This window comes from Rhodococcus sp. 06-156-4, from assembly GCF_002259345.1.
GTDB lineage: Bacteria > Actinomycetota > Actinomycetes > Mycobacteriales > Mycobacteriaceae > Rhodococcoides > Rhodococcoides fascians_E.
The window spans coordinates 337,782-393,506 of record NZ_NPGB01000008.1 but is presented as its reverse complement, the minus strand read 5'-3'; the positions used below and the strand labels follow the sequence as shown (position 1 = coordinate 393,506).

General features: G+C 65.2%; 62 protein-coding genes and 1 riboswitch (2 of these 63 running past the window's edge). Of the genes, 24 read left to right on the top strand and 38 right to left on the bottom strand.

The features are described from left to right. Nucleotides 1–1,082 carry the 3' portion of a BCCT family transporter gene (locus tag CH290_RS05160; RefSeq protein WP_019666613.1) on the top strand. 787 nt of this gene lie to the left of the window's left edge, so 1,082 of the gene's 1,869 nt are visible here — the last part of the coding sequence; the start codon falls outside the window, past its left edge; the stop codon is at nt 1,080–1,082. Nucleotides 1,083–1,245: 163 nt separating this feature from the next. After that, a complete protein-coding gene (locus CH290_RS05150) occupies nt 1,246–1,656 on the top strand; it encodes a DoxX family protein (protein ID WP_230595777.1) in 411 nt (136 codons plus the stop codon). Here CH290_RS05150 and CH290_RS05145 read toward each other — a convergent pair. The 7 genes from CH290_RS05145 to CH290_RS30500 all read right to left on the bottom strand — a co-directional run bounded on the left by CH290_RS05145 (nt 1,642) and on the right by CH290_RS30500 (nt 7,085). Beyond that, complete coding sequence (locus tag CH290_RS05145; protein WP_033188684.1) at nt 1,642–2,235, bottom strand: DJ-1/PfpI family protein; 594 nt, start codon at nt 2,233–2,235, stop codon at nt 1,642–1,644. The two genes, CH290_RS05150 and CH290_RS05145, sit on opposite strands and share 15 nt — an antisense overlap. Before the next feature lie 33 nt (nt 2,236–2,268). Then, nucleotides 2,269–2,943 carry a GOLPH3/VPS74 family protein gene (locus CH290_RS05140; RefSeq protein ID WP_019666615.1) on the bottom strand — a complete coding sequence of 225 codons (675 nt, stop codon included), beginning with the start codon at nt 2,941–2,943 and terminating at the stop codon, nt 2,269–2,271. Then, nucleotides 2,940–3,359: a DUF1801 domain-containing protein gene (locus CH290_RS05135; protein ID WP_033188685.1), complete on the bottom strand. Its 420-nt coding sequence runs from the start codon at nt 3,357–3,359 to the stop codon at nt 2,940–2,942. Before CH290_RS05135 ends, CH290_RS05140 begins: the two co-directional genes overlap by 4 nt. A 1-nt stretch (nt 3,360) precedes the next feature. Next, a complete protein-coding gene (locus tag CH290_RS05130) occupies nt 3,361–3,711 on the bottom strand; it encodes a UBP-type zinc finger domain-containing protein (RefSeq protein WP_019666617.1) in 351 nt (116 codons plus the stop codon). After that, entirely contained in the window at nt 3,708–5,186 is a 1,479-nt protein-coding gene (locus tag CH290_RS05125) for an ATP-binding protein (RefSeq protein ID WP_019666618.1), read from the bottom strand. Before CH290_RS05125 ends, CH290_RS05130 begins: the two co-directional genes overlap by 4 nt. Further along, entirely contained in the window at nt 5,183–6,838 is a 1,656-nt protein-coding gene (locus CH290_RS05120) for an NAD(P)/FAD-dependent oxidoreductase (RefSeq protein ID WP_033188686.1), read from the bottom strand. The genes CH290_RS05125 and CH290_RS05120 overlap by 4 nt, the downstream gene beginning before the upstream one ends. A gap of 91 nt (nt 6,839–6,929) precedes the next feature. Further along, nucleotides 6,930–7,085 (bottom strand): hypothetical protein, encoded by a 156-nt coding sequence (locus CH290_RS30500; RefSeq protein ID WP_155290417.1) that lies wholly within the window; start codon nt 7,083–7,085, stop codon nt 6,930–6,932. A gap of 183 nt (nt 7,086–7,268) precedes the next feature. Here CH290_RS30500 and CH290_RS05115 point away from each other — a divergent pair, with 183 nt between their 5' ends. Beyond that, entirely contained in the window at nt 7,269–8,060 is a 792-nt protein-coding gene (locus CH290_RS05115; protein WP_019666621.1) for a DUF1206 domain-containing protein, read from the top strand. 6 nt (nt 8,061–8,066) lie between these two features. On the opposite strand, the gene CH290_RS05110 is transcribed toward CH290_RS05115, so the two are convergent. Next, nucleotides 8,067–9,008 carry a helix-turn-helix transcriptional regulator gene (locus CH290_RS05110; protein WP_033188687.1) on the bottom strand — a complete coding sequence of 314 codons (942 nt, stop codon included), beginning with the start codon at nt 9,006–9,008 and terminating at the stop codon, nt 8,067–8,069. A gap of 88 nt (nt 9,009–9,096) precedes the next feature. On the opposite strand from CH290_RS05110, the gene CH290_RS05105 reads away from it, so the two are divergent. The 6 genes from CH290_RS05105 (at nt 9,097) to CH290_RS05080 (ending at nt 14,293) form a co-directional block, all read left to right on the top strand. Continuing rightward, entirely contained in the window at nt 9,097–9,501 is a 405-nt protein-coding gene (locus CH290_RS05105; RefSeq protein ID WP_020112582.1) for a VOC family protein, read from the top strand. A gap of 119 nt (nt 9,502–9,620) precedes the next feature. Beyond that, nucleotides 9,621–10,079 (top strand): SRPBCC family protein, encoded by a 459-nt coding sequence (locus CH290_RS05100; RefSeq protein ID WP_020112583.1) that lies wholly within the window; start codon nt 9,621–9,623, stop codon nt 10,077–10,079. Between the two features lie 69 nt (nt 10,080–10,148). Next, the gene (locus tag CH290_RS05095; RefSeq protein ID WP_019666625.1) at nt 10,149–10,421 is read left to right on the top strand and encodes a GlsB/YeaQ/YmgE family stress response membrane protein; all 273 of its coding nucleotides are present in this window, start codon (nt 10,149–10,151) and stop codon (nt 10,419–10,421) included. A 103-nt stretch (nt 10,422–10,524) separates the two neighbouring features. Continuing rightward, a complete protein-coding gene (locus CH290_RS05090; RefSeq protein ID WP_026348061.1) occupies nt 10,525–11,241 on the top strand; it encodes a phosphatidylserine decarboxylase in 717 nt (238 codons plus the stop codon). 6 nt (nt 11,242–11,247) lie between these two features. After that, a complete protein-coding gene (gene pssA / locus CH290_RS05085; protein ID WP_019666627.1) occupies nt 11,248–12,108 on the top strand; it encodes a CDP-diacylglycerol--serine O-phosphatidyltransferase in 861 nt (286 codons plus the stop codon). A gap of 13 nt (nt 12,109–12,121) precedes the next feature. Beyond that, a complete protein-coding gene (locus tag CH290_RS05080; RefSeq protein WP_033188688.1) occupies nt 12,122–14,293 on the top strand; it encodes an AAA family ATPase in 2,172 nt (723 codons plus the stop codon). A 4-nt stretch (nt 14,294–14,297) separates the two neighbouring features. Here CH290_RS05080 and CH290_RS05075 read toward each other — a convergent pair whose 3' ends face one another. From CH290_RS05075 to CH290_RS05055, 5 genes are all read right to left on the bottom strand, one after another. Next, nucleotides 14,298–15,050, bottom strand: a complete 753-nt coding sequence (locus CH290_RS05075) for an isocitrate lyase/PEP mutase family protein (protein WP_019666629.1) — start codon at nt 15,048–15,050, stop codon at nt 14,298–14,300. A gap of 61 nt (nt 15,051–15,111) precedes the next feature. Then, nucleotides 15,112–15,465, bottom strand: a complete 354-nt coding sequence (locus CH290_RS05070) for an NUDIX hydrolase (RefSeq protein WP_033188689.1) — start codon at nt 15,463–15,465, stop codon at nt 15,112–15,114. 38 nt (nt 15,466–15,503) lie between these two features. Further along, a complete protein-coding gene (locus CH290_RS05065) occupies nt 15,504–15,914 on the bottom strand; it encodes a VOC family protein (RefSeq protein ID WP_033188690.1) in 411 nt (136 codons plus the stop codon). A gap of 5 nt (nt 15,915–15,919) precedes the next feature. Beyond that, nucleotides 15,920–16,396 (bottom strand): SRPBCC family protein, encoded by a 477-nt coding sequence (locus tag CH290_RS05060; RefSeq protein ID WP_019666632.1) that lies wholly within the window; start codon nt 16,394–16,396, stop codon nt 15,920–15,922. A gap of 133 nt (nt 16,397–16,529) precedes the next feature. Next, a complete protein-coding gene (locus CH290_RS05055; RefSeq protein WP_020112587.1) occupies nt 16,530–16,859 on the bottom strand; it encodes an ArsR/SmtB family transcription factor in 330 nt (109 codons plus the stop codon). Between the two features lie 255 nt (nt 16,860–17,114). Between CH290_RS05055 and CH290_RS05050 the strand changes: the two genes are divergently transcribed. From CH290_RS05050 to mnhG, 6 genes are read left to right on the top strand one after another with little or no spacing between them, the layout of a single operon-like run. After that, a complete protein-coding gene (locus tag CH290_RS05050; protein WP_026348063.1) occupies nt 17,115–19,958 on the top strand; it encodes a Na+/H+ antiporter subunit A in 2,844 nt (947 codons plus the stop codon). After that, the gene (locus CH290_RS05045; RefSeq protein WP_019666635.1) at nt 19,955–20,587 is read left to right on the top strand and encodes a Na(+)/H(+) antiporter subunit C; all 633 of its coding nucleotides are present in this window, start codon (nt 19,955–19,957) and stop codon (nt 20,585–20,587) included. Before CH290_RS05050 ends, CH290_RS05045 begins: the two co-directional genes overlap by 4 nt. Then, on the top strand, nt 20,584–22,224 hold the full coding sequence (locus CH290_RS05040) for a Na+/H+ antiporter subunit D (protein ID WP_019666636.1): 1,641 nt from the start codon (nt 20,584–20,586) through the stop codon (nt 22,222–22,224). Before CH290_RS05045 ends, CH290_RS05040 begins: the two co-directional genes overlap by 4 nt. A gap of 5 nt (nt 22,225–22,229) precedes the next feature. Then, the gene (locus CH290_RS05035) at nt 22,230–22,877 is read left to right on the top strand and encodes a Na+/H+ antiporter subunit E (protein ID WP_230594354.1); all 648 of its coding nucleotides are present in this window, start codon (nt 22,230–22,232) and stop codon (nt 22,875–22,877) included. Continuing rightward, complete coding sequence (locus CH290_RS05030; RefSeq protein ID WP_019666638.1) at nt 22,874–23,131, top strand: monovalent cation/H+ antiporter complex subunit F; 258 nt, start codon at nt 22,874–22,876, stop codon at nt 23,129–23,131. The genes CH290_RS05035 and CH290_RS05030 overlap by 4 nt, the downstream gene beginning before the upstream one ends. Further along, the gene (gene mnhG, locus CH290_RS05025; RefSeq protein WP_019666639.1) at nt 23,128–23,472 is read left to right on the top strand and encodes a monovalent cation/H(+) antiporter subunit G; all 345 of its coding nucleotides are present in this window, start codon (nt 23,128–23,130) and stop codon (nt 23,470–23,472) included. The genes CH290_RS05030 and mnhG overlap by 4 nt, the downstream gene beginning before the upstream one ends. Here mnhG and CH290_RS05020 read toward each other — a convergent pair. From CH290_RS05020 to napA, 5 genes are all read right to left on the bottom strand, one after another. Further along, nucleotides 23,435–24,754, bottom strand: a complete 1,320-nt coding sequence (locus tag CH290_RS05020) for a phosphatase PAP2 family protein (protein WP_033188691.1) — start codon at nt 24,752–24,754, stop codon at nt 23,435–23,437. The two genes, mnhG and CH290_RS05020, sit on opposite strands and share 38 nt — an antisense overlap. A gap of 55 nt (nt 24,755–24,809) precedes the next feature. Continuing rightward, nucleotides 24,810–26,003, bottom strand: coding sequence for a glutamate--cysteine ligase (locus CH290_RS05015; protein ID WP_170947534.1), 1,194 nt, complete (start codon nt 26,001–26,003; stop codon nt 24,810–24,812). A gap of 13 nt (nt 26,004–26,016) precedes the next feature. Next, on the bottom strand, nt 26,017–26,712 hold the full coding sequence (sodC, locus tag CH290_RS05010) for a superoxide dismutase[Cu-Zn] (protein ID WP_026348065.1): 696 nt from the start codon (nt 26,710–26,712) through the stop codon (nt 26,017–26,019). A 106-nt stretch (nt 26,713–26,818) separates the two neighbouring features. After that, nucleotides 26,819–27,274: a LytR C-terminal domain-containing protein gene (locus CH290_RS05005; protein WP_019666643.1), complete on the bottom strand. Its 456-nt coding sequence runs from the start codon at nt 27,272–27,274 to the stop codon at nt 26,819–26,821. A gap of 73 nt (nt 27,275–27,347) precedes the next feature. Next, entirely contained in the window at nt 27,348–27,677 is a 330-nt protein-coding gene (napA, locus tag CH290_RS05000) for a nucleoid-associated protein NapA (protein WP_019666644.1), read from the bottom strand. Nucleotides 27,678–27,956: 279 nt separating this feature from the next. Here napA and CH290_RS04995 point away from each other — a divergent pair, with 279 nt between their 5' ends. Genes CH290_RS04995 through CH290_RS04985 form a run of 3 tightly spaced genes read left to right on the top strand, consistent with a single transcriptional unit; the run spans nt 27,957 to nt 30,288 of the window. Next, entirely contained in the window at nt 27,957–28,547 is a 591-nt protein-coding gene (locus tag CH290_RS04995; RefSeq protein WP_019666645.1) for a peptide deformylase, read from the top strand. A 4-nt stretch (nt 28,548–28,551) separates the two neighbouring features. Beyond that, the gene (locus CH290_RS04990; protein WP_019666646.1) at nt 28,552–29,466 is read left to right on the top strand and encodes an N-acetylglutamate synthase, CG3035 family; all 915 of its coding nucleotides are present in this window, start codon (nt 28,552–28,554) and stop codon (nt 29,464–29,466) included. Nucleotides 29,467–29,487: 21 nt separating this feature from the next. Next, entirely contained in the window at nt 29,488–30,288 is an 801-nt protein-coding gene (locus tag CH290_RS04985; RefSeq protein WP_026348066.1) for an exodeoxyribonuclease III, read from the top strand. Here the strand turns inward: CH290_RS04985 and CH290_RS04980 are convergent. From CH290_RS04980 to CH290_RS04970, 3 genes are all read right to left on the bottom strand, one after another. Then, the gene (locus CH290_RS04980) at nt 30,258–30,857 is read right to left on the bottom strand and encodes a hypothetical protein (protein ID WP_033188692.1); all 600 of its coding nucleotides are present in this window, start codon (nt 30,855–30,857) and stop codon (nt 30,258–30,260) included. The two genes, CH290_RS04985 and CH290_RS04980, sit on opposite strands and share 31 nt — an antisense overlap. 87 nt (nt 30,858–30,944) lie before the next feature. Next, nucleotides 30,945–31,262 carry a GNAT family N-acetyltransferase gene (locus CH290_RS04975; RefSeq protein ID WP_020112592.1) on the bottom strand — a complete coding sequence of 106 codons (318 nt, stop codon included), beginning with the start codon at nt 31,260–31,262 and terminating at the stop codon, nt 30,945–30,947. Nucleotides 31,263–31,359: 97 nt separating this feature from the next. Further along, a complete protein-coding gene (locus CH290_RS04970) occupies nt 31,360–31,686 on the bottom strand; it encodes a GNAT family N-acetyltransferase (protein WP_019666650.1) in 327 nt (108 codons plus the stop codon). A gap of 278 nt (nt 31,687–31,964) precedes the next feature. On the opposite strand from CH290_RS04970, the gene thiD reads away from it, so the two are divergent. Continuing rightward, entirely contained in the window at nt 31,965–32,816 is an 852-nt protein-coding gene (thiD, locus tag CH290_RS04965) for a bifunctional hydroxymethylpyrimidine kinase/phosphomethylpyrimidine kinase (protein WP_019666651.1), read from the top strand. Nucleotides 32,817–32,833: 17 nt separating this feature from the next. Here thiD and CH290_RS04960 read toward each other — a convergent pair whose 3' ends face one another. The 9 genes from CH290_RS04960 to thiO form a co-directional block, all read right to left on the bottom strand. Next, complete coding sequence (locus CH290_RS04960; RefSeq protein ID WP_230595877.1) at nt 32,834–33,613, bottom strand: adenylate/guanylate cyclase domain-containing protein; 780 nt, start codon at nt 33,611–33,613, stop codon at nt 32,834–32,836. A gap of 76 nt (nt 33,614–33,689) precedes the next feature. Then, nucleotides 33,690–35,180 (bottom strand): M28 family peptidase, encoded by a 1,491-nt coding sequence (locus tag CH290_RS04955; RefSeq protein ID WP_033188693.1) that lies wholly within the window; start codon nt 35,178–35,180, stop codon nt 33,690–33,692. A 25-nt stretch (nt 35,181–35,205) separates the two neighbouring features. Then, on the bottom strand, nt 35,206–36,003 hold the full coding sequence (locus tag CH290_RS04950) for an ABC transporter permease (protein ID WP_020112594.1): 798 nt from the start codon (nt 36,001–36,003) through the stop codon (nt 35,206–35,208). Beyond that, nucleotides 36,003–36,977, bottom strand: coding sequence for an ABC transporter ATP-binding protein (locus CH290_RS04945; RefSeq protein WP_037162284.1), 975 nt, complete (start codon nt 36,975–36,977; stop codon nt 36,003–36,005). The genes CH290_RS04950 and CH290_RS04945 overlap by 1 nt, the downstream gene beginning before the upstream one ends. Before the next feature lie 170 nt (nt 36,978–37,147). After that, nucleotides 37,148–37,945 carry an ABC transporter permease gene (locus CH290_RS04940; protein ID WP_019668066.1) on the bottom strand — a complete coding sequence of 266 codons (798 nt, stop codon included), beginning with the start codon at nt 37,943–37,945 and terminating at the stop codon, nt 37,148–37,150. Further along, nucleotides 37,945–38,919 carry an ABC transporter ATP-binding protein gene (locus CH290_RS04935; protein ID WP_033188694.1) on the bottom strand — a complete coding sequence of 325 codons (975 nt, stop codon included), beginning with the start codon at nt 38,917–38,919 and terminating at the stop codon, nt 37,945–37,947. The genes CH290_RS04940 and CH290_RS04935 overlap by 1 nt, the downstream gene beginning before the upstream one ends. Nucleotides 38,920–39,043: 124 nt before the next feature. Next, complete coding sequence (locus CH290_RS04930; RefSeq protein WP_019663279.1) at nt 39,044–39,796, bottom strand: thiazole synthase; 753 nt, start codon at nt 39,794–39,796, stop codon at nt 39,044–39,046. Continuing rightward, nucleotides 39,789–39,986, bottom strand: a complete 198-nt coding sequence (gene thiS, locus CH290_RS04925; protein WP_019663278.1) for a sulfur carrier protein ThiS — start codon at nt 39,984–39,986, stop codon at nt 39,789–39,791. The genes CH290_RS04930 and thiS overlap by 8 nt, the downstream gene beginning before the upstream one ends. Continuing rightward, on the bottom strand, nt 39,983–41,053 hold the full coding sequence (gene thiO, locus CH290_RS04920; protein WP_033188695.1) for a glycine oxidase ThiO: 1,071 nt from the start codon (nt 41,051–41,053) through the stop codon (nt 39,983–39,985). Before thiO ends, thiS begins: the two co-directional genes overlap by 4 nt. Then, nucleotides 41,053–41,165, bottom strand: a riboswitch (TPP riboswitch). Its footprint overlaps the gene before it by 1 nt. Nucleotides 41,166–41,194: 29 nt before the next feature. On the opposite strand from thiO, the gene thiE reads away from it, so the two are divergent. After that, nucleotides 41,195–41,875, top strand: a complete 681-nt coding sequence (gene thiE, locus CH290_RS04915; RefSeq protein WP_019663276.1) for a thiamine phosphate synthase — start codon at nt 41,195–41,197, stop codon at nt 41,873–41,875. Here thiE and CH290_RS04910 read toward each other — a convergent pair. Continuing rightward, the gene (locus CH290_RS04910) at nt 41,872–42,711 is read right to left on the bottom strand and encodes an NUDIX hydrolase (RefSeq protein ID WP_019663275.1); all 840 of its coding nucleotides are present in this window, start codon (nt 42,709–42,711) and stop codon (nt 41,872–41,874) included. The two genes, thiE and CH290_RS04910, sit on opposite strands and share 4 nt — an antisense overlap. A gap of 84 nt (nt 42,712–42,795) precedes the next feature. Here CH290_RS04910 and CH290_RS04905 point away from each other — a divergent pair, with 84 nt between their 5' ends. Genes CH290_RS04905 through CH290_RS04895 form a run of 3 tightly spaced genes read left to right on the top strand, consistent with a single transcriptional unit; the run spans nt 42,796 to nt 47,493 of the window. Then, entirely contained in the window at nt 42,796–44,100 is a 1,305-nt protein-coding gene (locus tag CH290_RS04905) for a GlnX family signal transduction membrane protein (protein WP_020110799.1), read from the top strand. Next, entirely contained in the window at nt 44,097–45,095 is a 999-nt protein-coding gene (locus tag CH290_RS04900; RefSeq protein ID WP_019663272.1) for a transporter substrate-binding domain-containing protein, read from the top strand. Before CH290_RS04905 ends, CH290_RS04900 begins: the two co-directional genes overlap by 4 nt. 1 nt (nt 45,096) lies before the next feature. Continuing rightward, nucleotides 45,097–47,493: a serine/threonine-protein kinase gene (locus CH290_RS04895; RefSeq protein WP_170947536.1), complete on the top strand. Its 2,397-nt coding sequence runs from the start codon at nt 45,097–45,099 to the stop codon at nt 47,491–47,493. Here the strand turns inward: CH290_RS04895 and CH290_RS04890 are convergent. Together CH290_RS04890 and pta are read right to left on the bottom strand one after the other, a co-directional pair. Further along, nucleotides 47,482–48,678: an acetate kinase gene (locus CH290_RS04890; protein ID WP_020110801.1), complete on the bottom strand. Its 1,197-nt coding sequence runs from the start codon at nt 48,676–48,678 to the stop codon at nt 47,482–47,484. The two genes, CH290_RS04895 and CH290_RS04890, sit on opposite strands and share 12 nt — an antisense overlap. After that, nucleotides 48,675–50,750 carry a phosphate acetyltransferase gene (gene pta / locus CH290_RS04885; protein WP_033188696.1) on the bottom strand — a complete coding sequence of 692 codons (2,076 nt, stop codon included), beginning with the start codon at nt 50,748–50,750 and terminating at the stop codon, nt 48,675–48,677. Before pta ends, CH290_RS04890 begins: the two co-directional genes overlap by 4 nt. Before the next feature lie 60 nt (nt 50,751–50,810). Between pta and CH290_RS04880 the strand changes: the two genes are divergently transcribed. Next, entirely contained in the window at nt 50,811–51,326 is a 516-nt protein-coding gene (locus tag CH290_RS04880) for a nitroreductase/quinone reductase family protein (RefSeq protein WP_019663268.1), read from the top strand. 69 nt (nt 51,327–51,395) lie between these two features. Here CH290_RS04880 and fgd read toward each other — a convergent pair whose 3' ends face one another. The 5 genes from fgd to CH290_RS04855 form a co-directional block, all read right to left on the bottom strand. Next, nucleotides 51,396–52,409 carry a glucose-6-phosphate dehydrogenase (coenzyme-F420) gene (fgd, locus tag CH290_RS04875; RefSeq protein WP_019663267.1) on the bottom strand — a complete coding sequence of 338 codons (1,014 nt, stop codon included), beginning with the start codon at nt 52,407–52,409 and terminating at the stop codon, nt 51,396–51,398. Between the two features lie 63 nt (nt 52,410–52,472). After that, nucleotides 52,473–52,841, bottom strand: a complete 369-nt coding sequence (locus CH290_RS04870) for a YidH family protein (protein WP_033188697.1) — start codon at nt 52,839–52,841, stop codon at nt 52,473–52,475. 22 nt (nt 52,842–52,863) lie between these two features. Beyond that, nucleotides 52,864–53,883, bottom strand: a complete 1,020-nt coding sequence (locus tag CH290_RS04865; protein WP_019663265.1) for an aldo/keto reductase — start codon at nt 53,881–53,883, stop codon at nt 52,864–52,866. Further along, on the bottom strand, nt 53,880–55,226 hold the full coding sequence (locus CH290_RS04860) for an LLM class flavin-dependent oxidoreductase (protein WP_019663264.1): 1,347 nt from the start codon (nt 55,224–55,226) through the stop codon (nt 53,880–53,882). Before CH290_RS04860 ends, CH290_RS04865 begins: the two co-directional genes overlap by 4 nt. Before the next feature lie 8 nt (nt 55,227–55,234). Further along, a protein-coding gene (locus CH290_RS04855; protein ID WP_033188698.1) for an LLM class flavin-dependent oxidoreductase crosses the window boundary here: on the bottom strand, nt 55,235–55,725 show its 3' portion. The gene runs 406 nt beyond the window's last position; only the last 491 of its 897 coding nucleotides appear in the window; its start codon lies beyond the right edge, outside the window — the gene reads right to left on this strand; it ends in the stop codon at nt 55,235–55,237.

The following is a 55,725-nucleotide window of genomic DNA, read 5'->3' as shown; positions in this document are numbered from 1 at the left end:
GCGGCCTGAAGTGGCTGTCCAACATCAACATGGCGCTCGCCGCCGGGTTGGCCGTCTTCGTGCTGATCGCAGGCCCGACGCTGTTTCTCATGCAGTCCTGGGTGCAGAACCTCGGCGGGTACATCCAGGCCATGCCGGAGCTGATGCTGCGCACCTCCCCCTTCTCCGACGACGGCTGGGCCGGCGCGTGGACCATCTTCTACTGGGGTTGGTGGATGAGCTGGGCGCCCTTCGTCGGCATGTTCATCGCGCGCATCTCGCGTGGACGCACCATCCGTGAGTTCGTCTTCGGTGTTCTGCTGGCCCCGACGATCATCGGTTCGCTGTGGTTCACCATCTTCGGCGACGCAGGCATTCTTCGTCAGCGCGAGCAGGGCGATCTCCTCGTCGACGGCGCGGTGAACACCAACACCTCGCTCTTCCAGTTGCTCGACGGCTTGCCTCTGGCCACGATCAGCAGCTTGCTCGCGATCTTCGTCATCGTGTTCTTCTTCGTCACGTCCTCGGACTCGGGATCGCTCGTCATCGACATCCTGTCCACCGGAGGCGATCTGGAACCGCCGAAGATCACGCGCGTCTACTGGTCGATCCTCGAAGGCACCGCGGCGACGATTCTGCTTCTCGTCGGCGGCGCCGGGTCACTGACCGCACTGCAGACGATGTCCATCGCGACGGCCGTTCCGTTCTCGATAATCCTCGTGCTGGCGTGCGTGTCCATGTTGAAGGCGTTCCGATACGACGTCGCGACGACCCCGCGGTACGTCCGGGTCACCGCGACACCCACAGCAGACGGCGACAGCTCCGGTACGAACGCGGACACACAGAAACGTCGTCGGGGAGCCGGTATCTCGTCGACGTTCTCGGGCCTCGGACCGTCGCAGATCGGTGTGGCCACGCCCACCGACGGCGCAGTCGTCCTCGCCGTGCACGAAGTGTCGACAGAATCGCTCGAGGTCGATCCCGATACCGGCGCAGTGGAGTACTCGGCGGACAGCGGTCCCGTCGACCCGCTCGGAGGCGAAGTGTTCGACACTCCCGAATTCGCCGATTCCCACGAGGGACAGACGCAGTCGAATTCCTGAGCGAGAAGTAGAAAAAGGGGCCCGGTTCGACCGGGCCCCTTTTTCGTGTCTTCCGGCGGCGACAGGTTGTCGTGGACCCGGACAGTGAGCGCGCCGACTATTTCCCAGACGGCGGGTGGAAGGCCATACTGGTCGTCGACATCGGACACCCCGGTGAAAACCCATGGTTCGATCGCCTGTCGCGATCGGATCCCGCCGACACACTCGATTGGGCCTGACCACCATGTTCGCTGCAACCGTTGTCGTTTCGATCTTTCTTGCCGTGTCACTGACCTTCTCCGCAGTCGGCAAGTTGACCAAGAATCCGTCCGTCATCCCCATCATGGAGAAGGTCGGCGTTCCGGCGGACAAGATTCCTGTCCTCGCTTACCTCGAAATCGCCGGCGGCGTCGGCCTGATCGTCGGACTCTTCTGGTGGCCCATCGGAGCGGCCGCAGCCGTCGGCGTCATCCTGTACTTCGTCGGGGCCGTGATCTCGCACCTTCGGGTCAAGGACACCGCAGGCATCGGACCGTCGGCCTTCCTGACGGTCGTCGCTGTCGCAGCACTGGTCCTGCGTTTACTGACCGTCTGACCATTCGTACTGCATCTGCCGAGCGGTGCTCGTTGCGACGTCCGGACTCACCAGTCGCGAGACCAGGTGCAGCGCCAGGTCCAGTCCTGCACTGATGCCCGCGGACGTCGCGATGTCGCCGTTATCGAGATACCGGACACCCTCGCGGACATCGAGACTCGGCCACCGCCGCCGGAGGTCGTCGACGTCTTCCCAGTGCGTCGTCACCGGACGTGCATCCAGCACCCCGGCGTCGGCCAGCAGAAACGCACCGGTGCACACCGACGCGGTCACTTCCGTTGTGCCGAACTGCGTGTGGATCCACGCCGCAGCGGCCGCAGGTACCTCGTCGACGACACCACCCGGCACGAGCACCACGTCGTAACGCCTGGTGTCGTCGATCGTGGTGTCCACCGCGATGCGCATGCCACCGCGGGCATGCACCGGACCGTCGTCGACTCCGACGAGCACCACGTCGAACGCGCGCACTCCCCCGTCGCGCGTGGTGATTCGGTTCGCCACCGAGAAGACTTCGAACGGCCCGCATGCGTCGAGCACCTCGACGTCGTCGAACATCAGAATGGCGAGAGATCGCGTCATCGCACGATCATCGCAGGACCTGCTGCCCAGTGCTCAGCTACCGGACGCAGCGATGGCGGGGACGACGATCGCCACCGCCAGCGCGGCGTTCACATCCTGCACTGCCTTCCGGACGGCCTCGCCCGCCCAGTCGCCCTCGGCGATGTCCTTCGCTCGACGTTTCGCCGCTCGCTTGTCGGCGGCAGGCAACACCTTGTGGACAGCGTCGATCGCGGACAACATCGACACGACAGCCGATATCTCCGGCAACGGCGTCGTACCGTCGACGATCGCGCTGTGAATCCACTGGATCAGCCATGCTGTGCGTGTGGTGTCACGGGCAGGCCAGGACGTCGTCGGGAACAGGCCGAGGATTCTGTCCTCGTGCTGTGTGACCGCACCTCGATGCGCCAGGCGGAGACCGATCTCCTGTTTCAGGTTCTTGTGGAGCTTCTCGATGACTTTCTGCGGTTTCGGCGGGTTGTTCTCGGTTCCGATGAACGCGTGGACCCGCGCGAGAAGCGGATCCTGCGGGGGCGGCCCCGACACCACGAGCCTGCCGTCCTTGACCGCTTCACCCTTCGCGGTGATGCGTACGGCGCCGTTCATGGCCAGCTCGAGCACCAACGCACCCGCCAGCACACGCGGGAATTTCGTACTGTCGACGATCGGCTTACCCGTCACGTCGTCGACCAGAACCAGAAACAGATCCTCCGCGATCAGAGTCATGTGCCGAGCGTACCCACCACGTACGGATACGACAGCTCGATCATCTTCTCCAACACCGCCGAGTCGACGTCGGCGAGCTTGTTGACGTACAGACATCCGGCCCCGGGCTTGTGTTTGCCCAGTTCGTTCAGCAGTGCCTGGGATTCGGGAGCGTACGTCAACCCGTACAGCACGAGATAGGTCCTACGGGGCGAGAAGCCGACCGCGAGTGCGTCGCCTTCCCGGCCACTGTCGTATCGGTAGTGGTACCGGCCGTAACCCACCATCGACGGACCCCACATGACGGCAGGTTCCCCGGTGACACGTGTGAACAGCCGGTGCAACGCCAACCCGTCGGCGCGGCGCACCGGATGCTCGACGCTCTCGAGCCACGCGACCACGTCCGTCGCCGTCGGCCCGGTCTTGCTCTCGCTCATGTCAGTTGAGGTAGTTCTGCCACCCCGACGGCACGCGGTCCGCGGGCCCCGGCGTCGACTGATCGAGCGGATGATGCTGCGGCGGAGCAAGTTCAGGCCCGTCGTACATCTGCTCGTCGGCGTAGCTGTAGTACCAGCTCTCCCCCGGTTCGAAGCTTCTGATGAACTGATGGCCGGTGCTTTCGGCGTGCTTGCTCGCATGCTGCGACGGAGACGAATCGCAACACCCGACGTGCCCGCACTGCGCGCACCGACGAAGGTGGAACCACCAACCGTCGCTGGTCGAACATTCGAGACACCCCGGTCCCGACGGCTCGGCGGTGACATCGATTCCAGGAATCGGCTCGGTCATGACTCCCCCTCTGTCGCTTCGGTTGTGGGCTCTGCTTCGGTTGCCGGCTCGATGGGAAGCCTGACGACGAAACGCGTGTTTCCCGGCTCGGATTCGACACGTAGGTCGCCGTGATGCTTCTTGACGACGATGCGCCACGAGATGTCGAGGCCGAGGCCGGTTCCCTCACCGACCGGTTTGGTGGTGAAGAAGGGCTCGAAGATTCGTGAACGGATGTTCTCCGGCACTCCGGGCCCGGTGTCGCCGATCTCGACCAATACGTGGTCGTGATCGAGTCTCGTTGCCACGGTCAGTGTTCCGGCCCCGTTCATCGCCTGCACGGCGTTGTCGACGAGGTTGGTCCACACCTGATTCAGTTCCGCCGCGTAGGCGGGAATCGGAGGCACTGCCGGGTCGTAGTCCTTGACCACCGAAATGTCGTCGCCGATCTTCCGTGCGAGCATCACCAGAGTGCTGTCGAGCAGTTCACGTAAGTCGATCGTCTGGTACGGCGCTCGATCCATCTGCGAATACTGTTTGGCCGCACCGACGAGCGTCGACACCCGGGTCGTCGAATCGGCGATCTCGTTCATCAGCAATTCGGTCTCGACGGTGTAGTTGAGCCAGCGGATCGCACCTTCGAGCGTCTTTGACTCGTCGACGGTGGCCGCGACCTTGTCCAGCCACGCGATGTCGAGGCCTGCCTGCACGAACGTCGGAGCCAGATCCCACCCACCCGCGATGCCGTGATCGTCGAACCAGTCCCCCAGTTCGTCCTCCGCATCCGACGCCTCGAGCGGCGACAGCTTGGGAGCCTTCGCGACCAGCTCGACGGCTTCCTCCTGCAATCCGACGAGGGAAGTCAGCGACGCCGGGTCGAGCGAACCGTTCGCGATCATCTTCAGCTTCTGGCGCATGTGGGCGACCCGATCGCGCAGCGCATCCGTCGCCCGTACCGCTGCCGCGGCCGGATTGTTCAGCTCGTGCGTCAGGCCGGCGGACAACGACCCGAGCGCCAGCAGTCGCTCACGCTGGTCGACGATCTGCTTGGTGTTGAGCGCACCGACGAACAAGCCCTCGAGCAGATGCAGCGCCATCGGAAACCATTCCTCGACGATCTCCGCGAAACACGCCGCGTCGAGCACGAAGAACCGCGATGTCTCGGTCACACGCATCGAACTCGGGTACGTCTGCGGCACCCGATCACGCAGATACGCCTGCCACGCACCGGCGTACACCCCGCGCTGAGACGTCCGGCTGATCACCATCTCCTCGCCGCTGGAGTTCTTCGTCAGCACCAACGAACCGTCCATCAGCACGTAGAAGCACGTGGCAGGTTCACCCTCGCTGAACACGGGCCCTGGCTCGATGATCTCGATGTGCCCCTCGTGGCACAGCTTCTCCACCTGCTCGTCCGACAACTTCTCGAACAGGAACAGCGTCTTCAGCTCCTCCGGACTACACCGCAGCGATCCGGGGTCGCTCTGCACGCTCACGGGTTCGCCAGGTATCTGTGCACCAGCATCACGGCCATCGCTCCCTCTCCCACAGCCGACGCGACGCGTTTCGCCGAGTCGGATCGCACGTCACCGGCCGCGAACACGCCGGGGACACTGGTCTCGAGATGGTGCGGCAACCTGTCGCGATCCCATCCCGTCGGTCCCTTGCCGTCGACCACCAGATCGGGTCCCGTGACGACGAAGCCGTGCTCGTCGCGCACCACGACACCGTCGAGCCACTCCGTCCGAGGTGCCGCACCGATGAACAGGAACAGGTACTGCCCGGGAACCGTCTCGTCGGTGTCCGTCACACGGTTGTGCAGGGTGATGGACTCCAGGTGATCGTCGCCGCCGACGCCCACGACCTCGGTGCACGTCCGTACCGTGATTCGCGGATGATCCTCGATCTGCTTGATCAGGTAGTACGACATCGATGCTTCGAGCGACTGCCCACGGATCAGAATTGTCACCGACTTCGCTCCGCGGGCCAGGTACACCGCTGCCTGACCGGCCGAGTTGGCGCCGCCGACGATGTAGACGTCCTGCTCCGCGCAGCGCGCGGCCTCCGTCATCGCCGATCCGTAGAACACTCCGCGGCCGGTGAACTTCTCGATGCCGGGCGTCGCCAACTGCCGGTACGCCACCCCCGTCGACAGGATCACGGTCTGAGCGTCGATGCTCCGACCGTCCGCGAACCGAATCGTCCGGGCCGAACCGTTGGCCTCGAGCCCGACGACGTCCTGCGTCGTCACCACCTCGGCGCCGAACTTCAACGCTTGCCGACGCGCACGCTCGGCCAACTGAGCACCGGACACGCCGTCGGGAAATCCCAGGTAGTTCTCGATACGGGAACTCTGTCCTGCCTGCCCACCCGTCGCGGTGCGCTCGATGAGCGTCGTGCGCAGTCCTTCCGACGCGCCGTACAGCGCCGCACCCAGACCTGCCGGTCCACCACCGATGACGACCAGGTCGTAGAACTCACCGGACGGTGTCGTCGTGAGGCCGAGATGATTGCCGAGTTCCGAGTCGGACGGCGCACACAGTGCTGTGCCGTCCGCAGTCACGATCACCGGGCACACGGTGTCGTCGACACCGGCCGACGTCAGCAGCCGCACCCCTTCGGGGTCGTCGGCCATGTACCAGCGATACGGCAGCTGATTGCGAGCCAGGAATTCCCGAACCTCCGACGACCTCGCGGACCAGCGGTGGCCGATCACCTTGGTTTCCTCCACCGGCCGGTGATCGCTGGACGCCCACGCCTCGAGCTGAGCGTCGAGCACCGGGTAGAGCTTCTCCTCCGGCGGATCCCACGGCTTGAGGAGGTAATAATCGAGGTCGATGACGTTGATGGCATCGATGGCCGCGTCGGTGTCGGCGTACGCGGTCAGCAGGACCCGGCGAGCCGCCGGATACAGGTCCATCGCCTGCTCGAGAAATTCCATGCCGTTCATCTGCGGCATCCGGTAATCGGCCAGCAGGATCGCGACCGGCTGGCCGCGCAGTTTCAGTTCTTTCAACGCATCGAGCGCCTGAGCACCGGACTCGGCCCTGATGATGCGGTAGTTCTCGCCGTAGTGGCGACGAAGATCGCGTGCGACGGATCTGGATACACCCGGATCGTCGTCGACGCTGAGAATTGCAGGCTTCATGACCCTCCCGGTCGGGCAGCTACTTGAAGACAAGTATGCCGCGCCGGACGTCACCGCGCCTTGGTGCCAGCAGGGGTGCCGGCAGGGGGTGTCAGACCTGCCCGCGCCGGATGAGGTCGATTTCCTGGGCGGTCAACAAGCGCTCGAGCTTTTCGCTCGGCCACTTCCTTGGACTTCCGCTCATCCGCGCCGATTCGAGCAGCGGCACGCCCGAGCCTGGACGACGCAAGATCGAATGAAGGTTCACGATCGATCACTCCGAACAAAATTCGTTTTGGCCTGATTCCTCGTTCGTTGCATCGCCCAGTCTTCGCCTCTCGTTACCGTTCGCGGGTGAGGCGCGCTGAAGAAGTTTCGACGCATGTGCGTTTCGTCGGGTTCGCAGCCGGGTAAAGAGATGGATTACCAATCGACAAGTCGGGGGCACGAAATGAGCGCAACAGGCGCCGCGGAAACGGTCCAGAACAACACGTGGTTCGAACGAGCAGCCCGGGCCGGTCACTTCGTCAGCGGGCTGCTGCACATCCTCATCGGCTACATCGCCGTTCGACTCGCCTTCGGGCAGGGCGGCAACGCCGACCAGTCCGGTGCGCTCGCCGAACTGGGCAGCAAACCCGGAGGTGCCATCGCACTGTGGGTCGCCGTCGTCGCGTTCGTCGCACTCGCACTGTGGCGAGTCATGGAAGCCGTCGTCGGCAAGAAGTCGGATCAGGACGAAGGCAGCGCGATGGACCGGCTCAAAGCCGCCGCCCTCGCCGTCGTCTACCTGGCGTTCGCCTGGTCCACCTTCGGCTTCGCCAAGGGCTCCGGACAATCGAGCGGTCAACAGAACGCAGGCATGACCGCGCGATTGATGGAGAACGGATTCGGCAAGATCGTGCTGATCGTCGTCGGACTCGTCGTGATCGGTGTCGGCGGCTACCACGTCTACAAGGGCGTATCGAAGAACTTCCTCGACGACCTGGAAGGCAACCAGAGCAAAGGCGTCGAGTATCTCGGCATCGCCGGGTACGCCGCCAAGGGTGCCGCATTGATCGGCGCCGGAGCACTGGTCGTCGTCGCGGTGTTCACCTCCGACCCCAGTAAGGCCACCGGCATCGACGGCGCCGTCAAGACGCTCGGTGAACAACCGTTCGGCCAGATACTCCTGGTCCTCGCCGGCGTCGGCATCGCGCTCTACGGCCTGTACGCCTTCGTCCTCGCTCGTCACGCACGCATGTGAGGGCCTCTACCCGTAGAGGGAGGTGAGTTCGGATCCGATTCGCGCGAGCTCGGCTCGCACCGAATCGGATTCGACGACCTCGAGCTCGGCACCCCAGCCCGCCAGGTGCTGGGCGATCATCACCGGCGTAGGCGCGGAGACCGTCGCCCTCAGCCGTCCGTCGACGACGTTCTGCACCACGCAATGTTTGCCGAACTGCGCCTGCAGCACCGACAGCAATCTCTCCGGGATCTCGACGACCGCCGACGTCGCGCGCTGCCGGTCTTCCACGGTCTCGACGACGGACGCCCACGCGTCGGCGAGATCGAAATCCGCCGGACGCGAGAACACCGTGTCGGTGGGCGCGACCTCGGACATCCGGTCGAGGCGGAACGTCCGCAGGCCGTGAGCCGTCGATGCGATCAGATACCAGTGCCCGTCCTTGTCCACCAGCCCGAGTGGACCGACCTCGCGGTGCCCGGGCCCGGTGTGCCCGAACGTCTTGTAACCGAACGTCACGTTCACTCGCCGAACCACCGCGCGCTGCAGCAGTCCGACATGCTCCGACCCTGCGGACAACTCCTGCCCCCAGCTGGCCGGATCGATCGTCGTCGCATCGGCCGCGGCTTGCGCGTCGACCCTGAAGGGTTCGGGTAACGCCTTCACCAGCTTGCGCACCGCGGCCTTGGCGTCCGGCGACAATGCGGCGCCCGGACCGACCAACGTGAACAAAGCCTGCGCTTCCGTGGAACTCAGTCCGGTCAGGTCCGTTCGTGCGCCACCGATCAGTTGCCATCCGCCGTTCCGACCCGGTTGCGGATAGACCGGGATACCGGCGGACGACAGCGATTCCAGGTCCCGGCGTGCTGTCGAGGCCGACACCTCCAGTTCTTCGGCGACCTCGGCGGCGGTGATCCGCCCACGGGTCTGCATCAGGAGAAGTGTCGCCACGAGCCGGTCTGCGCGCATGCAGGAAAGTATCCCTCCGAAAGTGCTCAGAAGATGAGCACTTTTGCGTGCATAGTCGACTCCACAACCACGAGAGAGGGAGAACGCAATGCTCAGAGGACTCAGCAACATCAGCTTCTACGCAGACGACGTCGACGCGGCAGGCCACTGGTACACCGACATCCTCGGAATCGCTCCGTACTTTCGCCGCGACAACCCGGACGGAACACCGGGCTACATCGAGTTCCGAGTCGGCGACTTCCAGCACGAACTGGGCATCGTCGACCGCAAATACGCGATCCCGGGAACCTCGAAGTCCGAATCCATCACCTTCTGGCACGTCGACGACCTCGCCGGATCGCTCGAGAAGCTCCTCGCCGCAGGCGCAACACTGCACGACGAGATCCGAGCCCGCGGCGAAGGCTTCGACACCGCATCCGTGGTCGACCCTTTCGGCAACGTCCTCGGCATCATGACCAACCCTCACTACCTGGAGATGCTCGGGCGGGCGTGACGTTCCCCGTGCTCGGTTACCGTCGGGGATCCCCGCCGGAACGGGCGGAAGTGCCACGCCACACCTACCCTGTCGACTACGTTTACCTGTAACTATCGGTTGCATCTACGGAGGAACACGTGAGCAAGACCCTCGAAGCCAGCATCGACGTCGACGCCAGTCCCGAGCAGGTGTGGAAGGTCGTCTCGGATCTGAAGCGCATGGGTGAGTGGAGTCCTCAGTGCAAGAAGATGAAGGTCTTCGGTGGCGATGTCCGCAAGGGCACGACGACGCTCAACATCAATCGGAAAGGCCTGCTGGTCTGGCCGACCACGGCGAAGGTCGTCGAATTCCAGCCGAACAAGGCCATCGCGTTCCGCATCGCGGAGAACAAGACGATCTGGTCCTACACACTCACCCCGTCGGCAACGGGAACCACCGTGGTGGAGAAGCGTGAGGCGCCGACGGGCACGAGCGCCGTGTCCGGCTTCCTCGTCAAGAACGTTCTCGGCGGCATCGAGCAGTTCGACGTCGAACTCGTCGACGGAATGAACAAGACCCTGCAGCGCATCAAGTCGGAAAGCGAGCGCGCTCGGTAAAATGTTTGACGAGTGAAGTTTCTGGGCAGCCCCAGTTGTCAAACGGCAACAAACAAAAAGGGGCATGACATGACACCCGCACTCGGTTTCATCGGTTGGATCGTCATCGGCGGCTTGGCCGGATGGATCGGTAGCAAGATCATGAAGACGGACGCATCGATGGGCATCATCTTGAACATCGTCGTCGGCATCATCGGAGGATTCCTCGGCGGCTGGTTGCTCAGCGTCTTCGGAGTTGATGTCAAGGGCGGCGGCCTGATCTTCAGCTTCCTCACCTGCCTGCTGGGCGCAGTGATTCTGCTGTTCATCGTCAAGGCTGTGACGGGTCGCTCGAGGACCTGACGGTCACTGCTCGTTCCCGGCTGCCGGGGCTTCTCACGTACTGTGTGAAGCCCCGGCAGTGTCCGTTTCAGGCACTGCCCCCAGAGATGTTCTAAGGAGCGAAGTGGCCCGCCGTCCAGCCCCGATCGGTCAACCACCCAGCAGCGGCATAGCGCATGTCGCCGAGCTGGTGAAAAACACCGTTCCGCCGCTGCATCCAGCAGGCCTTCCCTTCGTCGCCGGGCCGCTCGCGGTCGCTGCACTCGGCCGCAGGCACAAGTGGATCCGCCGGGCCGGACTCACCGCGGCCGGCGCGTGCGCCACGTTCTTCCGCCACCCCAGCCGCGTTCCGCCGAACCGTCAGGGCGTCGTCGTCGCACCTGCGGACGGGCTGATCACACTCGTCGACACCGCGGTGCCGCCCGCCGAGCTCGATCTCGGAACCGAGGCCGTTCCCCGCGTCAGCATCTTCCTCTCGGTCCTGGACGTGCACGTGCAACGCGTGCCCGTCGCCGGCGAGGTCGTCGAGGTCGTGCACCGCAAGGGCCAGTTCAAATCCGCGGACCTCGCCGAGGCGAGCGAGGTCAACGAACGCAACAGCATGCACATCCGCACCCCGTCGGGACACGATCTCGGAGTCGTGCAGATCGCCGGGTTGATCGCTCGACGCATCGTCAACAACGCGAAGGTCGGCGACGCCTTGACCATCGGTGACACCTACGGCCTCATCCGGTTCGGCTCCCGGGTGGACACGTACTTCCCTTCCGGTTCGACTCTGCTGGTCGAACCGGGCCAGCGGGCAGTCGGAGCCGAGACGGTGCTCGGCGAGCTTCCCCGATAGCCGGCGATGATCACCAGACGCGCCCGCCCGCCCGCAGCCGTCCGATTGCTGCCGTCCGTCGTCACCATTCTGGCGTTGTGCGCCGGCTTGTCCGCGGTGAAGTTCGCCCTGGACGGTCAGCTGGGAACCTCGCTGGCGATGATCGGCGCGGCCGCGATTCTCGATGCACTCGACGGCAGAATCGCCCGGTTGCTCGACGCCACCAGCCGCATCGGCGCCGAACTCGACTCACTCGCCGACGCCATCTCCTTCGGCGTGGCACCGGCTCTCGTGCTGTACGTGACGCTGTTGGAAGGTTCGAGCAGTGGATGGATCATCGCGTTGGTGTACGCGGTGGCGATGGTGCTGCGTCTGGCACGGTTCAACACTCTTCTCGACGAGGACGACTCACCCGGTTACGCCAGTGAGTTCTTCACCGGCGTCCCGGCGCCCGCCGGTGCGCTGATCGTGCTCACCCCGATCGCGGCGTTCCAGGAATGGGGTGACGGCTGGTGGTCGTCGTTCTACGTCGTCGTCGGCTGGACCGTGTTCACCGCGGGCCTCGCAGTCAGCCGCATCCCGACTCTCGCCCTCAAAACAGTCTCGGTTCCGCCGCGAATGGCAGCCGCGCTTCTGATTCTGGTGGCGCTGGCCGCTGCCGCGTTGATCACGTATCCGCTGGTTCTGCTGATGGTTCTCGTCGCGATGTACCTGGCGCACATTCCGTTCGCCGTTCGGTCGCAGCGCTGGGTCGCCGCCCGCCCCTACACCTGGGACGCCAAGCCGGCGGAGCGTCGAGCGGAGCGCCGGGCCATCCGCCGGGCGCCGGGCAACAACCGTAGGTCCGCAGCCAGGCTCGGCCTTCGTCGCCCGAAGAGCCCCCGATGAGCGAGACGTCACGGTGACCGCACCGGAGTTGGTGCTGACCGCGCGGCTCAACACGTCGGCTGCGGATGCGCGCCGAGGAGTCGTCCGGCTGCACCCGGAGGTGTTGGCGGCCCTCGGCATTCGCGAGTGGGACGCTGTTGCACTGATCGGCGCGCGCCGGACCTCGGCTGTGGTGGGCACAGCACCCGACGGAACCCCGCAGGGCACAGCACTGCTCGACGACGTCACGCTGTCCAACGCGGGCATCAAGGAGGACGGCTCCATCGCCGTCGCTCCCGTCACCGTGTACGGGGCCAGGACGGTGACGCTGTCCGGTTCGACGCTGGCCGTCGGATCCATTCCCGACGCGACGCTGCGCAAGGCCCTTCTCGGGAAGGTTCTGACTGCGGGCGACACCGTCTCGCTGCTGCCACGGGATCTCGGTCCCGGTACCAGCACGAGCGCCGCGACCCAGGCATTGTCACGTTCGTTCGGGGTTGCGTGGACCAGCGAGCTGTTGACGGTCTCGGCCACCGATCCGAGCGGAGGTCCGGTCAGCGTGCAACCCAACTCGGCCGTCAGCTGGGGCACCGGAGCGCGAACACCTGTGTCGGACAGGAACGAACAGCCACCCGCCGCAGCCGAGCCCGCGCCGGTCGAGGCCAAGGAGCTGGTCGGGGTGGCCGCTCAGCAGTCGAAGTTGACCGAGTGGCTTCGGTTGGCCCTCGACGAATCGGAACTGCTGGCCACGTTGGGTGCGTCGCCGCATCTGGGAGTCCTGATCACCGGTCCGGCGGGAGTCGGAAAGTCGACGCTCGCACGTGCGGTTCTCGCCGGCCGGCCGGTCGTCGAACTGGACGGTCCGTCGATCGGGGCACTGGAAGCCTCCGCGCGCGTCGACGCCGTGGCGTCCGCGTTCGAGCGGTTGCGCGCCGGCGGGGTTCTGCTCGTCACCGACATCGACGCGTTGCTGCCTGCGACTGCGGAACCGGTGTCCACTCTGGTGCTCGAGAAACTGAAACGGGGTGTCGACACGCCCGGAATTGCCTTGGTGGCCACCACCGCTCACCCCGAGGCGACCGACGCACGCCTGAGGTCGCAGGACCTGTGCGATCGAGAACTGACGCTCTCGCTTCCCGACGGCGCAGGCCGAACCGCTCTACTGGAACATCTGCTGCGCGCCTCCCCCACCGAGGGTCTGATCCTGGGTGACATCGCTCTGCGCACCCCGGGATTCGTCGTCGCAGATCTGGCGGCGCTGGTGCGCGAGGCAGCTCTGCGTGCAGCATCGCGAGCCAGCGCCGACAAGGCGGATCCGAAGATCCTGCAGAGCGATCTGCTCGGCGCCCTCGACGTCATCCGCCCACTGTCTCGTTCGGGTTCCGAAGAACTGGCGATCGGCAGCATCACGCTGGACGACGTCGGCGACATGGTGGAAACCAAGCAAGCCCTCACCGAAGCCGTACTGTGGCCCCTTCGGCATCCGGACTCGTTCTCGCGGCTGGGAATCGAACCTCCCCGCGGGGTTCTCCTCTACGGGCCTCCGGGATGCGGAAAGACGTTCCTGGTTCGCGCTCTCGCCAGTTCCGGCCAGCTGAGCGTGCACGCCGTCAAGGGTGCCGAGCTGATGGACAAGTGGGTCGGATCCTCGGAGAAGGCGGTGCGAGAGCTGTTTCAGCGCGCCCGCGACTCGGCGCCGTCGTTGATTTTTCTCGACGAGGTAGACGCGCTCGCACCCCGACGCGGACAATCGTCGGACTCCGGCGTCGGAGATCGCGTCGTCGCGGCACTGCTCACCGAACTCGACGGCGTCGAACCTCTGCGTGACGTCGTCGTACTCGGCGCAACCAACCGACCGGATCTGATCGACCCGGCGCTGCTGCGACCGGGCCGACTGGAGCGTCTCGTGTTCGTGCCACCCCCGGATGCCGACGCGCGCAAGGACATTCTGCGTGCCACCGGCAAAGCAGTCCCCCTCGCCGACGACGTCGATCTCGATGCCCTCGCCGAGGATCTGGACGGATACTCGGCGGCGGACTGCGCGGCACTCCTGCGCGAGGCCGCTCTGACGGCCATGCGCCGGTCGATGGATGCGGCCGACGTCACCGCAGCAGACGTGGCGACCGCACGCGCGACGGTGCGCCCCTCGCTCGATCCCGAGCAAGTGGCGCACCTCGAGGCCTACGGCTCGCGCACTTCGCCGTGAGTGCCTAGTTCCAGCGTGCGAGGATCTTGCTTGCCTCTCCGGCCAGCGCACCCTGGAAGAGCGGTCCGAAGCTGATCCGGCCGACTCCGAGCGAGGCGAAGTGCTTCAGATCGCCGTCCGCGGGGTTGGCGATGGCATTGATGGGCAGCGGAAGCTCCTCGGCCAGACGCTTGTAGTCCGCGTCGTTGTGGAAGCCGACAGGGTAGAGCGAGTCGGCGCCGGCGTCGGCGGCGAGCTTCAACCGGGCGATCGCGCGGTCGACGCGGTCGTTCTCGTCACCGATCTGCTTGACGAACAGGTCGGTTCGGGCGTTGAGGACGACGTGAACGTCGGTGGCGTCCGATGCTGCACGCAGCGCGCCCACGAAGTCGGCGTGCTCCTGAGCTTCACGCAGACGTCCACCTTCGCTGTGCACCGTGTCCTCCACGTTGAGGCCGACGGCGCCCGCGGAGACGAGGCCCTCGATGAGGCGCTTGGGGTCCTCGCCGTATCCGGACTCGATGTCGACGGACAGCGGGACGTCGACGGCGGAGGTGATCTGGGAGATGCGTGTGAGCAGCTCGTCGAAGGTGATGCCCTCGTTGTCGGGCTTACCGATGGAGTCGGACACCGGGTGGCTTCCGACGGTGAGTGCTGTGAATCCAGCCGAGACCGCGAGGTTGGCCGACCATGCGTCCCACACCGTCGGCAGCACGACGGGGTTTCCGGGCTGGTGGAGTTCGAGGAGGGTTGTTGCCTTCTGGGACAAGCTCGTCATGGAGACTCCTAATGCGTCGAGGCGGGAGAACGTGCGTTCTCCTACCGACAACGTACCCGCATCAGTCGATCAAATCGAGCGCTTGCATCCGGTCGAACACCATGAGCGACCCCGGAGCGACATCCGGCATCGACGCGTACTCGTCGCGAGTGAAGAAGCGAATTTCCGCGATCTCGCTGGTCGGCGTCGGTTCCGACGCCAATCCCGCGATGAAGCAATGGATCTCGAGCTCGGTTCCCGCGGGATGCCCCCACGCCTCGCACTCGAACACATCCAGCAGCCGAGCGTCGACCACCGCCGCGTCGAGCTCCTCGCGAATCTCACGGTGCAGCGCCTCGAGAGGCGTCTCGCCCGGATCGATCTTGCCTCCCGCCATGTAGAACGCCGACTTCCCCACCGAACGAGCCTGAATCATTCGTCGACCCCGGACGAACGCCAGCCCAGCAGTCCTGATCACTGGTTCCGCGGGATCAACGGCTTGTCCGCCCGCACCCTCAATTGCTGCACCGCCCAGGTGTTGCCGTCGGGATCGGCGAACCCGAAGAAGGTGCCCCCGTCCCTGTCGTCGAACACGGTGATCTCACCGGCCTCGACACCGCGGGACAGCAACTCCGCACGGGCGGCGTGCGCGTCGGACACGACGAGTTGCAGCCCCTTCAACGAACCCGGTTCCATCTCACGCTGCGACGCCAGCGACCCGACGACGATCGAGCATCCCGACCCTCGCGGCGTCAGCTGCGCAATGTGCATGTGCTCGTTGCGGGTGTCGTGGTCGAGATCGAACCCGACCTTGTCCCGGTAGAACTCGATCGACCGATCGAGGTCCGACACGGGTACGACGACCACTTCCAAAGTCCAGTCCACGACGGTCAGCTCCTTCCGAGGATCGCGTCGAGACGCTCGTACCCCTCGGAGACGCCTCTCTCCATTCCGCTCTGTGCCATTCCGTCGCGCGATTCGACGGACGGATAGGCCGACGCGATCTCGAGCCGAGTCCGACCGTCACCGAGGTCGACGAAGGTCAACGCCTCCAGGCTGACGACGTCGGGGAAATCCTCGTACTCGAACGTCTGGATGGCGAACTCGTTCTCCCGCACCACATGGAAGACGCCGCGGAATGCGAATGTCGCTCCTTCGGGGTTGGTGTGCACGTATCGGTAACTGCCGCCGGTCACGAACTCGTAGCGCTCGATCGCCATGGCGTATCCGTTGGGCCCGAGCCACTGCTCGATCAGCTCGGGTTCCTTGTGCGCCCGGAACACCGCCTCGACAGGAGCGTCGAATTCCCGGGTGATGGTGATGAACGGCAGGCCGTCGGGGACGGTGATGGCAACTGGATTCGTCATGACTTCTCCTTCTCGAAGTGTTCTTTCGACTCGCCTCTTGTTTGGATTCGTTCCGCAGGCTCCACTCACTCCTGTTTGGATTCGTTCCGCAGGCTCCACTCACTCTTGTTTGGATTCGCTCCGCAGGCTCCACTCACTCTGCGAGCAGCTTGTCGAGCTTTCGGAACTGCTGTTCGTGGATGATGCGGTACTTGTCGATCCACGCGGTGAGCTGTTCGAGCCGGTCGGGATTCAGGTGGACCGGCCGACGCTGTGCGTCTCGGGTCCTCGTCACCAGGCCTGCATTCTCGAGGACCTGGATGTGCCTGGACACCGCTTGCTTGCTGATCTCGAACGGCTCGGCGAGATCGTTGACCGTCTGCGGGCCGCGGCTCAAGCGGGCGACGAGTGCTCGACGGACCGGGTCGGCGAGGGCCGTGAAGGCTTCGTCGAGTCGATCGTCGTCGGCGGTTCGAGCGCCCATTGTCAACCACTTCCTTTATCAACTGAACTGTTGATTACAGTACGACGCGAACGCCTCCGAGTCAACGAAAAGGTGCAAACAGTACCGAATGGCAGCGCGTCGACCACGCAAAGTAGGATGGAGTGAACTTATACTCGCCGGCCGAGCACACGGCTCGCGAGCATATTTTCCGTTTGTTCGCCTACTCGACGCCGCCCCACGACCACCGCGTGATCCGCGCCAGGATCACGCGACCCGAGACGACGGAGTACGTTTTTGCTCGCTATTTTGCTCGCGCACACGGTTGCGGCCGTGTTCGCGCCCTTGTTGGTCCGCTGGTGGGGCCGTAACGCATTCTTTCCGCTTGCACTGGTGCCACTCGTCAGCCTGGTGTGGGTGTTCGCCAATTGGAACACCGAACAGTCTCTGAACATCGAGTGGGTCCCCGGCCTGTCGATGGACCTGGACATGCGGTTCGATTCACTGGCCGCGATCATGTCGCTGCTCGTGCTCGGTATCGGCGCGCTGATCCTCGTCTACTGCGCCCGGTACTTCGAGGACGACGAACCACGACTCGGCATCTTCGCCGCCGAGATGGTCGCGTTCGCCGGCGCCATGTTCGGACTCATCACCGCCGACAACATGTTGGTGCTCTACATCTTCTGGGAGATAACGACAGTTCTGTCGTTCCTGCTCGTCGGGCATTACGCCGAGCGCGCATCCTCGAGACGCGCCGCCACCCAGGCGCTGTTGGTCACCACCGCGGGCGGTCTCGCGATGCTCGTCGGAATCATCGTCCTCGGTCAGGTGGCCGGCAGTTACAACCTGTCCGACGTGGTCGCCGACGCCCCGTCGGGATGGCTTGCCGGCGTTGCCATCGTGCTGATCCTCATCGGTGCGCTGTCGAAGTCCGCCATCGTGCCACTGCATTTCTGGCTGCCGGGCGCCATGGCCGCACCGACACCCGTCAGTGGGTATCTGCACGCGGCGGCGATGGTGAAGGCGGGCATCTACCTCGTCGCTCGCCTCGCCCCGGGATTCGCCGATTCCGGCCCCTGGCGCGCGACGGTGATCACCCTCGGTCTGTTGTCGATGATCCTGGCGGGATGGCGTGCGCTGCGCGCATTCGATCTCAAGCTGATCCTCGCGTTCGGCACGGTCAGTCAGCTCGGCTTCCTGATGGTGCTGGTGGGCATCGGTTCCGAGAAGGCGATGCTCGCCGGTCTGACCATGGTCATCGCCCATGCGATGTTCAAGGCCGCACTGTTCATGGTGGTCGGCATCATCGACCACACGACGCACACTCGCGACATCCGCAAGCTCGCGCACCTGGGCAAGAAGGCACCGCTGTTGGGCGCCGTCGCCGCACTTGCCGCGGCCAGCATGGCGGGGCTGCCCCCGTTCCTCGGGTTCGTCGGCAAGGAAACCGCACTGTCGGCGGTCATCGACACTCCGACGCTCAATCCTGCCGTCGCCTGGATCGTCGTGGCGGGCATGGTCGTCGGGTCCATCCTGACCGTCACCTACAGCATCAGGTTCGTGTGGGGAGCGTTCGGGCGCAAGCAACTCAAGCGACCGAGCCCCGCGGTGAAGAACATGCACGAGCCCACGGCGCTCTTCCTCGCAGCACCGGCCTTCCTCGCTCTTCTGGGTGCAGCCGCAGGAATCTTCTCGCCCGTCGTCGACGCCATCGTCAGTCCGTACGCGGCCACCGTCGATTCCTACGGGCAGGCTCCGTACCACCTCGCCCTGTGGCACGGCGTCAACCTGCCGCTCGGGTTGACGGTCGTCGTCGTCACCGGCGGTGTCGGTCTGTTCATCGCGCACCGCATGGTCAACCGCCTCAAGTTCGAGCATCCGCCGCTCGGCAACGCGGACCGGGTCTACGACGCGGTGCTCAAGTCGATGGACACCATCTCGCTCCGTCTGACCGGCACCACCCAGCGAGGATCGCTGCCTCTGACGCAGGGAACGATCCTGCTGACGCTGGTGCTGCTTCCGATGGCGGTGCTGGCGTTCGGACGCGAACCCGGACTGGATTTCGTCCTGTTCGACACTCCACTTCAGGTCATCGTCTCGCTCATCATGATCTCCGGGGCGCTCGGCGCGACGGTGATGCGCAACCGCCTCGCCAGCGTCATCCTCGTCGGCCTCACCGGCTACGGCTGCGGCGTCATCTTCGCGGTGCACGGTGCACCGGATCTGGCGTTGACCCAGTTCCTGGTGGAGACGTTGACTCTGGTCGTCTTCGTGCTCGTGCTGCGGAAACTGCCCGCCGAGGTCGACGACCGGGGCGCAGCCGGGTCGAGGTTGCCTCGCGCAGCCCTCGCGATCGCCGTCGGCGCGACGGTCACCGTCCTCGGAGCGTTCGCGATGAACGCGCGCAGCACCGACCCGATCTCCCTGCAACTTCCCGACGCCGCCTACCTGCTGGGCGACGGCAAGAACATCGTCAACGTTCTCCTGGTGGACATTCGTGCGTGGGACACGCTCGGTGAGATCTCGGTGCTGCTCGTCGCGGCCACCGGCGTCGCATCGCTGGTGTTCCGCAACCGACGCTTCGGCAGCGCACCCCGCGTCTCGGATGCGCCGGCAACCGATTCCGACAGCCCCTCCGGCACCGACACGACGTGGTTGCTGGGCGGAGACCTGATCGATCCTCGGCATCGGTCGTTGATCCTCGAGGTCACGACTCGCCTGATCTTCCCGACGATCATGGTGCTGTCGGTGTACTTCTTCTTCTCCGGACACAATGCGCCGGGCGGCGGATTCGCCGGTGGACTGACCGCGGGTCTCGCGCTCGTACTGAGGTACCTCGCAGGCGGCCGATACGAACTCGGCGAAGCCGTTCCGATCGACGCAGGCAAGATCCTCGGCCTCGGCCTGATACTCGCGTCGGGCACCGCGATCGCGTCGATGTTCCTCGGCGCCCCGGCGTTGTCGTCGGCGACCCTCGAGGTGACCCTGCCGATACTCGGTGACATCAAGTTGGTCACCGCATTGTTCTTCGATCTCGGTGTCTACCTCATCGTGGTCGGTCTCGTACTCGACGTCCTCCGAAGCCTCGGTGCACGTCTCGACGCACAGGTGGAGATGCAGAGCCAGGTGAAGGCCCGATGACCGCGAACCTCGGCATGCTGATAGTCGTCGGCATCCTCGTCGCGACGGGGGTGTACCTGCTTCTGGAACGCTCGATCACGAAGATGCTGCTCGGACTCCTGTTGTTCGGCAACGGAATCAACATCCTGCTGCTGACCGTCGGTGGCCCGACGGGCAATCCCCCGATAGTCGGCCGAACGACGTCGATCCACGAGACCATGGCGGATCCGTTGGCGCAGGCCATGATTCTGACCGCCATCGTCATCACGATGGGTATCGCGGCGTTCGTGCTGGCACTCGCGTACCGCTCGTTCACGCTCAACACCAAGGACGACGTCGAGAACGACCCGGAGGACACCAAGGTCTCCAAGCGCCGATCCATGGCCGACATGCCGGACCGCGACCGGTCCGACGACCCGGTCACCGGTGAGCCGAGTTTCAGTGGCGACGCCTTCGACAGCCAGGGCAACCCGATTCCGATCGAGGAACTCAAGAACATCGAGGACCTCGAGTGCTACGAAGACTTGCACGAGGGTGACTTCGACGACGACGACGAACCGGACTTGAAGGGCCTCGACGGCATCGACAGCGCAGTGAAGGACACATCCAAACCCAGCGCCAAGAAGCGCAAGAAGGGAGGCTCCGAATGAGCATCCCCGCAAGCACCATCAGCGCTCTCACCCCGCTACCGGTCCTGATCCCCTTGTTCGCCGCAGCGTTGACACTCGTGGCGGGCAGGAGGCCACGGGCCCAACGCGTCATCACGATGGTCTCGCTGACGGCCATCGTCGTCGTGTCGGCATTCCTGCTGTACCTGGCCGACCGCGACGGAACGTTCGCGCTGCAGGTCGGTGGTTGGGACTCCCCGATCGGCATCTCACTGGTCGTCGACCGCCTCTCCGCACTGATGCTGCTGGTCAGCGCGATCGTGCTGCTGGCGGTCATGGTGTATTCCATCGGTCAGGGCATTCGCGACGGCAACGAGAACCAGCCCGTCTCGATCTTCCTTCCGACGTATCTGGCGTTGAGCGCGGGCGTGTGCAACGCGTTCCTCGCCGGCGACCTGTTCAATCTGTTCGTCGGATTCGAGGTTCTGCTCGCCGCGTCGTTCGTGCTGCTCACTCTCGGAGCCAGCGCCGACCGCGTGCGCGCAGGCGTCTCGTACGTCATGGTGTCGATGGTCTCGTCGCTGATCTTCCTGTTCGGCATCGCGCTGGTCTACGCCGCGACCGGCACGCTGAATCTGGCGCACATCGCCACCCGCCTGGACGACGTACCGTCGGGCACCAGGACGGCGATCTTCGCGGTCCTGCTCGTCGCCTTCGGCATCAAGGCTGCGGTGTTCCCGCTGTCCACGTGGCTTCCGGACTCCTACCCCACCGCCCCGGCCCCCGTCACCGCGGTGTTCGCCGGTTTGCTCACCAAGGTCGGTGTGTACGCGATCATCCGTGCACACACGCTGCTGTTCCCCGACGGAGGCCTGGACAACGTCCTGCTCGTGTGCGGTCTGCTCACGATGCTCGTCGGTATCTTCGGTTCCATCGCACAGAGCGACATCAAACGACTGCTGTCGTTCACTCTCGTCAGCCACATCGGGTACATGGTGTTCGGCGTCGCACTGTCCACGCAGTCCGGACTGTCGGGAGCGATCTACTACGTGGCGCACCACATCATCGTGCAGACGACGCTGTTCCTGGTCGTCGGTCTCATCGAGCGTCAGGCCGGGTCGTCCTCGCTGCGACGTCTCGGCGGTCTGGCCGCCGCGAGCCCCGTGTTGGCGATCATCTTCCTCGTGCCCGCGTTGAATCTCGGTGGTATTCCGCCGTTCTCGGGCTTCATCGGGAAGGTGGCGCTGTTGCAGGCCGGTAGCGCCGAGGGCAGCGTCCTCGCGTGGATCCTCGTCGCCGGCGGCACCATCACCAGCTTGCTGACGCTGTACGTGATGGCCCGCGTGTGGACGAAGGCCTTCTGGCGTGCGCGCGCCGACGCTCCCGAGGGAGACCTCGCGGACAACAGCCCGTCCGCTCTGCTCGACGATTCCAGCGACATCCAACTCGCGGACCGCGAGGACGTCGGCCGTATGCCCGCGTTCATGCTCATCCCGACGGTAGGGCTCGTCGCAGTCGGATTGGCGCTGACGGTCTTCGCGGGCCGCATCATCGACATCAGCGACCGCGCCGCCGCCGACCTTCGCGATCGCTCGGTCTACATCGACGCCGTACGAGGTGCCGAGTTCCTCGGAGACAAATCCATGGACCAGGTCGCCGGAGAAGAGGCTGGACGATGAAATATCTGAACCGCTTCGTCCTGCTGCGCCTGTGGATTCTCGGCTGGCTCACCGCCGTGTGGGTGTTGTTGTGGGGCAACGTCAGTGCCGCCAACGTCCTGGGCGGAATCGTCGTCGGCCTCGGGATCATGATCCTGCTTCCGTTGCCGAAGGTGCCCGTCGAAGGTCGAATTCACCTGTGGTCCTTGCTGAAGCTGACCTTCTGGTTCTTCTACTACGCCGCCGAGTCGTCGGTGAACGTCGCCTGGCTTGCGGTCCGCCCCAAGGCTCCGCCGGTCACCGGTGTTCTCCGCTGCCGCATCGCCATCAAGTCCGATCTGGTTCTCACGTTGTTCGTCGACGCCATGAATCTCGTTCCGGGAACCATGGTTCTGGAGATCGATCAGACCAGGCGCCTGCTCTACGTACACGTGCTGGACATGGGCAGCCAGAAGGCAGTCGATTCGTTCTACGCCTACGTACGTCACCTGGAGAAACTGTTCATCGCCGCGTTCGAGCGTGATTCCGACTGGAAGCCGAGCCCGCTTCACTTCCAGGAGTACGAGCGGTACCACGGAGTCCTGGGCGACGACATCGCGTCGGCACCGGGTACGGACGGCACTTTCCGGGACGACAAGAAGACCGACGACGAACGAAAGGGTGAGTGGAAGTGACCGTCGTACTTGCCGTTTCCGGCATCCTGCTCATCGCTGCAGCCGTCGTGACCGCCTACCGCCTGCTCGACGGGCCGAGCACACTCGACCGCCTCGTCGCCATGGACACCATCCTCGCGGTGTCGATGTGCGGGCTGGCGGTGTGGGCTGTCTACAGCGCCGACACCACCATCGTGCCCGCGATCGTCGCACTGTCGCTGGTGAGTTTCATCGGATCCGTCAGTGTCGCGAGGTTCAGGGTGAGGGACGAATGAACACGGTATTGGAAGTAATCTCGGGCATTCTGATTCTGCTGGGCGCGATCCTCGCGTTCACCGCGGCCGTCGGGATCGTGCGCTTCCCGGACACGCTGTCACGCATGCACGCCGCGACGAAGCCTCAGGTCGTCGGCCTGCTACTGGTGCTGGCGGGCGCCGTGATCCAACTGCGAGGCAACGTCGACATCTGGATGCTGGTGCTCGTCGGGGTGTTCACCCTGGTGACGGCTCCGGTCATCGCGCACACCGTCGGACGTGTCGCCTACCGCGAGCAGCGTGGTCGCGACGGACTGCTGATCGTCAACGAGATGGAGACGAACGAAGGGGACGATCGCTGACGGTGCTGTTCGCGAAGAACGTTGCGTAGAACATCCCGATCACCGATCCCATCGCGATCAGGATCAGCGGCCCGAACAGCTCCGGATACGTTCCCATGGGGACGGCGAGGTAGCGGTAACAGAGCAACAACCCCACCATCGTCGCGACGCCGAACGTGACCATCCGGATGCGGGCAGGATCTTTCAGCCCGCGCTCGGGGTCGCGCAGCACCGATTCGAGGGTCAGGCACAGTACGACGCCTGCGACCAGGTCGATACCGTAGTGATAGCCGAAGCCGAGCGTGGCGGCCAGGGTGCACACCAGCCACACCGTTCCACCCCATCGGAGCCACCACGGACCACGCCTCGAGTGGATGAACAAGCTGAGCGCCCAGGCGGTGTGCAGCGACGGCATGCAGTTACGGGGAGTCAGTTCGTCGAAACCGATGGCCGACGGCGATGCGTCGAACGGAACCAGCGTCGGCCAGTAGTTTCCGAGCTGGAACCCCTCGCCGGCCGAACCGAATGCGAAGACCGGGCCGACGACGGGGAACAGCACGTAGAAGACAGGTCCGACGAGGCCGATGAGAAGAAATGTTCTGACCAGGTAGTGCGACGGCCACAGTCCGGTGCGCGAGACGCCACGGAGTTGGTAGATCGCGATGGCGATGGCGGCGACCGGGAGCTGGATGTAGACCCAGTGCAGCACCGCGTAGACGATCGGGCCGAGCGCATCGAGCCAGCTTCCGACGATCCACGACGGGTTGCCGAGCGCGTGGTCGGCTAGTTGCGCGTACTCGTCCAGGACGTAGGGCCGGACGATGGTGGTGATCTGCAACCATGCGTCGCCGCCCTTGGTGGCGAGGATGAGCAGTCCGCCGAGGCAGACTGCTCGGATGCCGCCGGCGTCGCGGCGCCAGATGGTGAACACGGCCAATCCGGCCAGTGCGATCACGGCTCCGTTGCCGACGACGAACGGGTGACCGGCTTCCAACCGAGCGAGCGCGCCCACGGCATCGATCAGTACGGCGATTCCGAGTGCCCACAGCCGAATCGGCATGCGTACGCCGACGAGGGCCAACGCCAGACCGCCCCACGGCACGGCCATCGACTTGGGGGTGCCGAAGAAGTCGTTCCAGATACTCGGAAGCGGGCCGGGGAAACCCTTCCAGAACGCGACGACCTGCAGCGATGCGAGGAAAATCAGAACGACGACAGCGCCGACACCGTAGACGCGTAGTGCGCCCGGCGCCGCTCTCTCGACGTGTGACGTTCGCTCTTCCCCCTGAAGCACGTCGTTCATAGTAAACGGAGCATGAACGAAGAATTACATCCAGAAGGTCACGATCGAAGGTCGATCACCGGCGCAGTTCGTCCACCAGCGACTGCACCACGGTGCGAAGGTTTCCGTCGGAATCTGCCGCGACCTTGCGTTGACGTTGATACGACGCGCCCCGCCGGGGAATGTCGGCGACCGACGCCAACTCGTCGGCGCATCCGAGGCGCACCGCGGTGGGCGCGAGTCGTTCGAGGAGATCGTCAAGGTCGTCGGTGACGAGGCGCTCGTTGCTGTCCGCGTCGAGGATGATCTCGGCGTCGAGCCCGTACCGGGCCGCACGCCACTTGTTTTCCTGAACGTGCCACGGGGGCATGCTCGGCAGTGTCTCGCCTGCTTCGAGACGCTGGTCGAGGTCGACGATCAGGCAATGCGTCAGTGCGACCAGCGCGGCGAGCTCACGCTTGGTGGACGCGCCGTCGCACACTCGCACCTCGATGGTTCCCCACTTCGGCGCCGGCCGGATGTCCCAGTGCATTCCGCCGAGCTGTTCGATGACGCCGGTCTTCATCTGGTCTCGAACGAAGCCTTCGAACTGACCCCAGTCCTCGAACTGAAACGGCAGGCCCGCCGTGGGGAGCTGCTGGAACATCAGCGCCCGGTTGCTGGCGTATCCGGTGTCGTTTCCGGACCAGATCGGCGACGACGCCGACAGTGCCAGCAGGTGCGGATACTGCAGCAGCAGCGAGTTGAGAATCGGAAACACCTTGTCCGGCGAGGACACGCCGACGTGGACGTGCACGCCCCAGATCAGCATCTGCCTCCCCCACCACTGCGTGCGAGCGATCAACTCGTCGTAGCTCGGGGTGCTGGTGAGTACCTGCGTCGACCATTCCGCGAAGGGATGCGTGCCGGCACTGAACAGGTCGATGTTCAGCGGGGCCGCAGCGCGCCTGACCAGATCGAGCGACTCGCCCAGGTCGTCCATCGCTTCACCGACGTTCTCGCACACTCCGGTGACGAGCTCGACGGTGTTGCGCAGCAGCTCCTTCGTCACGCGCGGAGTCTCCGCGCCCGCCAGCTCGGTCACGCCGTCCATGACGTCGGCGGCCGAGTTGACGAGATCCAGCGAATCCTTGTCCACCAGCGCGATCTCCCACTCCACGCCGAGGGTCGGGCGCGGGGAGGAATTGAACGCAATGGCAGGAGCGGAGCCTGCGGAGTGACCCGATGCCGCAGGAGCGGAGCCTGCGGAGTGGGTGGGGCGGCCCGGCATGTGCGGGAACCGCTTATTCCAGGACCGCGCAGGCGGCGCGGCCACCCGCGTCGCCGGTCATGAGGGTGTTCATGTCGGGAACGGCGCCGCCGTCGGGCAGGGTGTAGCGCGGCGGGATGTTGGCGAAGTTGTCCGGGCCCTCGTGGATGATGACGGATCGTCCGCCGTCGGCGCGGAGGTCGTCGAGGGTGACGGCGTCGGTCGTGGTGACCAGCATGGCCGTTCCGTCCTCGCCGACCTGCAGCGATGTCAGGTCACCGCTGGAGGGGTGTTCGGTGCGGCCGTCGACCTGCAGGTGCCCGCCGGCGGACAGGAAGTTGCCGGGCTCGCCGCCTGCAGGTGCCACGGAGTTGGGCTCGCAGACGCCCGCGGTGTGGATGTGCAGACCGTGGAATCCGGGAGTGAGGCCTTCTGCTTCGACGGTGACGACGAGGTGGTCGCCCTCTTCGACGAACGAGACGGTGCCGACGGTGGTGCCTGCGGCGTTCTCGAACTCGGCTTCGACGGTGCCCTCAGGGCTGTCGGCGGCGACGCCGTGACCGGAGGGATCCTCGTGGCCGGTCCAGACGGGAGGCGTCGTGCCCGCTACGTCGGACGGGGTTTCCGGGGCCGTGCATGCGACCAGTCCGAATGCGGCGACAGCGACGACGGGAGTAGCGAAGCGCCACGACCTGATCGTCCGGGATCGGGCTGTGCTGGTCGATGCCATGGAAAATGCTCCTTCGTCGGACAGGCTGGGCGTTGCGTAGATCATAACTATCCCCGGTAGTAGTCCAGTCGGCAGTAGCCCGGTCGACACGTGGTCGGTCGGGGCTCTACTGGGTGACCATCACGACGACGCTGTCTCCGAACCCGGTCAGTGTGGCCGGCATGGCTTCGGCGGTGGCGCCCAGTTGTTGGGCTATCTCCTGCGCCGCGGCCTCCGCGCCGGAGGCGTCTCCGTAGTACACCGTGGTGGCGGGGACCTGGGTCTGGGCGTAGTTGCCCGTTTCGGCGATCGTCCAGCCCTGGGCGGTGAGCGTGTCCGCAGTGGTGGCTGCCAGACCGGAGACGTCGCTGTTGTTCAGCACGCGTACCTCGACCTCGGCCGGTGCGACGGACGTCGTCGGGGCGCTGGTGGTCGAGGCCGCCGGCGCCTGAGCTGCCGGGGAGGTCGCTTCCGCGACTTCGCTGGTGGCCTCGGGGGCGGCCGCTTCTTCACTGTCTCCGGAACCGGTCAACGACAGTGCACCGATCGCTGCGAACAGAATCGCGAGCGAAATGAGAACCATTGCCAAGGCGCGGAGCGGAGGGCCGGACGATTCCGGGTTGGGACTGCTCACACTGGAAGACACTAGTTGACGGCTAGACCTCGAAGCCGAGTCGCCTCGCAGCCCTTGCCTTCTGACGGCTCGCGCGGAGCCTGCGCAGACGCTTCACCAGCATGGGATCGGCTGCCAGTGATTCCGGGCGGTCGACGAGTGCGTTCAACACCTGGTAGTAGCGAGTCGCGGACATCGAGAAGAGTTCCTTGATGGCTTCTTCCTTTGCGCCTGCGTACTTCCACCACTGGCGCTCGAAGGACAGGATGTCGTGTTCACGACGGGTCAGGCCGTCTGCTCCGACCTCGTTGATGTCCCCCGTGTTTCCCGGTTGCTGAGACTGGTTCGAGTCACGCGCTGCTGCGCCGTCCATCTCACTCCTCGACTTCGCGGATCCGTGTCGACGGATCCCGATCCTGTGCCGTGATGCTGTCCTGTGCCGTCATGCCGGTCCCCACCTTTTGCCACGAGCCCCAGACCCGCGTCGACGCACCCGAGGGGCGGGCAGTCGGCACGAAATTACACACGTGTGTTTCGGTTGTTATTGAACCACGGTGCGCAGTGCTTGGGCACAGCTCGCAGGACGTGCGGCGAGTCGCGCCCCCTCACCGTGTGCACGGAGAGGGGCTTCACGCCAGTATTCTTGTCGACCATGGCAATTCTCCCGATCCGGATCGTCGGCGACCCGGTACTGCACACCCCCACCCGGCCCGTCACCGAGACGCCCGCCGAACTCGCCGACCTTATCGCGAACATGTACGACACTCTCGCCGCCGCCAACGGCGTCGGACTCGCCGCCAACCAGGTCGGCGAACCCCTTCGGCTGTTCATCTACGACTGCCCCGACGAGGGCGAGGACGGCAAGGTCGTCCGTCGCCGCGGCGAGGTGATCAACCCGGTTCTGGAGACGTCGGAGATCCCCGAGACGATGCCGGATCCCGAGGACGACGACGAGGGCTGCCTTTCGGTTCCCGGCGAGCAGTACCCCACCGGACGTGCGGACTGGGCACGCGTCACAGGCACCGACGCCGCGGGCGAGCCCGTCGACATCGAAGGAACGGGTTTCTTCGCTCGCATGCTGCAGCACGAGGTCGGGCACCTCGACGGTTTCCTGTACGTCGACGTTCTCATCGGCCGCAATGCGCGTGCCGCGAAGAAGGCGATCAAACGCGCCGGTTGGGGCAAGCCGGGTCTGTCCTGGGTCCCCGGCACCGTCGAAGATCCGTTCGGCCACGAGGACTGACGCGGTGGGACCGCGGGTCATGCTGCGCTACCGGCTGCCACCCGGCCACAGCCACCCGATGACGGACGTCATCGGCGAACTGATCGAGCACAGCCGGTCGGTGGTCGCGGTGCAGTCCGCGGACGGTCGCGAAGTGAGAGTCGCGCCCGATCGTGTCGTCGCGCTGAAGGAGCTCGGGCCGCGTCCGATTCGCACGTCGGAGATTCGATCGCTGGAACGTGCTGCCGCCGACGGCTGGCCCGGCGTCGAACAGGCCTGGATCGACGGCTGGCTCCTGCGCGCCGGGCACGGGTTCACCGGCCGGGCGAACTCCGCGTTGCCGGTGGAACCGTCGGCCGGTCATGTGTCCCTCGACGACATCGTCCGATGGTTCTCCGAGCGCGGCCTACCTGCCGTGCTCCTGCTGCCCGACCGACTGGGTTCACCGCCCGCCGGGTGGGTGACGCGGGACGAAACACTGGTCATGGCCGCGGACATCTCCCGGTTGGAGCTGCCCGTCGAAACTCTGTCGGTCTTCTCCGACGTGCCCGACGCCGACTGGCTCGGCGTGTACCGCTACCGCGGGCGACCCCTGCCCGACGGTGCGCTCGAGGTCATCTCGTCGGTGCGTGACGGTGTGGCGGCGTTCGGCCGGATCGGCTCGGCGTCCAGCGAGATGCTGGCGATCGGGCGTGCAGCGGTGACGGACGCGCCCGACGGTCGACGCTGGGTCGGTCTGACGGCCATCGAGGTCGCGGAGGCGCATCGACGGAACGGCCTCGGAACGAGGATCTGCGGCGAACTGGTCGCCTGGGGTCGCACGCAGGGTGCGACGCACGCGTACCTGCAGGTCTCGGCGGCCAATGCAGGCGCCGTGGCCATGTACGAGGGCCTCGGCTTCACCGAGCATCATCGCTATCGCTACGCCGACCTTATGTGAGCACCCGTTAGTCTGATCGCCGTGCGATTGGCTACCTGGAATGTGAACTCCGTCCGCTCTCGTCAGGATCGGATCGTGGATTGGCTGCAGCGATCCGACGTCGACGTGCTGGCGATGCAGGAAACCAAGTGCAAGGACGCGCAGTTTCCGTACGAGCGGTTCACCGAGATCGGGTACGAGGTCGCCCATGTCGGCCTCAGCCAGTGGAACGGTGTCGCCTTGCTGTCGCGGGTCGGGTTGGACGACGTGCAGATCGGCTTCGAGGATCAGCCCGGGTTCAGCAAGGACCCGGAGGTCGAGGCGGTGCGCGAGGCGCGGGCCATCGGAGCCACGTGCGGCGGGGTTCGCGTGTGGAGCCTGTACGTACCCAACGGGCGCGAGCTGGCGGATCCGCATTACACGTACAAGCTCGAGTGGCTCGCCAAGCTGCGGGCCGACGCTCAGGCCTGGGTGTCGGCGGACCCGGACGCGCAGATCGCGCTCGTCGGGGACTGGAACATCGCGCCTACCGACGACGATGTCTGGGATCCGGCGTTGTTCGAGGGCAAGACCCACACGTCGCAGCCGGAGCGGGATGCGTTCGAGTCGTTCGCGGAGGTCGGATTCACCGAGGTGACTCGGCAGTTCACGCCCGAGCCGCGGACGTTCACCTACTGGGACTACACGCAGCTTCGCTTCCCGAAGAAGCAGGGACTTCGTATCGACATGGCTCTGGCTTCCCCGGCTCTTGCGTCCCGGGTGACGGGCGCCTCGATCGATCGTGAGGAGCGCAAGGGCAAGGGTGCCAGCGATCACGCACCCGTCGTCGTCGATATTTCCTGACGATCACGCCCCGCAGCGACGTGGACCGCCAGCGCTGCTGCGCCGGCGAGAACGAGCAGTCCGTGCGCAACACGCAACCACGGGGGCGCGAAGAACTGCGGAAGAAACAGGACGAAGCCCGACGCGAAGAGCGCGGACTGCCAGCCGGGCACGCGCCGCGCAAGTGCAACGGTACCGATGGCCACGAGGATCAGTCCGGCACCGAACATCACCGTTTGTGTGGGGCCGTATCGGATGGGTTCGGCGAGGTCGATCAGCCGAAGATCGCCGGTGCTCAGCGCGTCGGATCCCAGCACGTGGAGTGCGAACGTCTCGGCGCCGTAGTACGGCAGTGTCAGTCCGACGCCGACCCACGTCGTCACTTCGGCGACGGCGCCGACGTTCATCGTGCGTACTGCGAGAGCGAGCGTGATGAACCCGAGCATCGCGCTGACGTGCGCCGCTACCCACAGTCCGGACGCGAACGCGTCGGCGCCGGCCTGCCCTGAATCGGAGGAGTAGGGCCTCAGAACGGGATAGACGGCGAACAGAACGCCCGTGGCGACCAGAAGCCCGACAGTCGATCGCATGCGTGCCCTCCTTCAGGATGCGAGAGCGGTGCTCTCGTTCTGAAGTGAGTATTCACCAGGCACACGGAGAAAACAAGAGCACTGCTCTCAGTCCGGTGCGACGAGATCGAGGAATTCCGGGTTCCGGGCCAGATAGCGCTGGACGTAGGTGCATACCGGAAGAATGGACCAGCCCCGGTCGCGTGCGGTGTTGAGTGCACCCCTGACGAGTACACCCGCCCAGCCGCGGTCACCGAAATCTTCCGTGACGACCGTGTGCATGAACGCCACGGAGGCGTCACTGCCTGAACGGCGGTAACCGAGGATGCCAATGAGATCGCCCCCGACGAAGAGGTCGAATCGGTGATGCTCGGCGTTGTCCACTATGCGAACCGACGCTGCCAGCGTGCTCGACGTGTGATCCATCCCCCGAGTAGAGCGGAGGTCGGCCCGTCACGAGGGACAGTCGGCTACTTGGATAGCAATTCGACGTCGCGCCGAACCCGGACCGTTACCGGACGACTCAGAGCGGAACGACCACGTCGGAGTAATCCGGATTGGCGGCGAGGAACCGCTGTACGTACGTACACACCGGCTTCACCTTCCATCCATACGAGCGCGCACTGTCGAGGGATCGGCGGACGAGGATAGCCGCGAGGCCCTGATGGCCGAAGTCCTCGGTGACGACGGTGTGCATGAACGACACGACGTGCGTACGGGCTCCGCGCTTCTGCGTGTTCTCGACTTCGAAGTAGCCGACGATTCCCACCAGATCACCGTTGAGCCGCAACTCGAAACGATTCTGGTCGGTGTTGATGGAGACATCAGCACTGGGAGTACTGGCAAGCATGGGTCACCTCCTTTGCATTTCCGGGATGTGCAGTGAAGCAGTTACATGTGACGTGCACCACTATTAAACATGCGATCAGATAGCTTGTCACCCGTTTGTAGCAACAAACCTTCGGTTCCGTAGGTATGCAACCTCCATGCAACACAGACCCTGGTATCGGTCATACAGAGTTTCCATCACCGTTGTGATGCAACAACATTCATGCACTACCGTGCATCTCCCGAAGGTGCGGTAAAACCGGGCGTCCTCCACACCGGCCGTGCCGGTACTGTCGCGATGTGAAGTTCCTACCGCTGCCCCCCAACGGCTCCACGCCGGTTCGCGCTCTGACCATTGCCGGGACCGATTCCGGCGGCGGTGCGGGCATCCAAGCGGACAGCCGCACCATGGCGATGTGCGGGGTGCACGCGTGCGTCGCCGTCGCCGCGGTGACCGTGCAGAACACCGTCGGCGTCAGTGGCTTCCACGAAATCCCGCCGGCCGTCGTCGCAGACCAGGTCCGCACCGTCGTCGGCGACATCGGAATCAGCGCCGCCAAGACCGGCATGCTGGCGTCGACAGCCATCATCGAAGCCGTCACCGATGTCTGCACCGAGGTCGGCATCGGTAAGAACGGCACGATCCCGCTCGTCGTCGATCCGGTGTGCGCGTCGATGCACGGTGATCCGCTTCTGCACGCGGAGGCGTTGGACGCCATCCGGAACGTTCTGATCCCCATCGCCACTGTCGTCACCCCCAATCTCGACGAGGTTCGCCTCATCACCGGCATCGACGTGATCGACGACGCCACCGCCCGCCGGGCGGCCGAAGCGCTGCATGCGTTGGGCGCGGGGTGGGCGATAGTGAAGGGCGGTCACCTACGCACGTCGACGACCAGCACGGACATCCTGTTCGACGGCGATACCTTCACCGAATTCTCCCGGCCGCGAATCGACACGGGCAACGATCACGGAGGTGGAGACACGTTGGCTGCCGCCATCGCCAGCGCGCTGGCCAACGGGTATTCGGTGCCGGACGCGGTCGCGTTCGGCAAGGACTGGGTCACCGAGTGCCTCGCGGCGTCGTACGACCTGGGCGCAGGCCACGGTCCCGTCTCTCCGCTGTGGAGGCTGCACGTCCAAAGCTCGTAGGGCGCGCTGGACCCCGGTCAGCGGTGGCGTACCAGCCGGAGAATCTTCAGGTCCTCGGGTACGCCGGTGAGTTTGGGGGCGAAGAATCCGCGACGGTAGGGCCGCGGAACCAATCCGAGTGCGTCGACCGTGTCGGGGTGTACTGCGTCGAACGCGTTCCGGGAGATCATCAGGTTGCCGTTACCGCCGGTTTGCATGACGCGGGCGGCGATGGTGACGTCGACGCCGAGCCAGTCGGATCCGATCTGTCGCGGATTTCCGGTGTGAATCCCGACCCTCATGGTCGGTGTGTATCCGTCGACGTCGACCTCCGACAGCGCCGTCCGTGCCGCGACCACCGCTTCGAGCGCCTGGTCGGGTCGGTAGAAGACCGCCATGATGCCGTCGCCCAGCCTCTTGACGACGTGTCCACCGCCCGCGGCGACGGCCGGCTCGACTGCCTGGGACACCTTCCTCAGCAGGGTCAGAGTCGCGGCGTCGCCTGCGACGAGGGACCACGACGAGAATCCCACCAGATCGGTGAAGACGATGGTCACGTCGCGTTCTCCCCGGCCTCGGCCGGTTCTCTCGAGCACTGCCTGCCACACCTGAAGTGCTCCGAGTCCGATTTCTCGGGTGGCACCAGGCTCGTCACCTCGGAACTTGTCGGCTACGCGGGCCACGGCGAGTGCCGACCCTTCGCCTGCCAGGGACAGCGGATCACCGAACGTGGGGTCGCCCGGCAGAACCCGTCGGAACCTCCGCACCACGTCGACGACCCCTGGGCTGCGGTTGACATCCTGCACCCAGCCGACCATCGACGACAGTTTCACGACACGAAGCGTAACCGAGGGTTACAGACACTTCGTAGCCCGAAGATCCCCGGTTCGTGGGTCACTGGCCCGAACGCGCCTGGGTGCGGGCGTCCCCGACCGGAACGCCGTTGGGTCCTTCGACCGACTGCACGTACGTGCCGATTCCGAAACCGATCGCCGACGCGTTCTTCGCGAGTGCCTCGCGATCGACGTTCGCGAGTGTGTCCTCGGCGGTGTGGTAGTTCTCGTCGTAGGTCTCCCCGGCCGTGCCGCCCCACTTCTCTGCTTGTTCGGGGGTCTTCTCGTCGTCGGCGCCGCTGAACACTCCGCCTGCCGGGATGCCGGCGGCAATGAACGGGCCGTAGTCGGATCGGCCGTCGAAATCGGTTCCGTCGACGGCGATTCCTTCTCCGCCGAGGTAGTCGACGAACACACGCTCGATGGCGTCGGACCCTGCCGGTCCAGCCGGTTCGCCGACTTTGTCGGAGTCGTCTCCGTCGTACGCGAGGTATCCGGCGTTGTGCGAGCCGATCATGTCGAAGTTGAGGTACAACGCGATGTCGGCCTTGTCCTCGTCGCTCAGGCCCTCGACGTAGGCAGTCGATCCGACGAGTCCGTTCTCTTCCGCGCCCCAGAACGTGAACCGGACGGCGTTGGTCACGTCCGGCTCGCTGCCGAGTTGCAGCGCGGATTCCAACACCGCCGCGGTGCCGCTGCCGTTGTCGTTGATGCCCGGGCCTTCCTCGACGCTGTCCAGGTGGGCGCCCGCGACCACGACGTTCGAGGTGTCTCCCGTCGAGGTCTGCGCGATGATGTTGCGGCTCTTGGTCGTTGTGGTGACCGTGTCCAGCGTGAGCGTCAGTTCCGGCGCCGACGCGACGGCCGCGCCGTCCTCCTGCGAGACGCCGCCCGTCGGGATCTTGGCGTCGTCCTTGCTGCCAAGAGTGCCGTTGTCCACGGGCCCGGGGACGTTGTTGACCACGACGACCGCGACGGCGCCGAGGTCCGCCGCGACGGTTTGTTTGGCGACGAAGGGACACAGACCCCGGTTCACGACAACGATGGCACCGCTGACGTCGAGTCCGTCGTAATCGGTTGCCTCGCAACCGGGTGACTCGTCGGCGGGAGCTGCGACCACGCGTGCGGTGATGCCGTCCTCGGGGGTGGCTGGAGAGTATCCGAGGGCTTTGACCGAGATCTGCTCGTCTCCGGCCGACAGCAACTCGGTGTCCACCGTGAACTGGTCGAAGTCGAATTCCGGTGTCTCGACGTCGAATCCGGCTGCCTGCAGTTTTCCGCTCACGTAGTCGACGCTGGCGTCGTATCCGGAGGTGCCGGCGGCGCGGTTGCCGTTGTTCTCCGACGCGATCCGTTCGAGCTCCTCGAGGTGAGCGACCACGGCGTCGCCGGTGACGGCGTCCGCGAGCCCTGGGCCGTCGGGACTGGAGATCGGCGTCGGAACCGACACGGCCGGCTGCTCCTCGGCCCCGGAGTTGTCCGAGGTCGTGGAGCAACCGGCCAGGACGAGCGCGCCGACTGCGAAACTTGCAAGCAAGGTCTTCCGTGGCATGGAAGCACCCTAGCTTCTCCGGCCGTCAGGCGTCTCGATGATCGGTCACGAACACTGCGGCGCCGAACACGATGGCGGTGAAGACCACGAAGTAGACCAGGCTCCCCCACGGTCCCCAGTGGAAGTCGACTCCGCCGTCGGATCCGAGGAAGTGAGAGGCATTGAGCCAGGGCAGGAACGGTTGCACCGCGCGACCGAAGGATCCGAACAGGCCGAAGAGGTTCTCGACCACCAGCGGCCACAGCAACAGCAGTGCGATGGCGCCTGCGGACTGGCGAAGAAGGGCACCGACTCCGACGGCGACGACGATCTGCAGGAAGGCGAGGATCGCGGTCCCGTAGATGACGCGCCACGTGCCGTCGATGTCGAAGCTCAGCAGTTCGCCTGCCTCGGCGCCTGCGAACACCTTGGCGATGTAGAACGCGCCGAGACCGAGGACGAAGCTCAGCACCAGCCCCAGAACACCGATCAGAAATGCCTTGGCGACGAGAACCGATGCGCGATTGGGCATCGCCTGGAACGTCGTACGGATGACGCCGAAGCGATACTCGCTGGTCACCGTCAAGGCGGCCAGGATCATCAACACCATGACTCCGAAACCTCCGACGCCGCTGCCGACCGCGTCGTAGACGGTGGGGAGGTACGGATCGTAGTCCGGTGTGTCACCCTGAGCCACTTGATCTTTGTAGGATTCGAGGCCGAGTTCGGAGGTGAATCCGACGATTCCCGCGAGGCCCAATCCGAGGACGATCACCGCGATCGTGCACCACCAGGGTGATTTCGTCGAGGTGATCTTGATACGTTCCGCAGCCAACACACCCATCAGAGAGCACCACCCATCGCCTTGTAATCCGACCCCTGACCGTCCACACCATCAGCACCCGCACCGTGATACTGAACATCCTCACCCGTCAGCTTCATGAACGCCTCCTCCAAAGACCCACGCTGCGAGGACAACTCATGCAACACGATCTGATGCCGAGCAGCGATATCACCGATCACCTCGGTCGTCGAATCCGTCACCACGATCGCCGGCTGCAACTGATCCACCCCCGCAGGCTCACGCACCGTCAACCCCGCCGACGTCAACGCACTCCGCAACGCATCCAACTGAGGACTACGCACCTTCACCGACGCCTCCGACGCATGATCGATGAAATCCTGCACCGACGTGTCCGACACCAACCGACCCCGACCGATCACCACCAGATGCTCCGCCGTCTGCGCCATCTCCGACAACAGATGACTCGACACCAACACCGTCCGACCCTCCGCCGCCAAACGCTGCATGAACTTACGAATCCACACAATGCCCTCAGGATCGAGACCATTCACCGGCTCATCGAACAACAACACCTTCGGATCCCCCAACAACGCCCCCGCCAGACCCAACCGCTGCGACATACCGAGCGAGAAACCACCCGCATTCTTCTTCGCAACCTCACTCAACCCCACCAACCGAAGCACCTCGTCCACACGAGACCTCGGAATACCGTTCGACGCAGCCATCCACTCCAAATGCGCACGCGCAGAACGATTCGGATGCACCCACTTCGCATCCAACAACGCACCCACACTCCGCAACGGCTGCTTCAACTCGCCATACGGCTTACCCTCGATCAACGCCTGACCACTCGTCGGACGATCCAGACCCAAAATCATCCGCATCGTCGTCGACTTCCCCGCACCATTCGGCCCGAGAAAACCCGTCACAATCCCCGGCTTCACGGAAAAAGACAGATCATCGACCGCCTTCACCGCACCGTACTGCTTCGTCAACCCCGTCACTTCGATCATGAACGGAAATACTGCCCTGTTCCGGTTCGTACCGCATCGCTCGGAAGTATTCTTTCGAGTCGTTCTCACGGATGACGGAAAGCGGAATTTCGTCAGGGTTTTCCCTGAGATGCAAAGAACCTCCGAAGGTATTCCTTCGGAGGTTCTTTGCGGTTTGTATTACTTTACACTCACGCGTCCCGGCGGTTGACGACCAGCAATGCTGCACCGAACACGACGGCGGTGAAGATCGCGAAGTAGACCAGGCTTCCCCACGGTCCCCAGTGATAGTCGACGCCTCCGGCTTCACCGAGGAAGTGGCTGGCGTTTCCGAAGGGCAGGAACGGCTGGATCGCGCGGCCGAAGGATCCGAACAGTCCGAACAGCGACTCGACCAGTAGCGGCCAGAGCAGCAGCAGTGCGATGGCGCCTGCGGACTGGCGAAGAAGCGCACCGACTCCGACGGCGATGAACACCTGCAGGAAGGCCAGGATCGCGGTTCCGTAGATCGCTCGCCAGGTGCCGTCGATGTCGAAGCTCAGCAGAGCGCCTGCATCCGGTCCGGCGACTGCCTTACCGATGTAGAACGCCAGCAGTCCGAGAACGAACGTCAGCACGAAACCGAACACACCGATGAGCGACGCTTTCGCGACCAGCACTGCGGCGCGGTTCGGGACCGCCTGGAACGTGGTTCTGATGATGCCGAAGCGGTATTCGCTGGTCACCGTCAGCGCAGCCAGGATCATGAGGACCATGAGCCCCATGCCGCCGACGCCACTGCCGACCACTTCGAAGACCGACGGTAGGTAGGGCTCGAATTCGGGTTTGTTGCCCTCGGCGATCTGGTTGTTGTAGGACTGCAGACCCAGTTTGGCCGCCAGTCCCACCGCGAAGGCAAGCCCCAACCCGAGGGCGATGATGGCGATCGTGCACCACCAGGGTGACTTCGTCGAGGTGATCTTGATACGTTCCGCAGCCAACACACCCATCAGAGAGCACCACCCATCGCCTTGTAATCCGACCCCTGACCGTCCACACCATCAGCACCCGCACCGTGATACTGAACATCCTCACCCGTCAGCTTCATGAACGCCTCCTCCAAAGACCCACGCTGCGAGGACAACTCATGCAACACGATCTGATGCCGAGCAGCGATATCACCGATCACCTCGGTCGTCGAATCCGTCACCACGATCGCCGGCTGCAACTGATCCACCCCCGCAGGCTCACGCACCGTCAACCCCGCCGACGTCAACGCACTCCGCAACGCATCCAACTGAGGACTACGCACCTTCACCGACGCCTCCGACGCATGATCGATGAAATCCTGCACCGACGTATCCGACACCAACCGACCCCGACCGATCACCACCAGATGCTCCGCCGTCTGCGCCATCTCCGACAACAGATGACTCGACACCAACACCGTCCGACCCTCCGCCGCCAAACGCTGCATGAACTTACGAATCCACACAATGCCCTCAGGATCGAGACCATTCACCGGCTCATCGAACAACAACACCTTCGGATCCCCCAACAACGCCCCCGCCAGACCCAACCGCTGCGACATACCGAGCGAGAAACCACCCGCATTCTTCTTCGCAACCTCACTCAACCCCACCAACCGAAGCACCTCGTCCACACGAGACCTCGGAATACCGTTCGACGCAGCCATCCACTCCAAATGCGCACGCGCAGAACGATTCGGATGCACCCACTTCGCATCCAACAACGCACCCACACTCCGCAACGGCTGCTTCAACTCGCCATACGGCTTACCCTCGATCAACGCCTGACCACTCGTCGGACGATCCAGACCCAAAATCATCCGCATCGTCGTCGACTTCCCCGCACCATTCGGCCCGAGAAAACCCGTCACAATCCCCGGCTTCACGGAAAAAGACAGATCATCGACCGCCTTCACCGCACCGTACTGCTTCGTCAACCCCGTCACTTGAATCATGGGGTCCACTGTGCCCGATCGACGGGTGCTCGCACATCGCCCGCGAGTCGCGATTCGACTCATCCTTTCGGATGACACCCGTACCTATGTGAGTGGTTGTGTAGGCCCTGGCCTACACAACCACTCACATAGGAGAACTGGCCTGGGCCCAGAAACGTTTGGGAATGCGGCCCGCGCGGCGGGCCTCGAATCCGGCGCTCACCGCGTGCCGCATCGCCGACGCCATCAGTGCGGGGTCTTTGGCGCGGGTCACGGCGGTGGCGAGAAGAACTGCGTCGCACCCGAGTTCCATCGCCACGGCTGCGTCGCTGGCGGTGCCGATGCCTGCGTCGAGGATGACGGGAACGCCTGCCGCGTCGACGATCATCTCGATGTTGTGTGGGTTGGAGATGCCGAGTCCGGTGCCGATCGGCGCACCGAGTGGCATGACGGCGACGCAGCCGATGTCTTCGAGTCTGCGTGCCAGGACGGGGTCGTCGGTGGTGTACGGGAGTACGTTGAACCCGTCGTCGACGAGTTGCTCTGCGGCCTTGACCAGTTCGATGGCATCGGGCAGCAGTGTTCGCTCGTCGGCGATGACTTCGAGCTTCACCCAGTCGGTTTCGAGTGCTTCGCGTCCGAGCTGTGCAGTGAGAACGGCTTCGGAGGCGCCGCGACAGCCGGCGGTGTTGGGCAGGGGTGCGATGTCGAGCTTGCGCAGTAGATCGAGGACACCGGTGCCGCCTGCGGCGTCGACGCGTCGCATGGCCACGGTGGTCAGCTCGGTGCCCGACGCCACCAGCGCCTCTTCCAGGACGGTCAGGTTCGCTGCTCCTCCGGTGCCCATGATGAGTCGGGATTCGAAGGTTCTGTCCGCGATAGTCAGCACGTCAGCCACCCTGCACCGCGGTGAGGATTTCGATGGTCCAGCCGGGTTCGACGGTGGTGGCGTCCCATCGGCTCTTCGGCAGGACTGTTCCGTCGACGGCGACGGCGATGCCCGTGTCCGGCATGGACAGATCGGCGAGGAGTCGACGCATCGTCAGCCCCTCGGAGAGTGCGTGTTCTTCGCCGTTGACGGTGATCATCGGTGCCTTCCTGTCTCGAATCGGGCTGGATCTGCAGCCTTGGCTTCGGGGAGTGTGTCGCCGGTGAGTAGTGCGGCGACAGCGTCTGTGGTGATGGGTGTCAGCAGGATTCCGTTGCGTCCGTGCCCGGCGGCGACGATGACGCGTTCGGAGACGCGGCCGATGAGCGGTAGGCCGTCGGGGCTCATGGGGCGCAATCCGGCGGCGGCTTCGTGTAGTTCGTATTCGCCGATGCTGGGCATCAGTCGTTCGGCGTCGGCGATGAGGTCGCGGACTCCGGCGACGGTGACCTGGGTGTCGTGGCCGGATTCGTACTGGGTGGCGCCGACGACGAGGCCGTCGCCGCGTGGCACGAGGTAGATGGGGCGGCCGTGGACGCTGCCTCGGATGGTTCGGTTGGGCGGAGCCGTCGCGCTGGGTCGTCGTCGGAGTCGGAGTATTTCGCCTTTGACTGGTCGGACGGGGATGTCCGGGAGAAGGGCGGAGACCTGCGCTCCGGCGGCGACGACGATTCGGTCGGCAGTCAGGGCGTCGAGGTCGGTCACCTGTTCGGCGACGAAGTCGACGCCGGCTGCGGAGGCTGTCAGTGCGTCGACGAGGGCGCGGTTGTCGACGGCCTGTTCCGTCGGCGCGAGAAGTCCGAGGCGGATGTTCTGCGCGAGCGAAGGTTCGAGTTCGCGGATCTGCGCCCGGTTCAGGATGTCCAGCTGGTGCCCGTGTTCGCCGACGAATTCTGCGATGGTCCGCAGGTCCTGGGCGTCGGCGGCGTCGAGTGCGACGGTCAACGAGCCCGATGCGGTGAACACGTCGACTCCGAGCTCGCGTGCGAACTCGGGCCAGCGGTCCAGCGAGCGCGCCCCCAGCTTCAGTAGCTCGTGTTCGCCCGGCCATCCCTCGGACAGCGGTGCGAGCATTCCGCCGGCCACCCAGGACGCGCCCGACCCGATGTTCGGGTCGTACAGCTGGACCGACCATCCGTCGCGCTGCGCCCTGGCTGCGACGGCGAGGCCGATGACGCCGCCTCCGACGACGGCAAGCGTTCCGAGCCCTGACTTTTCGAACTTCACCGAGAACCACCCTCACTCCCTGCGCCGGCATGATCCGGTTCAGGTATTGACGGTAAGGACGGGCGTGTCCACTCTCAGCCCCGCGTACCCCAGGACTCCCGTGTATCTGTCTTTCCGACGAGAAGACTACCGTCTGGAGACGTGCATCCCACTCAGAGCTCCCGTGAACGCTTGAACTCTGCCCGCCTGTACCTGTGCACCGACGCCAGGCGAGAGCTCGGCGATCTAGCCCAGTTCGCCGAGGCGGCACTGTCCGGCGGCGTCGACATCATTCAGCTTCGCGACAAGAACTCCGCAGGTGAGCGTGAGTTCGGTCCGCTGGAGGCCAAGGACGAACTGGCTGCGCTGGCCGTCCTGTCCGCGGCCACCAGGCGTCACGGCGCGCTGTTGGCCGTCAACGACCGCGCGGACCTGGCGTTGGCGTCGAACGCCGATGTGTTGCATCTGGGCCAGGGCGATCTGCCGGTGCATTACGCGCGGCAGATCCTCGGACCGGATGTGGTGATCGGACGTTCGACGCAGAACCGTAGCCAGGCGAGTCTGGCGGCGATCGAGGACGGTGTGGACTACTTCGCGACCGGGCCGGTGTGGGCGACGCCGACGAAGCCGAATCGCAAGGCCGCGGGCCTCGAACTGGTGCGCAGCACGGCCGACTCGGCTCCGACACGGCCGTGGTTCGCCATCGGCGGTGTCGACGCCGACAACGTCGACGAGGTCCTTGCGGCCGGCGCGGACCGTGTTGTGGTCGTGCGTGCCATCACGCAGGCCCGCGACCCGCAGGCCGCAGCTCAGGCGCTGGCGGAGAAGCTGAAGGGCAACTAGCTCAGCCAGGCGAGGACGGTCGACGGCGGGAGCACCTGCACCGCCGTCGGCAACCGTTCCTTCAGGCCGCGGTCCGCGGTGACGAGCGCGGTCAGCGCGCTTCCGTCGTGTGCGCGCCGGGCGAGTTCGTCGTCGCCGCTGCCCGACGCATGGATGACGGGGACTCGGGCGTCGTCGAAGCGGGCTGCGCGGGCGTCGCCTTCGAGGACGGCTTCGATGGTGGTGAGCCACCCGTAGGTGCCGCCGGGCAGTTCGACGGTGCGCGGCAGGACGTCGGCGAGGGAGGTCAGCAGCTCGCCGGTTGCGCCGCTGCGGTCCTTCCACCAGCCGTTGGGGCGGGAGCCGAGCACGTTGGCGGTGTCGAGCAGTACGCGGAGAGGTTCGGTCCGCAAGGTGGGCCAGCTCGCCGCGAAGCCGGGGTGCAGAGGCAGGGCGTCGACCATGCTTTCGGGAACCCAACGCAGTTCGGTGCTTTCACCGTTCGGGGTGGTGGGAAGCTGAGTGTCGGCGTCGGCGACGACGGTGGTGTACGTCCAACCGCTCGGGGCCGTCGCGGTGAGCTTTTCTCCTCGGACGTTGAGCCGGGCCGCGCCGATTCCTGCTTCTTCGTCGGCTTCACGGACGGCGGCCGTCACTGCGCTCTCGTGCGAGTCCTTCGCGCCGCCCGGAAGCGCCCAGGTTCCGCCCTGGTGACTCCAGAGGGCGCGGTGTTGCAGCAGTACCGTCGGCTCACCGTCTGCGGACGGTGCACGCAGGAGCAGACCTGCGGCTCCGTACCTTCCCCAGTGTCGCGTGCCGTTCTCCCCGACTACCCACCCGTCACCGTCGCCGCGCATACCTCCACACCTTAGGGGACTGCACCTTCGGAGTGTTCGCCGTCCACGTACGCACCGCGGGCGGAAACTTATATGCTCGAACCTGTGAACGTGGTCGGCACTACACCCACTGCTGCCGTACCTCCCACGACGGCCGCCACGGCCTCGGAGAGCGACTCGCGGCGTGAGTTGCGGCGCCTGGCACGGTCGACGCCTGCGCGCATGATCGCCCTGGGCGGTCTGCTGATCGTGTTGCTGGTCGCGACGGGGTTCGTGACGAGCGAGGCTGTGTCCGATCGCGAGTCCACGCTCGATTCGTTGTTGGTGCGCACCGAGCCTCTGGCCAATTCCGCGCAGAATCTGTACGGCGCCCTGTCGGTCGCGGATGCCGCGGCGTCGACGGCGTTCATCTCCGGTGGCCTGGAACCTCAGGCGGTGCGTGACCGGTACGCGCAGGCCATCGGCGACGCGGGCACCGAGCTGATCCGGGCGTCCGGCGGGCTCGGCGAGTCCGACACCGAGGCCAGGGACGCTCTCACGGAGATCGGTGCGGCACTGCCGGTGTACACGGGCCTCGTCGAGACCGCCCGCTCCAACAATCGGAGTGGCAATCCCGTCGGATCGTCGTACCTCGGTGAGGCGTCCACGCTGATGCAGACCTCGCTGCTTCCCCGCGCCGAGGGCCTGTACACGGCGCAGGCGTCGCGGGTGTCGACGGATCAGGAAAGGTTCGTCCACCCACCGGTGTTCGCTATCGCGACCATCGTCGTCGTCCTCGGACTGCTGGTGTTGGCTCAGCTGTACTTGTCGCGGCGCACGCACCGGACCCTGAACTGGGGGTTTCTGACGGCGTCGGGTCTGGTCACGGTGCTCCTCGGGTGGATGCTGGTGGCCGGGCTCATCTCCGCGACCGCGACCGACCGTGCGCTGGACCGCGGTGTCACCCCGCTGCAGAAGCTCACCACGGGGTTCATCCTCGCTCAGCAGGCCAGGTCCGACGAGACTCTCAACCTCGTGCGCCGCGGCAGCACCCGCGAGTACGACGCCGAATTCAACGACAACACGCAGAAACTGGCCGATCTGTTCGACGGTGATGCGGCGATGACGGAGTCGTTGGCCAAGTGGAAGACCGCGCATCAGCGGATCGACGACGCGTTGGCCGTCGGCGATTTCAACACCGCCGTCACCATCGCGACGGGAAGCGGCGTCGCAGATTCGGCGGTTCAGTTCAAGGCTCTCGACGACATGCTGATCGCCGGCATCGAACAGGGCCGCACCGAGCTTCGGGGCAACGTCGAGCGAGCCAAGACCTCCCTCGTCGCGTTGAGCTCCGGAGCCATCGTCCTCACGATCGCCGCTGCGGCGGGCGTCGCAGGCGGTCTCGTTCCAAGGTTGCGTGAGTACCTGTGAACCGAATTCTTCTCGTCGTCGCCGCGATCCTCGTGGGTCTGCTCACCACCAGTTGCGTTGCACCGGAGGCGTTGCCGCCCGAGCCGGACATCAGTTACACCGAACCACCCATGCCCGACGGTGCGGGCCCGGCAACGGGTGCACCGGAAGTCGACTCCCCCGACCCGCAGTGCGCGCGCCCGACGGCCAGTCTTCGTCCCCTGCAGTTCGGACCGGGACAGGCCGGTCTTGCCCCGGAGAACACGCCACCGTCTCCGACCGTCGACCAGATCCGAGAGCGCGGTCGACTGATCGTCGGGCTGGACACCGGCAGCAACCTTTTCAGCTTCCGTGATCCGATGACCGGCAAGCTCGTCGGGTTCGACGTCGACATCGCGCGCGAGATCTCACGCGACCTCTTCGGTGACCCGGATCGAGTGGACTTCCGCATCCTGACCTCCGCGGAACGTATCGAGGCCTTGCAGAACTCGACGGTCGACGTGGTGGTCAAGACCATGACCATCACCTGTGCGCGCAAGGAGGAAGTGTCGTTCTCCACGGTGTACTTCCAGGCGCAGCACCGGGTGCTCGCGGTCAAGAACTCCGGCATCAACGGTGTTGCGGACCTGGCGAATCGACGCGTCTGCGCGGTCGACGGCACGACGTCGCTGCGGCGGCTGCAGCGCATCGTCCCGACTGCGCAGATCACCACGGCCGCGATGTGGTCCGACTGCCTCGTCGTCCTCCAACAACGTCAGGTCGACGCCGTCAGCACCGACGACACGATCCTCGCCGGTCTCGCCGCGCAGGATCCGTACCTGGAACTCGTCGGCGACAGCCTGAGCCCCGAGCCGTACGGTGTCGGAATCAAGAAGGAGAGTGAGGATCTGGTGCGGTTCGTCAACGGCACCCTGGAGCGAATCCGCGGTGACGGAACCTGGAACCGCCTGTACACCCGCTGGCTGTCGGTCCTGGGCAGCTCGCCCGGCCCGCCGTTCCCCCAGTACGTGGACTGACATGAGCGCCCGAGACCCCGAGACTCCGACCGGTCGATCCACCGCGCCCTCACAGCGCACCGAAGCCGTGTCCCGCACCGAGGCCGTGTCCCGTACCGAGGCCGTGTCCCGTACCGAAGCCGTCGCCAGAACCGAAGCGTCCGAGCGCACCCAGGCCGCCGACAGGACTCAGGCTGCCGACCGAACTCAGGCTTCTCCTGTCTCGCAGGTTCGTTCGTCGCGGACGTCCGGCCGGACGAGGCCGACTCGGTCGAATCGAACGGATCCTCGCCGACGCCTCGGCGCGGGCCTGGTGGACATTCCTCGTGTCGATCCTGTCGACCCTGCGACGGCGGTGATGTCGGATCCCACTGTTCCGCAACGCAAACGGTTCTGCTGGAAATGCAACTCACCGGTCGGCCGGAGTGCAGAAGGTGAGCCGGACAAGCCGTCGGGCATCTGTCCTCATTGCGGCTCGACGTACGATTTCACGCCGCTGCTCGAGCCGGGCGATCTCGTCGTCGGGCAGTACGAGGTGCAGGGGTGTATCGCGCACGGCGGTCTCGGTTGGATCTACCTGGCCATCGACCGCAACGTCAGCGATCGCTGGGTGGTGTTGAAGGGTCTGCTGCACTTCGGTGACGACGAGGCCCACGCGGTCGCCGTCGCCGAGCGTCAGTTCCTCGCGGAGGTGGCGCATCCGGGCGTCGTGAAGATCTACAACTTCGTCGAGCAGCCACGTACCGACGGCACCCGCATCGGGTTCATCGTCATGGAGTACGTGGGTGGGCGTTCGTTGCGGGACATTCTGTCCTCTCGCAAGGACGCCGAGTCGGGTGCGCGGGTTCGGATGCCGGTGGAGCAGGCCATCGCCTACGTGCTGGAGGTTCTTCCCGCGTTGTCCTACCTGCACTCCATCGGGTTGGTGTACAACGATCTCAAGCCCGAGAACATCATGGTCACCGACGATCAGATCAAGCTCATCGATCTCGGCGCGGTCGCGGGTATCGAGGATTTCGGATACCTCTACGGCACTGCCGGATATCAAGCCCCGGAGATCGTCGAGACCGGCCCGACGGTGGCGTCGGACATCTACACCGTCGGGCGCACGTTGGCGGTTCTCACTCTGGACATGCCGCAGACGAAGGGAAAGTACGACCCGGGCATTCCGTCGCCGGAGGATCACGAACTGCTCCGCCGGTACCCCTCGTTCCATCGATTGCTGCTGCGCGCCACCAATCCCGATCCGACACAGCGGTTCTCCACCGCCGACGTGCTGGCCAGCCAGGCCACCGGTGTACTCCGCGAGATTCTGTCGCTGCAGACCGGAACGGAACGTCCCGGCCTGTCGACGGCGTTCAGTCCGCCGCGCACCACGTTCGGCACCGAAGAATCCGTCGGGCGCACGGACACGTACGTCGACGGCAAGGTGCGCGGCGACAGAATCAGTGCTCGCGACGTCGTCTCCGCGCTTCCTGTTCCCTTGGTCGATCCACTCGATCCGAGCGCACCTCTACTGGCGGCGGCGGTGCACAGCGAACCGCAGCAGACGCTCGATTCCCTTGCGCACGCACGCCGCAACGGTATCGAGAGGTTCGCCGACGGATCGCCGGGCGGACTCGAGATCACCCTCGCGGAGGTGAAGGCGCACATCGACCTCGGAGATACCGGGACCGCGCAATCGGTGCTGAACCAGGTGATCACCGACGGCCCCGATCCGTGGCGGGTCGAGTGGTACTCCGGCCTTCTGGACCTGTTGCGCAACGAGTTCTCCGACGCATCGACGCATTTCGAGAACGTTCTCGATGCGATGCCGGGTGAGCTGGCCCCCAAGATCGCCTTGGCCGCGAGCGCCGAGCTGATCATGGAGGGCACCTCCGTCCAGGAGCCGGAAGAGCGCGAGAAGTGGCGGGCCTGCGCCGAGTCGTACTATCTCTCGGTGTGGCGCACCAATCGCGCCGTCGTCAGCTCCGCCTTCGGCCTTGCGCGCCAGATGATGTATCGCAGCGACCCCACCGCGGCCGTCGGAGTGCTGGATCAGGTTCCCATCAGCTCGCGGCACTACGCCGTCGCTCGTATGACGAGTGTGCTGACGCTGTTGATGGATCGGCCGTCCCCCGACCTCGAGGAGGACGACTTCCGCGAGGCCGCGAGACGTGTCGCCATGCTCCCCCGGCGCGAACCTCGAGCGTTGCAGATGCGCACGTTGGTTCTGGCGATGGCAATGGACTGGGTTCGGTCCGGTCATGCTGTCGAGACCGAACGTGAGCCGATTCTCGGTGCCCCGTTCACCGAGAAGGGCCTGCGCTCGGGCACCGAGACCGGGTTACGCGCCCTTGCCCGTAACGCGACCGACCGCGCGCACCGCTACACGCTCGTCGACCTCGCCAACGCCATCAGGCCACAGTCACTCTTCTGACCCGTTCTGCTCCGACACGACCTGTTCGGTGGCGCGGGCGATGGCGAGTTCTTCGTCGGTCGGGACGACGAGGACGGTCACCGCCGAGTCGTCGGTCGAGATCACACGAGCATCCTTGCTGCGTACGGCATTTCGCTCGGAGTCGACGACGATACCGAACCCTTCCAGCGACGCCAGGGCGTCGGCGCGTACCGCGGAGGCGTTCTCGCCGACGCCGGCGGTGAACGTGATGGCGTCGAGTCGGCCCAGGTTCACCATGTAGGCACCGATGTACTTGCGGAGACGGTGGATGTAGACGTCGTAGGCGAGTGCGGCGTCGTCGTCACCGTCGTCGATCTTCTGGGCGAGCACTCGGAAGTCGTTGACACCTGCGAGTCCTTTGAGCCCGGAATTCCGGTTCAGCAACTGGTCGATCTCGTCGACGTCCATGTCCGCGTTGCGCCGTAGATGCATGACGACGCCCGGGTCGATGTCACCGCTGCGGGTGCCCATGACCAGGCCTTCCAAGGGCGTCAGGCCCATCGAGGTGTCGATCGGAACGCCGCTGCGGATCGCGGATGCAGACGCTCCGTTGCCCAGGTGCAACACGATCTGGTTCAGGTCGTCTCGGCCGAGGAACTCCGACACCCGACCCGACACGTACTCGTGCGACGTGCCGTGGAAGCCGTAGCGCCTGATCCCGTTCCGGCGGGCCACGTCTCGGTCGATCGCGTACGTGGCCGCGGCGGCGGGCAGCGAATGGAAGAACGCAGTGTCGAACACGGCGACGTGCGGGATGGACGGCAATTGTTCGCGCGCAACGTCGATGCCGAGTACGTTGGGTGGATTGTGCAGCGGCGCAAGCGCACTGAGGTCGGAGATCTGCTTGACGACCGCGTCGTCGATCAGCGTCGGTCGGTAGAAGATCTCCCCGCCGTGTACGACGCGGTGGCCCACCGCCGTCACGTCGGAACCCAGCTCCACTCCCGCGTTCTCCAGCATCTCGAACGCGACGGCGAGACCGACACCGTGATCGGCTATCTCCCGGCGGTTCTCGATCTCCTCACCGTGGAACTCGAGGACGACGCGACCTTCCGGCTCCCCGATCTGCTCGACCAGCCCGGAGGCGACGGACCGGCCGGTCTCGGGTTCCACCAGTTGGAACTTCACCGACGACGAACCGGAGTTGACGACGAGGACGCTCATGCCTGGTGCCCCTGTGCCTGGATGGCCGTGATGGCAACGGTGTTGACGATGTCCTCCACCAGTGCACCGCGAGAGAGGTCGTTGACGGGCTTGCGAAGACCCTGCAGAACCGGCCCGACCGCGACGGCACCTGCGCTGCGCTGCACCGCCTTGTACGTGTTGTTGCCCGTGTTGAGGTCCGGAAAGATGAACACCGTTGCGCGGCCGGCGACATCGGAATCGGGCAGCTTGGACTTCGCGACGGACGGCTCTATCGCTGCGTCGTACTGAATCGGGCCCTCCACGAGCAGTTCCGGGTTTCGTTCCCGCACGAGCCGCGTGGCCTCGCGTACCTTGTCGACGTCGGCGCCGGTTCCCGAGTCGCCGGTGGAATAGGACAGCATCGCGATGCGGGGTTCGATGCCGAACTGAGCGGACGTGGTCGCCGACGAGATCGCGATGTCGGCCAGTTGCTCCGCCGTCGGGTCCGGCACGATAGCGCAGTCGCCGTAGGCGAGAACGCGGTCGGACAGGCACATCAAGAAGATGCTCGAGACGGTGTCGACGCCGTCGGCCGTCTTGATGATCTCGAACGACGGACGGATCGTGTGGGCTGTGGTGTGGGCGGCGCCCGACACCATGCCGTCGGCAATTCCCTTGTACACCATCATGGTTCCGAAGTACGAGATGTCGGTCATGATCTCGCGTGCCCGCTCGATGCGCATGCCCTTGTGCTTGCGTAGTTCGGTGTACTCGGCGGCGAAGTCCTCGGCGTGGTCCGAGGTCTTGGGGTCGAGCACCTGCGCGTCGCCGAGGTCGACACCGAGTTCCGCTGCGCGACGCCGGATGGGGCCTTCCTCGCCGAGGATCGTCAGCGTGGCCACCTGCCGCTGCAGCAGCCTGCCCGCCGCACGAAGGATTCGGTCGTCACCGCCCTCGGGGAGGACGATGTGTTTCTGATCGGCGCGAGCGCGGTGGATCAGCTGGTACTCGAACATCTGCGGGGTGGTGATCGACGGAATGCTCAGCTCCAGCCGATCCAGCAGGGCCCGTGCGTCGACCCGCTGTTCCATCAGGCTCAGTGCGGTGTCCACCTTGCGCTGCGAGCCGACGGCCACCCGGCCACGTGCTTTCGCGGCCGCGGAGGCGGTGTCGAACGTACCGAGGTCCGTCGTCAGGATCGGCAGTTTGGGACCGAGACCGGACACGAGCCTGGCGATCGCGGGGTGCGGCTCGATGCCCCCGTTCATGATGATGCCGGCGAGCGAGGGAAAGCCCTCTGCTTCATGGGCGTTGACCAGTGCCAGCAGCACGTCCGAGCGGTCGGCCGGGGCGATGACCACCACCGAATCCGTCAGACGCTCGAGGATGTGCTCGGCCGTCATCCCGCCGACCATGACCCGAAGCGCTTCGCGTTGCATGAGCTCGGGGTCTCCGCTGTAGAGCTTTCCGTCGACGGCCTCGAGCAGCTCGGCCATCGTCGGAGCGATCAGCAGTGGGATCTCCGGCAGGCTCCACGCCGGCACTCCGAGCGGTGTCAGTGCCTCGGTGACCTCGTCGAGCTTGTCGGGATCGCATCGGTTGGCGACGATCGCGGCGAGGTGCGCGTGGTGCTGACGAAGCTCGGCCTGACACAGCTGCGCCAATTGGACGATCTCGCTCGTCGACCGTTCCGAGCCTCGAAGCGCAAGCAGCACAGGCGCGCCGAGGTTCGCTGCGACACGGGCGTTGAAACTCAGTTCCGACGGGCTGCCGACGTCCGTGAAATCGCTGCCGACGATCACCACTGCGTCGCACTGCGCGGCGACGTCGTGGAAGCGTGAGACGATCTCGCCGAGCGCGGCGTCGGGATCGGCGTGCACGGCCTCGTAGGTGACGCCGAGTGACTGCTCGTAGGACAGATCCGCCGTCGTGTGGTCGACGAGAAGTTCCAGAATGTAGTCGGTTTCCGTCGTCGACCTCGCGATGGGCCGGAAGACACCGACCCGGGCCGCAGACGCACACAGCATCTGGAGCACTCCGAGTGCAATGGTCGACTTACCGGTGTCGCCCTCGGGTGAGGCGATGTAGATGCTCGATGCAGGCTCGGCCATGGGAGTCAGCGTACTGGTTCCGCTGTTGACAGAAGGTGACCTGCGGTAGTCAGATCGGTCATGGCCGAATCACCGTTTCCCGATGTGCGCTGGGGCAGCGAAACGAGCTTCATCCGCACACCCGCCGTCGCGTTCGCCGCGACCAAACCAGGATCGTGGGTGATCCGGAACCTCGCAGGCGTCGACCGCAGGCTGCTCGAGCGAACGAACGGCCGGTTCACGATCCTCGGTCCCATCGCCGCGCCGGTGGTGCTTCTGACGACGACCGGCCGCAAATCCGGTCGACCCAGAACGTCCCCGCTGCTGTACTACCGCGAGAGCGACAAGCTGTACGTCGTCGGCAGCAACTTCGGGCAACAGCACCACCCGGCATGGACGTCGAACCTCCTCGCCGACCCCAACGCCACCGTCGCCATCGGGGGCAAGAAGATCCCCGTCACCGCCACCCCCGTCGTCGGCGCGGAGAAAGCTCGCATCTACGCGGCGTTCAACGACATGGTCCGCGTCTACGGGGAGTACAAGAACCGCACCGACCGGGACATGCGCATGTTCGAACTGGCGGCCGTGCAGCCCTGACCACCCGCATGGACGTGCCACCGCCTACGCGTTGCGGTGGCACATCCATGCCAGCGGGGAGCGGTCGAACTAACCCAACTTGCGCAGCCGCGGCGACAGGTCGCGCTCGAAGAGTTCGAGGAAGCGCTTCTGGTCGTGTCCGGGGGCGTGGAAGACGAGGTGGTTCAGGCCCGCGTCGGTGTACTGCTTGACCTTCTCCACGGCCTCGTCGGGGTCGGAGGCGACGATCCACCGCTTGGCGACCTGCTCGATGGGCAGTTCGTCGGCTGCTTTCTCCATTTCGATCGGGTCGTCGATGGAGTGCTTCTGCTCCGGGGTCAGTGACAGTGGCGCCCAGAATCGGGTGTTCTCCAGCGCGAGGTCCGGGTCGGTGTCGTAGGAGATCTTGATTTCGATCATCTTGTCGATGTCGCCTGCGTCGCGTTCGGCTTTGCCTGCGCCCTCTTCGACGGCGGGAAGCAGCTTGTCGGTGTAGAGCTCCATGCCCTTGCCGGAAGTGCAGATGAAGCCGTCGCCTGCGCGGCCTGCGTACCGGGCGACGACGGGTCCGCCCGCGGCGATGTAGACGGGGATTCCGCCTTCGGGGACGTCGTAGATCGATGCACCCTTGGTGGTGTAGTACTCGCCGTCGAAGTCGACGCGGTCACCGAGCCACAGTTCTCGCATCAGGCGCACGGATTCGCGGAGGCGCGCGAAGCGTTCCTTGAATTCGGGCCATTCTCCGGTGAATCCGGTGGCGATTTCGTTGAGTGCTTCGCCGGTGCCGACGCCGAGCATGATTCGCCCCGGGTACAGGCAGCCCATCGTGGCGAATGCCTGGGCGATGACGGAGGGGTTGTAGCGGAAGGTCGGGGTGAGGACCGAGGTGCCGAGCTGGATGGTCTTGGTTCGTTCACCGACGGCCGTCATCCATGCCAACGAGAACGGTGCGTGTCCGCCTTCGTGCCGCCAGGGCTGGAAGTGGTCACTGACCGTCGCCGAGTCCATGCCGTGCTGCTCGGCGAGAACACCGAGTTCGACGAGCTCGCGCGGTCCGAACTGCTCCGCCGACGCCTTGTATCCCAGTTTCAAAGCCTGTGCCACGCGCTGCTCCCTTGTCGAATGTCACTAATCCTTCGATTGTGCACTCCCGACGGAAACGGTGGGCTAGTGGATCCCCAGCACCGTGACAATTCCGGCCAATACGGCAACTGCACCGATTCCGACGGCGAACATCCAGAGATCTTTGGCGTCGGGCATCGGCGCTCCGGCTTCGAGTGCCCGACGGACCTGCAACCAGCGTCGCAATCCGACGACGGCAGCCGACGCCGCCATGCCGATCAGGACCAGTCCGAGCGTCGTGCGAACCCATCCGGTACTGAAATCGGGAACGAGGTGGACGATGGCGATGCCGCCCGCGAGCAAACCGAGCGACGTGCGCATCCACGCCAGGAAGGTGCGCTCGCTGGCCAGGGTGAATCGTTCGTCCGGGCGGGCGGGCGGTCCAACAGGCGGCTCGTCGGTCACACTCCACATGATGCACCATCGGCTGGAACCGCTATTTCTTCGGGCGCAGCACCGTTCCGTGCACTCCGTGCTCGTCGATGGCGGCGAGCTCGGCGTCGTCCAGATCGGCGAAAGTGGTTGCTGCCAGGTTGTGTTCGAGTTGAGCGGTCGAGCTCGCACCGACGAGCGCAGTGGTGACCTCCGGACGGCGAAGAACCCACTGCAACGCCAGCTGAGGTAACGACTGACCACGTGCCTGCGCGATCTTGTTCAGCGCCGCGGCTCGCTCGACGTAGACGTCGGAGATGTCGTCGGCGTTCAGGAAAGCACTGTCGGCGGCGCGTGAATCCGCGGGCACGGTGCCCTGCAGGTACTTGTCGGTGAGCAGTCCCTGTGCCAGCGGCGAGTAGGCGACCACACCGGTGCCGTCCTGAGCTGCAGTGTCCAGGTGACCGCTCCGTTCGACGGTCCGATCGAAGATGGAGTACCTGGATTGGTGCACGAGCAGAGGTGTGCCCAGCTTCTGCGCGATGATCGCCGCGTCGTGAGCGCGCTCGGCGGTGTAGTTGGAGATGCCGATGTAGTGCGCTTTGCCCTGCGCCACGATGGAGGCCAAGGCTCCGATGGTCTCTTCCAGAGGTGTGTCGAGATCCGGGCTGTGCGAGTAGAAGATGTCGACGTGATCGACTCCCAGGTCACGCAGGGTGATGTCGATGGAATCGAGCAGGGTCTTCCGTCCGCCACCGCCCAGGTACGGGCTCGCGCCGATGGGGTTGCCTGCCTTCGATGCGATGACGATCTCGTCGCGGTACCGCCCGAGATCGCTGCCGAGTACGCGACCGAACACCTTCTCCGCGGCACGGAACGGCGGACCGTAGCGGTTGGCGAGATCGAAATGCGTGATGCCCAGATCGAATGCGCGGAGGATGATCTCGCGCTGAGTCTCGAAGTGTCGGTTGTCGCCGAAGTTCTGCCACAGACCGAGGGAGAACTCGGGAAGCTTCAATCCGCTTCTGCCGCTGCGGCGGAACTGCGCGTTGTCGTAACGGTTCTCTGCTGCTGAGTAGGTCATGATGCTTTCCGGTCCGATGCGGCGTGCTCGTCGTCCAGACCGAGGTGGCCACGCAGTGTGGTGGATGTGTATTCCGTGCGGTGGACCCCACGTTCCTGAAGGGCAGGAACGAGTTTGTCGACGAGGTCGTCGATACCGTCGCGCAGGTGATAGGGATTGATGTTGAATCCGTCGACGACGCGGTGGCGCACCAGCTCGGTCCAGCGGTCGGCAACCTGGGCCGGCGTACCCGAGTGGAAACGCGACGCGGGCGACACTTCGAGAACGAGCTCTCTGATGGACAACCCCTTGTCCGACGCCAGCTTTCGCCACCGCTCGATCTGATCCAACTTTCCGGTGCGCGCGTCGATCGACAGCGTGCCCCTGGATGGATCGAGCTCGGAGTCCACCGGATCGATGTCCGGGAGCGGACCCTCCGGGTCGTACGCCGACAGGTCCTTGCCCCAGTAGTGTTCCAGGAACGCGATGGCGCGAACACCGTTGTGCGCGTTGGATCGCAGCCAGCGGACCTTCTCCTCGGCCTCGTCGGGCGTGTCCCCGAGGACGACGGTCACGCCGGGCAGAATCTTCACGGCATCCGCCGCCCGCCCGAACGCCGCGGTCCTGGTGCGGAGATCGCGTGCGTAGGCGACGGCGTCGTCGTAGGCGTTGTTGGCCGAGAACACGACGTCGGCGTGACGCGCAGCGAGATCGCGGCCGCCCGTCGAGTCGCCGGCCTGGAACAGTATCGGTCGACCTTGCGCGCTGGCTGGGACGTTCGGCGTCGCGTGCGCTGTCAGAAGGTCGGTGTCCGAGCCGATCTTCTCACCGGCCCAGTACTGCTTGGCGAGTTCGACGACCTGTGTTGCGCGCTCGTATCGACGTTCGTGGGCGAGCCACCCGCCACGCCGGAAGTTCTCACCGGTCCAGGCATTGTCGGTGGTGACGATGTTCCAGCCTGCGCGCCCCTCGGAGAGCGCGTCGAGGCTCGCGAGGCGCCGAGCAAGTTCGACCGGCAGGCTGTACGTGGTGTTCTGCGTTGCGACGAGCCCGATGCGCTCGGTGACGCTCGCGAGTGCCGCGAGTTGGGTGATGGCGTCGGGCCGGCCCGCGATGTCGGTGGACAGGATGGCGCCGCGGTTCTCGCGAACGCGCTGGCCGTCACCGAGGAAGAAGGCGTCGAACAGTCCGCGTTCGAGCTTCTGCGCGACCTCGACGAACGTGTCCGTGGCGACCTGGTCGGGGGCGTTCGGGTCCTCCCACACGGTCTGGGCACCGATGCCGGGGTAGAAGACTCCGAGGTGGATCTGCGCGTTCTCGTCGTAGGCGGCACCGGTGTCGGGATGGCTGTCGATGGTCGACAAGAGTTCTCCTAGTTCTGTGCCGTCACGGCGTAGCGGCTGACGGGACGGTCGAGTCCGAGGTTCTCTCGGAGTGTGCGGCCCGGTTCCGGGCGGCGCAGTACCCCTGCCTCGGCCAGTGCGGGCGCGACCCTGTCGATCAGGTCACCGAGCTCCTCGGCGGATGCCGGCGTGAACCGCACTCCGTCGACGACACCGACGAGCGGCGAAACATCGTCCGTCACGGACACATCCGCGAACACCAGCCGGTCGTGCTCTGCGGCCGAGGTCGGATCTTCGACGAGGACGATGTCGAGCAGATCGGCGATACCGAGGTCCGCGCGACCGATGACGACGATCTGACCCTGCGGCGAGCGCGGAGTGATGAGTGGTCCGACGACGTCGAAGAACTCTCCTTCGAATCGAACGTGGTGAACCTTGTCCGGGTCGAGGTACCTGCCGGTCGCGGTGTCGCGGATGACAGCGTCGTCCTCCCACGAATCCCACAGTCGCCGTGCGAGAT

Excerpts from the sequence above, each read along its gene's own strand:
- CH290_RS05150 (WP_230595777.1), top strand. The coding sequence starts at position 1,246 with ATGGTTCGATCGCCTGTCGCGATCGGATCCCGCCGACACACTCGATTG.
- CH290_RS05145 (WP_033188684.1), bottom strand. The coding sequence starts at position 2,235 with ATGACGCGATCTCTCGCCATTCTGATGTTCGACGACGTCGAGGTGCTC.
- CH290_RS05140 (WP_019666615.1), bottom strand. The coding sequence starts at position 2,943 with ATGACTCTGATCGCGGAGGATCTGTTTCTGGTTCTGGTCGACGACGTG.
- CH290_RS05135 (WP_033188685.1), bottom strand. The coding sequence starts at position 3,359 with ATGAGCGAGAGCAAGACCGGGCCGACGGCGACGGACGTGGTCGCGTGG.
- CH290_RS05130 (WP_019666617.1), bottom strand. The coding sequence starts at position 3,711 with ATGACCGAGCCGATTCCTGGAATCGATGTCACCGCCGAGCCGTCGGGA.
- CH290_RS05120 (WP_033188686.1), bottom strand. The coding sequence starts at position 6,838 with ATGAAGCCTGCAATTCTCAGCGTCGACGACGATCCGGGTGTATCCAGA.
- CH290_RS05115 (WP_019666621.1), top strand. The coding sequence starts at position 7,269 with ATGAGCGCAACAGGCGCCGCGGAAACGGTCCAGAACAACACGTGGTTC.
- CH290_RS05110 (WP_033188687.1), bottom strand. The coding sequence starts at position 9,008 with ATGCGCGCAGACCGGCTCGTGGCGACACTTCTCCTGATGCAGACCCGT.
- CH290_RS05105 (WP_020112582.1), top strand. The coding sequence starts at position 9,097 with ATGCTCAGAGGACTCAGCAACATCAGCTTCTACGCAGACGACGTCGAC.
- CH290_RS05095 (WP_019666625.1), top strand. The coding sequence starts at position 10,149 with ATGACACCCGCACTCGGTTTCATCGGTTGGATCGTCATCGGCGGCTTG.
- pssA (WP_019666627.1), top strand. The coding sequence starts at position 11,248 with ATGATCACCAGACGCGCCCGCCCGCCCGCAGCCGTCCGATTGCTGCCG.
- CH290_RS05075 (WP_019666629.1), bottom strand. The coding sequence starts at position 15,050 with ATGACGAGCTTGTCCCAGAAGGCAACAACCCTCCTCGAACTCCACCAG.
- CH290_RS05070 (WP_033188689.1), bottom strand. The coding sequence starts at position 15,465 with ATGATTCAGGCTCGTTCGGTGGGGAAGTCGGCGTTCTACATGGCGGGA.
- CH290_RS05060 (WP_019666632.1), bottom strand. The coding sequence starts at position 16,396 with ATGACGAATCCAGTTGCCATCACCGTCCCCGACGGCCTGCCGTTCATC.
- CH290_RS05055 (WP_020112587.1), bottom strand. The coding sequence starts at position 16,859 with ATGGGCGCTCGAACCGCCGACGACGATCGACTCGACGAAGCCTTCACG.
- CH290_RS05045 (WP_019666635.1), top strand. The coding sequence starts at position 19,955 with ATGACCGCGAACCTCGGCATGCTGATAGTCGTCGGCATCCTCGTCGCG.
- CH290_RS05040 (WP_019666636.1), top strand. The coding sequence starts at position 20,584 with ATGAGCATCCCCGCAAGCACCATCAGCGCTCTCACCCCGCTACCGGTC.
- mnhG (WP_019666639.1), top strand. The coding sequence starts at position 23,128 with ATGAACACGGTATTGGAAGTAATCTCGGGCATTCTGATTCTGCTGGGC.
- CH290_RS05020 (WP_033188691.1), bottom strand. The coding sequence starts at position 24,754 with ATGAACGACGTGCTTCAGGGGGAAGAGCGAACGTCACACGTCGAGAGA.
- CH290_RS05015 (WP_170947534.1), bottom strand. The coding sequence starts at position 26,003 with ATGCCGGGCCGCCCCACCCACTCCGCAGGCTCCGCTCCTGCGGCATCG.
- sodC (WP_026348065.1), bottom strand. The coding sequence starts at position 26,712 with ATGGCATCGACCAGCACAGCCCGATCCCGGACGATCAGGTCGTGGCGC.
- CH290_RS05005 (WP_019666643.1), bottom strand. The coding sequence starts at position 27,274 with ATGGTTCTCATTTCGCTCGCGATTCTGTTCGCAGCGATCGGTGCACTG.
- napA (WP_019666644.1), bottom strand. The coding sequence starts at position 27,677 with ATGGACGGCGCAGCAGCGCGTGACTCGAACCAGTCTCAGCAACCGGGA.
- CH290_RS04995 (WP_019666645.1), top strand. The coding sequence starts at position 27,957 with ATGGCAATTCTCCCGATCCGGATCGTCGGCGACCCGGTACTGCACACC.
- CH290_RS04980 (WP_033188692.1), bottom strand. The coding sequence starts at position 30,857 with ATGCGATCGACTGTCGGGCTTCTGGTCGCCACGGGCGTTCTGTTCGCC.
- CH290_RS04975 (WP_020112592.1), bottom strand. The coding sequence starts at position 31,262 with ATGGATCACACGTCGAGCACGCTGGCAGCGTCGGTTCGCATAGTGGAC.
- CH290_RS04970 (WP_019666650.1), bottom strand. The coding sequence starts at position 31,686 with ATGCTTGCCAGTACTCCCAGTGCTGATGTCTCCATCAACACCGACCAG.
- CH290_RS04960 (WP_230595877.1), bottom strand. The coding sequence starts at position 33,613 with ATGGTCGGCTGGGTGCAGGATGTCAACCGCAGCCCAGGGGTCGTCGAC.
- CH290_RS04955 (WP_033188693.1), bottom strand. The coding sequence starts at position 35,180 with ATGCCACGGAAGACCTTGCTTGCAAGTTTCGCAGTCGGCGCGCTCGTC.
- CH290_RS04950 (WP_020112594.1), bottom strand. The coding sequence starts at position 36,003 with ATGGGTGTGTTGGCTGCGGAACGTATCAAGATCACCTCGACGAAATCA.
- CH290_RS04945 (WP_037162284.1), bottom strand. The coding sequence starts at position 36,977 with ATGATCGAAGTGACGGGGTTGACGAAGCAGTACGGTGCGGTGAAGGCG.
- CH290_RS04940 (WP_019668066.1), bottom strand. The coding sequence starts at position 37,945 with ATGGGTGTGTTGGCTGCGGAACGTATCAAGATCACCTCGACGAAGTCA.
- CH290_RS04935 (WP_033188694.1), bottom strand. The coding sequence starts at position 38,919 with ATGATTCAAGTGACGGGGTTGACGAAGCAGTACGGTGCGGTGAAGGCG.
- thiS (WP_019663278.1), bottom strand. The coding sequence starts at position 39,986 with ATGATCACCGTCAACGGCGAAGAACACGCACTCTCCGAGGGGCTGACG.
- CH290_RS04910 (WP_019663275.1), bottom strand. The coding sequence starts at position 42,711 with ATGCGCGGCGACGGTGACGGGTGGGTAGTCGGGGAGAACGGCACGCGA.
- CH290_RS04895 (WP_170947536.1), top strand. The coding sequence starts at position 45,097 with ATGAGCGCCCGAGACCCCGAGACTCCGACCGGTCGATCCACCGCGCCC.
- CH290_RS04890 (WP_020110801.1), bottom strand. The coding sequence starts at position 48,678 with ATGAGCGTCCTCGTCGTCAACTCCGGTTCGTCGTCGGTGAAGTTCCAA.
- pta (WP_033188696.1), bottom strand. The coding sequence starts at position 50,750 with ATGGCCGAGCCTGCATCGAGCATCTACATCGCCTCACCCGAGGGCGAC.
- CH290_RS04880 (WP_019663268.1), top strand. The coding sequence starts at position 50,811 with ATGGCCGAATCACCGTTTCCCGATGTGCGCTGGGGCAGCGAAACGAGC.
- CH290_RS04870 (WP_033188697.1), bottom strand. The coding sequence starts at position 52,841 with ATGTGGAGTGTGACCGACGAGCCGCCTGTTGGACCGCCCGCCCGCCCG.
- CH290_RS04865 (WP_019663265.1), bottom strand. The coding sequence starts at position 53,883 with ATGACCTACTCAGCAGCAGAGAACCGTTACGACAACGCGCAGTTCCGC.